We start from the raw sequence: 57,127 nt of genomic DNA, 5'->3' as shown, positions 1-57,127 counted from the left end.
GCAGGGCGAGGAGGAGCGCGATCATGTCCTCCGTCCCCTGTTCCGGATCGCCCGCCCTGGGCGACGTCGCCGTCGACCCGTCCGGTGGCGACGACGGGAGCGCGGCCGGGCCGTCGGTCACGGCGGTGTCGAGGACCGCGGGCGCGAGGAGCGAGGCGACGACCGCGAGGCCCACGCCGGCGACCGACGCGATGACGGCGACCGCGCCCCGCGGGACCCGGCGTGCGCTCGCGGGTCGAGGTCCGTGGGTGCCGTCCGCCGTCGGTACGGTGCGCTCGTCGTCCACGGCCGAGACGCTACCCACAGGGACACCCCGGCGTGACCGCGCGGACGCGGTCTGCGCGGGCTCGCCGCCGAGTCTTCACACCCAGACCGTGACGGCCCGGACGATCGGTGGTCGGTCGTGCCGCAGGAGCCCTTCCGAATCGGTCTTTCAGCACATCGGGGGACCTGCCGGGCGCCGCTCCATAGCAGGACTCCTGGTTACCGGCAACATCTGGCATGATCCGGCCATGACAGTGAGGACGGCAGCGGAGCTGGCGGCGGTCGACGACCCCGCCTGGCCGACGCTCTCCCGCATGCTCGGGCGCGGTGGCGTGGAGGTCGTGCCGGCCCCGGCGTGGTCGCTCGAGGTCCTCTTCCGGCTCCAGGTCACCGTCCGCTCGACGCTGGGCGCGCTCGCGCTGCACACCGGCGGGGTGCTCGTCGACGGCGGGTGGCTGCGGATCATCGGTGGGGGCGGGGCCGGGCTGCCCGACCTCGCGACCGTCAACGGGCTCGGCGAGCCGGGTGACGACAGCGTCGCGCCGTCGGTCCTGGTCGTCGCGTACGACGTGCTCGGCGGCACGTTCGCGATCAACGGCGGCGGCCTCCCGGGCCAGCTCGGCAACGTCAACTACTTCGCGCCCGACTCGCTCACGTGGGTCGACCTGGGCTTCGGCCAGGCCGCGTTCCTCGAGTGGGCGGTGAGCGGCGGGACGACGGAGTTCTACGCCTCCGTCCGGTGGCCCGGCTGGTACGACGAGATCGGGGCGGTCCGCCTCGACGAGGGGCTGAGCCTCTACCCGCCGCTGTGGTCGGAGGAGGGGCGCGACGTCGCGCGGTCGTCGCGCACCCCCGTCCCGCTCGGCGAGCTGGTCGACTGGCACTTCGAGATGGCCGAGCGCATGACGCCGGTCGACGACTACGTGCGCGACGCCGACGAGCACCTCGACGGCTACGGCGGCTGGCCGGCCGAGGGCTACCGGCCGTAGCGGGTCAGGGCCACCACGGGCCGGCGTCGTCGAGGAGCCCCGGCGGCACCGTGCCCAGCTTGTCGGGGTTCCGCACGATGTCGAGCGCCGCGATGCGGCCGTCGGCGAACGTGAAAGCCAGGACCGTGAGCACCCCCGAGCCGTCGACGAGCGCGAGCCCGGGGCTGCCGTTGACGTCGACGGCCCCCGCGCCGCGCGGCCGGTTGCGGAGGTAGGAGAGCAGGACCTCCCCGACGGTCTGCGCGCCCTGGACCGGGTGCCGCAGCGCGCGGACCTTGCCGCCGCCGTCGCCCCGGAGCATCACGTCGGGGTCGAGCAGCCCGAGCAGCGTCGGCAGGTCGTCGCCCGCGCACGCCGCGACGAACGCCTCGACGACGCGCTCCTGCTCGGCGCGCGACGTCCGACCGCGTGGGCGTCCGGCCTCGACGTCCTTGCGGGCGCGCGATGCGAGCTGGCGCACCGCCGCGGGGGAGCGCCCGACGACGTCGCCCACCTCCTCGAACGGCAGCCCGAAGACGTCGTGCAGCACGAACGCGACGCGCTGCGCGGGGGAGAGGCGCTCGAGCACGACGAGCAGCGCCATGCTCACCTCCTCGTCGAGCGTGGCGCGGTCGGCGGGATCGGCGGCGTCCCGCGCGGTCGCGGCGGACGACGCGACCGGGGACCGCGCACCGGGCGCGGTGACGACGGGCTCGGGAAGCCACGTCCCGACGTAGCGCTCGCGCCGCACGCGCGCGCTGCCGAGCACGTCGAGCGCGAGGCGGCCGACCGTCGTCGTGAGCCACGCCGCGAGGTTGCGGATCGACGCGGGGTCCTGGGTGCGCAGACGCAGCCACGCGTCCTGCACGCAGTCCTCGGCGTCCGACCACGACCCCGTGGTCGCGTAGGCGAGGCGCAGGAGGCGCGGGCGCTCGGCCTCGAAGCAGTGCGCGAGGTCGTCGGTGCTCATCGCGCGGTCGCCGCGGTGCGCTGTGCCGCGAGCCAGTCGCCGAACGTCGTCGTGCCGCGCGCGTCGGGGTGCGGGTCGGTGAGGCCGCCCGCGCGCAGCGCGCGCCCGAGACGCCCGGGCAGCGGCACCCGTACGGGGAGCGCCCGGGAGCCGGTGGCCGCACGCCAGGCGCGCGCCACGTCCCGCAGGTCGAGCACCTCGGGCCCGGCGACGGTCGAGGTCGAGCGGAGCGGCTCGCGCTCCGCGGCGTCGGTGACGGCCGAGCCCGCGTCCCGCGCCGCGACGGGCTGGACCGGGACGCGCAGCAGCGGGACGACACCGCGCCGCGCGGCGCCCGCGAGCGTCCCGGCGACGAACTCGTGGAACTGCGTCACCGCGACGACCGTCCACGGGACGTCGCCGGCCGCGACCGCCCGCTCCTGCTCGACCTTCACGCCGTAGTAGGCCATCGGCACATCGTGGCATCCCACGATCGAGATGAGCACGTGGTGCCGCACCCCGGCGTCGCGCTCGGCCGCCAGGAGCCGCCGCGTCCCCTCGACGAGCGTCGCCCGCGCGGCCGCCGTGGACGACGCCGCGTTGCTCGCGTCCACCACGACGTCCACCCCGGCGAGCGCGGCGGCCAGGCCGACGCCCGTCGTGAGGTCGACCGGGTAGTGCTCCGCGTGCCGGCTCAGCGCGCGCACCTCGTGCCCCCGCGCGGTCAGCTCCGCGACGACGTGCCGGCCGATCGTCCCTGTCCCACCTGTCACTGCGATCCTCATGCCCGTACGACGCCGCAGCGCCCCGGGATGTGACACGCTCACCCGCGACCGACACTTGTATACAAGTGCGCAGTCCGTGTGGCACGATGGCCGGGTGACGACGACGCCCGACCTGCGCGCCGCCGTCGGGCAGGCCGCGACGGCCCCCGGCGACGCGGGCCTCGCGCGCCGTCAGTCCGGCGCCCGCGCGGTCTACGACCTCCTCCGCGGCCGCATCATCGACGGCTCGCTCGCGCCCGACGCCCGCCTCACCGAGCCCGTGCTGTCCGCCGAGCTCGGCGTCTCCCGGACCCCGGTGCGCGAGGCGCTGCGCCTGCTCCAGGCGGAGGCGCTCGTCGTCGAGCTGCCGACGGGGGGAGTGCGCGTCGCGCCGCTCGACCTCGCGGACGCACGTCGCGTCTACGACGTACGCGCCCGCCTCGAAGGGCTGCTCGCCCGGGACGCGTGCGAGCGCGCCACGCCCGACGACGTCGCGCGCCTCGTCCGGCTCGTGACCCTCATGGACGCCGTGCGCGACCACGAGGACGAGGTGCTGCGCGTCGGCGCACAGTTCCACGGCGAGATCGAGGCGCTCGCCGACAACCGCTGGGGGTCGGCGCTCCTGCGCCAGATCCGCGGCCACGTCGACCGGTACCGCGCGCTCGCCGCACGCCGCCGCGTCGGCACCACCGACCACGTCGACGAGCACCGCGCCGTCGCGGACGCGATCGCGAGCCGCGACCCCGCCGCGGCCGAGGCCGCGATGCGTGCCCACATCGAGCGCAGCGCGGCCCTCGCCGAGCAGTCCCTGCGCGGCGTGGGGTCGGCGACCGACGACCTCCCCTGACCACCGCCCACCGCACGACGGAGACACCGATGCCGTACACCCACCACCTGCGCGTCTACCCCAGCGCGGAGCCGCTCGACCGCACCGACCAGCTCGCGTGGAAGCTCGCCGAGCTCGCGACGGACCCGGTCGAGGTCACGCCCGAGGTCGTCGACATGGTGATCAACCGCGTGATCGACAACGCGGCCGTCGCTGCGGCCAGCCTCACGCGCGGCCCCGCGGTCGCGGCGCGCGGGCAGGCGCTCGCGCACCCGTACACGCCGGGCGCGACGGTGTTCGGCTGCGGCCTCGACACCCGCACGAGCCCCGAGTGGGCGGCGTGGGCGAACGGCGTCGCGGTCCGCGAGCTCGACTTCCACGACACGTTCCTCGCCGCCGAGTACTCCCACCCGGGCGACAACATCCCGCCGATCCTCGCCGTCGCGCAGCACGCCGGGTCCGACGGCGCCGCGGTCGTGCGGGCGATCGCGACCGGCTACGAGATCCAGGTCGACCTCGTGCGCGCGATCAGTCTGCACCGGCACAAGATCGACCACGTCGCGCACCTCGGGCCGTCGGCCGCCGCGGGCATCGGGACGCTCCTCGGCCTCGACACCGAGACGGTGTTCCAGGCGATCGGCCAGGCCCTGCACACGACGACGGCCACGCGCCAGTCCCGCAAGGGCCAGATCTCCACGTGGAAGGCGCACGCCCCGGCGTTCGCGGGCAAGGTCGCGGTCGAGGCCGTCGACCGGGCGATGCGCGGCCAGACGTCGCCCGAGCCGATCTACGAGGGTGAGGACGGCGTCGTCGCGTGGCTGCTCGACGGCCCGGACGCGGCGTACGACGTCGTGCTCCCCGCACCGGGCGAGCCCAAGACCGCGATCCTCGACACGTACACCAAGGAGCACTCCGCGGAGTACCAGTCGCAGGCGCTCATCGACCTCGCCCGCGCGCTGCACGACGAGCACCCGTGGCTCGCCGACCCCGAGAACGTCACGTCGATCGTCATCCACACGAGCCACCACACCCACTACGTCATCGGCTCCGGCGCGAACGACCCGCAGAAGTACGACCCGACGGCGTCGCGCGAGACGCTCGACCACTCGATCCCCTACATCTTCGCGGTCGCGCTGCAGGACGGCGGCTGGCACCACGTCGACTCGTACACGCCCGAGCGCGCCGGCCGCCCCGACACCGTCGCGCTGTGGGCCAAGGTCGCGACCGCCGAGGACCCCGAGTGGACGCGCCGCTACCACTCGACCGACCCGGCCGAGAAGGCGTTCGGCGGGCGCGTGGAGATCGAGCTGGCCGACGGCGGCCGCCTCGTCCGCGAGATCGCCGTCGCCGACGCGCACCCGCTCGGGGCGCGGCCGTTCGGCCGCGAGCAGTACGTGAAGAAGTTCCGCACGCTCGCGGCCGGCGTTCTCGAGGACGCCGAGATCGAGCGCTTCCTCGACCTCGCACAGCGGCTCCCGTCGCTCACGGCGGACGAGGTGCGCGAGCTGACGATCGTCGGGCGCCCCGGGCTCCTCGACTCCGTCCCGACCCCGACCGGCCTGTTTGAGCTGGGGCGTGACGACGCCGGCGAGGCGCCGGCCGAGTTCGAGGGCGAGGGCTTCACCATGCACGAGGCGGACGAGCCTGCGACCGAGGGAGAGGCCCGCTGATGCTGTACAGCCAGGTGAAGCCGTCGGACAAGCGGCGCGCGTTCCGCGCGGCGCTCGACGCCGCGGCGACCACGGGAGATCCGCTGCGGCTCCCGGGCGCGTTCAACCCGCTGTCCGCACGCCTGATCCAGGACAAGGGCTTCGAGGGCGTGTACGTGTCGGGGGCCGTGCTGTCGGCCGACCTCGGCCTGCCCGACATCGGTCTCACGACGCTCACCGAGGTCGCGGCGCGCTCGCAGCAGATCGCGCGCGTCACGGACCTGCCCGCGCTCGTCGACGCCGACACCGGCTTCGGCGAGCCGATGAACGTCGCGCGCACCGTCCAGGCGCTCGAGGACGCGGGCGTCGCGGGCGCGCACGTCGAGGACCAGGTCAACCCCAAGCGGTGCGGCCACCTCGACGGCAAAGAGGTCGTCGGGCTCGACGAGGCGGCCAAGCGCGTCCGTGCGGCCGCCGACGCGCGGCGCGACCCCGGCTTCCTGATCATGGCGCGCACCGACGTCCGCGGCACCATCCCCGGTGACGCCGGGCTGCGGGCCGCGATCGACCGCGCGAAGGCGCTCGTCGACGCGGGTGCCGACGCGATCTTCCCCGAGGCCATGAAGGACCTCTCGGAGTTCGAGGCCGTCGCGTCGGCCGTGGACGTGCCCGTGCTCGCCAACATGACCGAGTTCGGCAAGTCCGAGCTCTTCACCCGCCGCCAGCTCGGCGACGCCGGCGTGCGGCTGATCATCTACCCCGTCACGCTCCTGCGGGTCGCGATGGGCGCCACCGAGCGCGCGCTCGACGAGATCGCCGCGACCGGCACCCAGGCGGGGCAGGTCGAGGGCATGCAGACGCGCGCCCGCCTCTACGAGCTGCTCGACTACGCCGCCTACAACACGTTCGACGAGGGCATCTTCACCTACCGGCCCTGACGACCCCGCCGGTGCCGCACGCCCGTGGGCCGCGGCACCGGCATCTCCCCGCGACCCGTGCAGCACGAAGGAGTGACCGCATGACCACCTCCCCGACCACCGCCGAGGGACCCGAGATCCGCAAGGGGCTCGCGGGCGTCGTCGTCGACGTCACCGCGATCTCCAAGGTCAATCCCGACACGAACTCGCTCCTCTACCGCGGCTACCCGGTGCAGGACCTCGCCGCGCGCCGGAGCTTCGAGGAGGTCGCGTACCTCCTGTGGCACGGCGAGCTCCCCACGCCCGAGCAGCTCGCCGAGCAGACCGCCGTCGAGCGCGCGCACCGCGCCCTGCCCGGGAACGTGCGCAACGCGATCCTCGAGCTCCCGACGACGTGCCACCCGATGGACGTCGTCCGCACCGCGATCTCGCAGCTCGGCGCGCACGACCCGGACGCCGAGGACTCGTCGCCCGAGGCCGAGCAGGCCAAGGCGGTCCGCCTGTGGGCCGTGCTGCCCGCCGCCGTGGCCCTCGACCAGCGCCGTCGACGGGGCCAGCAGATCGTCGAGCCGCGCGACGACCTGTCCTACGCCGAGAACTTCCTGTGGATGACGTTCGGCGAGGTCCCCGAGACCGCCGTCGTGCGCGCGTTCGAGGTCTCGATGGTGCTGTACGCCGAGCACTCGTTCAACGCCTCGACCTTCACCGCGCGCGTCATCACGTCGACGCTGTCGGACCTGCACTCCGCCGTGACCGGCGCCGTCGGCGCGCTCAAGGGCCCGCTCCACGGCGGTGCGAACGAGGCCGTCATGGCGACGTTCGCCGAGATCGGGACCGCCGACCGTGCCGAGGCCTGGCTCGACGACGCGCTCGCGCACAAGCGCAAGATCATGGGATTCGGTCACCGCGTCTACAAGCACGGCGACTCGCGCGTCCCGACCATGCGCGCGACGCTCGACGACCTCGTCGCGCACTACGGCCGCCAGGACCTCCTCGACCTCTACGTCGCGCTCGAGGCCGCGATGACCGAGCGCAAGAACATCCTCCCCAACCTCGACTACCCGGCGGGTCCCGCGTACCACCTCATGGGCTTCGACACGCAGATCTTCACCCCGCTGTTCGTCGCGTCGCGCGTGGTCGGCTGGACCGCGCACGTCATGGAGCAGCGCGCCGCCAACGCCCTCATCCGCCCGCTCAGCCAGTACGTCGGCCCCGCCCAGCGCGACCTCCCCTGACACCGGGCCAGAACCCTGGTCGCGCGAGATAGAGCCGTGGTCGGCCGACCACGGCTCTACCTCGGCGGGTCAGACGGCTCTCGCGTTCAGCCGACGAACGACTCCAGCTCGGCGCGGTCGACGGCGTCGCGGTGGATGAGGGCCTTGACGTCCTCCATGCGGTCCCAGACGTTGACGGCCATGCCGGCCTCGACGCGGCCGTCCTTGACCCAGAACGCGACGAGCTCGCGGTCGGGGACGGAGCCGGAGACCACGACCTCGTCGTAGGCGTCAGGCCCGGCGACGAACCCGAGGTACTCCATGCCGACGTCGTACTGGTCGGAGAAGAAGTAGGGCAGCTCGGGGTAGGGGTCGGTCGCGCCGAGCATCGCACGCGCGGCGTGCGGTCCCTGGTTGAGCGCGGTCGCCCAGTGCTCGACGCGCACCGACCGCCCGTAGCGTGCGGTCGGCACGCTCGCGATGTCGCCGGCGACGAAGACGTCGGGGTCGGTGGTCTGGAGCGTGGCGGAGGCGACGACGCCACCCGTCGCGGAGTCGAGGGCGAGGCCCGCGTCCCGGGCGAGCGCGACGTTCGGGACCGCGCCGACGGCGACGAGCACGAGGTCGGTGTCGACGTGCGTCCCGTCGGCGATGTCGACGCCGGTCGCTCGGCGACCCTCGCCCGAGATGCCCGTGACCTGGGCACGGCGGTGGAGGTGGACGCCGTGGTCGGTGTGGACCTGCCCGTACAGCTCGCCCATCTCCGGGCCCAGAACCCGTTCGAGGGGGTGCGTGCCGAGCCCGATCACCGTGACGTCGAGGCCGAACGAGCGGGCGGAGGCCGCGACCTCGAGCCCGATCCAGCCGTCGCCGACGATCGCGAGCCGCCCCGCGCCGCCGTCGTGGGCAGCGCGCAGCGCGGTGGCGAGCGCGTCGCTGTCGTCGAGCGTGCGCAGCTCGTGGACACCGTCCAGGTCGAGGCCGGGCAGCGGGATCCGGCGCGGGTCCGAGCCGGTCGCGAGGAGCAGCTTCTCGTACGGCAGCGTCCGGCCGTCGGAGAGAGCGACGCTGCGACCGGCGAGGTCGACGGCGCTCGCCTCCGTCTCGGTGAGGAGCTCGACGTCGTGCTCGGCGTACCAGTCCGCGGAGAGGGGGAACACCGACTCGCGCTCCGCCTCGCCGCGCAGGTAGTCCTTGGACAGCGGCGGCCGCTCGTACGGTCGGTGCGGCTCGCGCGCGACGACGGTCAGGCCACCGTCGTAGCCCTCGTCGCGCAGCGTCTCGACCGCCTTCGCCGCGGCGAGCCCTCCTCCGACGACGACGTGACGACCAGCGCTCATGGCGACCTCCGCGGTGACTCGGGCGCCCGGGACTCGGGCGGACTGCCTCAGTCTCGCGCGATCTCGTGCGCCGTGCGAGGTGCGGCGGCGGGTGCCGGCAGGCCCCCTGGGCACGGCGGACGCCAGATCGCGACGCCGCGCCGCGGTGGCGTTCATGCGTTTCGCGTGACGACCCCGCGCGGTGTCCACGGGCAGGCTGTCCAGGACAGCACCCGCCGTGCGGCGGGACCCGCGGAGGAGGTGCCGTGAGCATCGTCGTCGGCGCGATCGTGACCGTCCTCGCCGTCGCGGTGGCCGTCGCGACGATGCTGCTCGTCCGGCGGCGCGCACCCGCCGGGAGCCGGTTCAGCGACGGCGACCGGGCGTCCGGGGTCTTCGGCGTGGTCGCCACCGGCTTCTCGGTGCTCCTGGGCTTCATCGTCTTCCTCGCGTTCGAGTCGTACGACGAGGCGCGGAGCGGCGCCGAGTCGGAGGCGCGGATCGTCGTGCAGCAGCTCGAGACCGCACAGTTCCTCGCCCCCGACGACGCGGCGCGGCTCTCCGGCGAGCTCGTCTGCTACGCCCGGTACGTCGTCGCGAACGAGTGGGAGCAGATGGCGGACGGCGAGCTCGGCGAGGCGGTGAACCCGTGGGGAGTCGCGCTCTACCGGACGATCCGCGACGTCGTCCCCGCGTCGGACACCCAGCAGTCCGCCTACGACCGGTGGATGGACCAGACCGCGGCGCGCGAGGACGCCCGCCAGTCCCGCGTGCACGGTGCGGAGGGTCTGATCCCCCTCCCGCTGTGGCTGGTGCTCTTCGTCGTCTCCGGGACCGTCTTCGTCTTCCTGCTGTTCTTCGCCGACTCGGCGGAGCGTGCCGCGACGCAGGGTCTCCTCATGGGCAGCGTCGCGCTCGTCATCACGCTCCTGCTGTGCCTGCTCGCGTTCTTCGACCACCCGCACGGGCACCAGGTCGGCAAGCTGCGACCGACGGCGATGGAGCGCGCCCTCGTCCTCCTGGTGGGGGAGGCGGAGGCCGCGGGGGTGGAGATCGACCCGCCGTGCGACGACGCGGGGACGGCTTCCTAGCCCGCGGGACTGCCTGCACTCGCCTCCTGACATGACGAAGGCCCGGAATCATGGAGATTCCGGGCCTTCTGCCTGGTCGGGGTGACAGGATTTGAACCTGCGACCTCTTCGTCCCGAACGAAGCGCGCTACCAAGCTGCGCCACACCCCGGTTGCTCGTCCGCGAGATGGTCGACGAGGAGACCTCGTCTTCCGCGCGGGAAGCCTGCCCAGAATAGCCGACGAAGTGCCGTGCCACGAAACTCGATCCCCGTGACCCCCGCGACACCGTCGAGCAGGCGCGTCCGGACGCGGGCGCGCGGCCCGCTCAGCGTGCCGTCAGGGTGAGCAGCGTCGCCTCGGGTCGGCAGGCGAACCGCACCTGCGCGTACGGCGAGGTGCCAGCCCCGGCGGAGACGTGCAGCCACGTCGAGTCCTCGCCGCCGGGTGCGTCGGGTCGTGCGCCGGGCCAGCCGTGCAGTCCCTTGGCCCGCTGGCGGTCGATGTCGCAGTTCGTCACGAGCGCGCCGAACCCGGGCACGCAGAGCTGCCCGCCGTGGGTGTGGCCGGCGAGGACCAGGTCCGCGGCGTCGTCGTGCATGGAGTCCAGGACGCGCCGGTACGGCGCGTGGGTCACCCCGACGCGGAGCACCGGGCCGTCGCTCGACGGCGCCCCGGAGCCTGCGCGGGGGTCGTGCGGTGCGGAGGGAGCCGGGAAGACGTCCCGGTCGAGGTGGGGGTCGTCCACGCCGACGAGGTCGAGGCGGACGCCGCCGACCTCGAGGACGTCGCGGCGGTTCGTGAGGTCGACCCACCCCGCGTCTCGCATCGCCGTCGCCAGCTCGCCGGCCGGGAGCAGCCGGGCCTCGCGGGCGAACGGCACGCGCGCGTCCGGCAGGAGGTAGCGCGCGGGGTTCTTGGGGACGGGTGCGTAGTAGTCGTTCGACCCCATGACGAAGGCGCCGGGCGTCGACAAGAGCGGCTCGAGCGCGTGCAGCAGCGGGTCGAGGGAGTCGACGTGCGCGAGGTTGTCGCCCGTGTCGACGACGAGGTCCGGCTCGAGCTCGGCGAGCGAGCGCACCCACTCGATCTTGCGACGCTGGCTGGGGACCAGGTGGAGGTCCGAGACGTGGAGCACGCGCAGCTCGGGCGTGCCGGCGGGCAGCACGGGCACGGTCACCCGGCGGAGCGTGAAGAGCTTCGTCTCGACGTGCGCGTACGCGACGCCCGCCGCGCCGACAGCGGCGAGCGCGCCGAGCCCGCGCAGGGCCCGGCGCCGGCCGACGGCGCTCAGCCGTTCCCTCCGCCGCCGAGGGTGTCGAACCACTCACCGAGGTCGACGTCGTCGCGGCCGGCCCCGTTCCCGCGGTCACCGCGGTCGCCACGCCCTCCGCCGGCGTCGGCGTCGGGCTCGTCGCCGCCGCCCTGGTCACCGCCGCCCTGGTCGCCGCCACCGCCCTGGTCACCGTCGCCGTCGTCCGGGTTGGAGGGCGCAGAGGGCGGCGGGGCCGGGGCGTTCACGCGCTTCCAGTCCGGGTCGGCGAAGCCCGGGGCGGGCTTGCCGGCGAGGATCTGGTTCATGTAGTCGCGCCAGGTCGGGGCGGCCAGGCTCGAGCCGTACCAGAAGGACCGTGACTTGCCGTTGATCGTGAACCAGCGGCCCGTGTCGAGCATGTTCATCGGGATGTCGCTCTCGGCGTTGCCGATCCACACCGCGGTGACGACCTGCGGCGTGTACCCGATGAACCACGTGTGCGTGTTGTTGTTCGCCGTGCCGGTCTTGCCGGCGGCGGGACGCCCGTCGGCAAGACCGTTGCCGCGCCCGGAGCCCTGCGTGAGGACCTGCTGCAGCGCGTACGTGACCGTGTTCGCGATCGTGGGGTCGATGGCGTTGGGCTGGCAGTCCGCGGACGGCACGGGCAGCTCCTTGCCGTCGGAGTCGAGGACCTTGGTGATCGCGACCGGCGAGCAGTAGGTGCCGCCGCTCGCGAACGTCGCGTACGCAGCGGCCATCTGGAGCGGGGACGAGTTCTGCGTACCCAGGATCATCGACGCCTGCACGTCCACGACCCCTTCGTCCTTCAGCATCGACGGTTGGAAGCCGGCGGCCTTGGCAGTGTTCGCGATGCCGCACAGGTCGAGCTGGCTCGCCATCGTCGTGTACGCGGTGTTGACCGAGTTGTACGTCGCCTTGAGGACCGACATGGACCCGCTGCCGGGGCCGTCGGAGTTGGCCGGCGTCCACTGGTCGGTGCCGAGCCGCTTGCAGCTCGCGTGGAAGTCGCGGTTGATGGTCCAGGTGCGCTTGGTGGCGCTCACCGTCTCGTAGAGCGAGTGCCCCTGGTTGAGCCATTCGGCGAGCACGAACGGCTTCCACGTCGATCCCGGGGAGAACCCGTTCGACGATCCGTGAGCCTGGTCGACGCTGTAGTTCACCGCCGTCGTGTTCGGCGCCGGGTCCTGCGTGTTGTCGAACGCGCGGTTCTGCGCCATGGCGAGGATCTTGCCGGTCCCCGGCTCCACGGTGACGATCGCGTCCTCGATCTTGCTCGGGTCGTCCGCCGGCACCGCCGCCGACGCGTGCTGCTGCGCGGCCTTCTGCATCGCGGGGTCGAGCGTCGTGTAGATGTCGAGACCGCCGCGGTAGAGCCGCGCCTGGCGCTCCTCCTTGGTCTCGCCGAACACCGGGTCGGACATGATGATCTTCGTGACGTAGTCGCAGAAGAACGCGGCGCCGTCCTGCGCGGCCTGGCAGCCGGCCTCGAGCGGCTGGATGGCCAGGGTGTCGGCGATCGGCTGGGCGCGGCCCGAGTCGTACTCCTCCCGCGTGATGTACCCCTGCTGGTACATCTGGTTGAGCACGATGTCGCGCCGCTTCTGGGCGTTCTCCGGCTGCGTCGTCGGGTCGTACGTGGACGGGGCCTTCGTGATCCCCGCGATCGTCGCGGCCTCGACGAAGTTCAGGTCGATCGCGCTCTTGTTGAAGTAGTGTCGCGCCGCCGTCTCCACGCCGTAGACCGAGCGGCCGAACTGCGCGATGTTGAGGTAGCCCTGGAGGATCTCCTCCTTGGTCATCTTCTTCTCGAGCGCGATGGCGAGCTTGGCCTCGCGCGCCTTGCGCCCGAGCGACTTCTCGTTGGCCTCGTAGAGCGCCATGGTGTCGTCCTCGCGGACCGCCTGCTCGATGAGCACGTTCTTCACGTACTGCTGCGTGAGCGTCGAGGCACCCTGGGTGTCTCCACCGGTGATGTTGTTCACGACCGCACGGGGGAGGCCTTCGACGTCGACGCCGCCGTGGTCCCAGAAGCGCTTGTCCTCGATCGCGATGACGGCGTTCTTCATCGCGTCGGAGACCTGGTCCAGCGGCACCACGATGCGGTTCTCGGTGTAGAACGTCGCGAGGCGCGTCGTGCCGTCGTTCGCGTAGATGCGCGACTGCTCGGACAGCGGGCCGGGCTCGAGGTCCGCCGGCAGCTCGTCGAAGACCTCGACCGCGGTGTCGGTCGCCGTGTTCGCACCGGCGGCGAGCGGGACGAGCAGCCCGGCGGCGAGCACGCCGCCCACACCGGAGACCAGCACGAACGCCAGGAAGAGGGCGACGAGCTGGTACGCGTTGATCTGCCGGCCGCGAGGACGCACAGGGGAAGCCATGGTGACAACCCTACGGGAGCGACCCGGGGAGGGCCCCGGGATCCCGGGGCTCGCGGGTGTGCGGGTTGTGTAAGCATCCCGCGCCGGTGCGCGCGGGTGGCGCCCGCGGCGGCCGACTACGCTCGCCCCATGGCAACCACGTGGGAGTACGCGACCATCCCCCTCATCATCCACAACACCAAGGCCGTCCTCGACCAGTGGGGCTCCGACGGCTGGGAGCTCGTCCAGGTCGTCACGGGCCCCGACGGCAACGGCCTCGTGGCCTACCTCAAGCGCCCGACCGGTGAGAAGTAGTGGCGGGCTTTCCCGCCGGGACGATCGCCGCGCGCCTGACGGAGCTCGGTCTCGCCCTCCCCCCGGTGGCGGCGCCCGTCGCCGCCTACGTGCCCGCGGTGCGCTCGGGCCGGTACGTCCACACGTCGGGCCAGCTCCCGTTCGTGGACGGCGCGCTGCCCGCGACGGGCAAGGTGGGTGACGGCGAGGGCCTCGTCGCGCCCGCGGACGCCGCGGCACTGGCCCGCCAGTGCGCGCTCAACGCGCTCGCCGCCGTGCACGACGTCGTGGGGAACCTCGACCAGGTCGCCCGCGTCGTGAAGGTCGTCGGGTTCGTCGCGAGCGACCCGTCGTTCACCGGTCAGCCCGGGGTGGTCAACGGTGCGAGCAACCTCCTCGGGGAGGTCTTCGGCGAGGCGGGCGTCCATGCCCGCAGCGCCGTCGGCGTCGCGGTCCTGCCGCTCGACGCCCCGGTCGAGGTCGAGATCGTCGTGGAGCTCGCGGAGTAACGCGCCTCCGGCACGAGAACGGGGTCGGCGGCCAGGTCCTCGTGGACCGGGTCGCCGACCCCGTTCTCGTCGGTGACGGTCGGTCAGCGCGCGCGGCGCTCCAGGCGGTCCATGTCCAGCAGGACGACGGCCCGGCCCTCGCGGCGCACCCAGCCGCGCGTCGCGAAGTCGGCGAGCGCCTTGTTCACGGTCTCGCGCGACGCGCCGACGAGCTGCGCGAGCTCCTCCTGCGTGAGGTCGTGCGCGACGCGGACGCCCTCGTCCGTCTCCTCGCCGAAGCGGGTCGAGAGGTCGAGCAGCGCCTTGGCGACCCGGCCGGGGACGTCCGAGAAGACGAGGTCGGCGAGCGTCTCGTTGGTGCGGCGCAGGCGCCGCGCGAGGGCGTTGAGCAGGTGCTTGGCGACGCTCGGGTGCTTCTCGATCCACTCGACGAGCTGGTCGTGGCCGAGCTCGTAGATCACGGAGTCGGCGACGGAGCTCGCGGTCGCGGTGCGGGGGCCCGGGTCGAAGAGCGAGAGCTCGCCGAACATCTCGCCGGGGCCGAGGATCGACAGGAGGTTCTCGCGGCCGTCGTTGGAGCGGCGCCCCAGCTTGATCTTGCCGCTCGCGATCACGTAGAGGCGGTCGCCCGGCTCGCCCTCGCGGAACAGCACGTCTCCGCGCGAGAGCTCGATCTGCTGCATCGACTCGAAGAGGGTGCGCGTCTCGTCCGCGTCCATCGTCGCGAACAGGGGGGCGGAGAGCACAACGTCGTCGTCCACGCGGGGTGTCCTATCGTCTCGTCCTCGGAAATGTTCCAGGACAAGTCTGCCCTACCGCTGCAACTCGGGTGTCGGGGGCGGCGGCTACGGTGGGTCCGTGACCACCACGGAGCAGGCCCGCACGGGGGCGCCGAAGCCCGAGTCGCACCTCGCCCTGGTCCGGCGCGCGCGCCGCACCAACCGCGAGCTCGCCGTCACCTATCCGGACGCCCACTGCGAGCTGGACTTCACGACGCCGCTCGAGCTGCTGATCGCGACGGTCCTGTCCGCGCAGACGACGGACAAGCGCGTGAACCTGACGACTCCCGCGCTCTTCGCGCGCTACCCGGACGCCGCGGCGTACGCGGGGGCCGACCGGGAGGAGCTCGAGGAGCTGCTGCGGCCCACCGGCTTCTTCCGCGCGAAGGCGCAGTCGGTCATCGGCATCGGCCAAGCCCTCGTGGAGAGGTTCGGCGGCGACGTGCCCGCGCGACTGGAAGACCTGGTGACCCTGCCCGGGGTCGGCCGCAAGACGGCGAACGTCGTGCTCGGCAACGCGTTCGGCGTGCCGGGGCTCACCGTGGACACCCACTTCGGCCGCCTCGTGCGCCGCCTGGCGTGGACCACCGAGGAGGACCCGGTCAAGGTCGAGCAGGTGGTCGGCGGGCTCGTCGAGAAGTCCGAGTGGACGATGCTCTCGCACCGGCTGATCTTCCACGGCCGCCGGGTGTGCTTCGCGCGGAAGCCCGCGTGCGGCGCGTGCACGATCGCCCGGTGGTGCCCGTCCTTCGGGATCGGCGAGGTCGACCCGGTCAAGGCGGCGAAGCTCGTCAAGACGAGCTGAGGGTCAGCGCTCGCGCTCGGCCCGGGAGGTCGTCGGGAGCCAGTCCAGCAGCAGCTCCGTGACGGCGTCGGGCGCCTCCTCGGGGAGGAAGTGGCCGGCGCCGTCCACGACCTCGAAGCGGAAGTCCCGGGCCAGCGCGGCACCGTCGGCGTCGGCGAGGTCGCGACGCACGAGACCGTCCTCCTCGGCGTGGACCTGGAGCGCGGGGACGTCGACCGGGCGGCGGAGCGCGGCGAGGAAGCGTCGGCCGTCGGGGCGGGGCGTCGACCGCACGGCCCAGCGCAGCGACTCCATCGCGGTGTGCGCCGCGAAGGGGATGCGCATGACGGTGCGGTAGGTCTCGACGACGTCGGGCGCGAAGGGCGTCGCCGCGCCGGTCGCGAGCACGTCGCCCACGAGGTCGCCGCGGACGAGGGCGCGCTCGGGCAGGGTCGGGACCTGGTAGAACGCGAGCTGCCGCAGCGCGGCGGGCGTGAGCAGGCGCCGCGCGGAGGTGTGCATCCGTGCGGGGTGCGGGGCGGAGAACGCGGCGACGCCGGCCGTGACGGCGGGCTGGAGCGCGGCCATCGCCCACGCGAGGCTGCCGCCCGTGCCGTGTCCCACGACGACGGCGCGCCCGGACCCGAGGGAGCGCACGACCCCGGCGATGTCGCGCGTGCGGGTCGGGGCGTCGTAGCCGATCGGCGGCTTGTCGGAGGCGCCGACGCCCCGGATGTCCATCGCGGCGACGCGGTAGCCCGCGGCGGCGAGCGGCTCGATCTGGTGGCGCCAGGCCCACCAGAACTGCGGGAACGAGTGCAGCAGGACGACGAGGGGCGGTCCCGGGTCGCGCACGCCGCGGTCCTCGGGACCCGCGAGCGCGACGTGGAACCGCGCGCCGTTGGCCGGGACGAACTCGTGGCGCCACGGCCCGTCGGGCAGGGCGGACGTGAAGTCGGAGGGGTCGGGCGTCACCCGGACGAACCTACCGGGGTCCCGGGGCCGTTGTCGGCCGAGGAGCCCGCGGCGTCGGACACGGTGGCATCGGTGCCCTCGGCGGGACGGCGGTCCTTGGGCGGGTCGAACCGGTACCCGACGTTGCGCACGGTCCCGATGAGCTGCTCGTGCTCGGGGCCCAGCTTGGCGCGCAGGCGCCGGACGTGGACGTCGACCGTGCGCGTGCCGCCGTAGTAGTCGTAGCCCCAGACCTCCTGGAGGAGCTGGGCGCGCGTGAAGACGCGACCCGGGTGCTGGACCAGGTACTTGAGGAGCTCGAACTCCTTGTACGTGAGGTCGATGGGGCGGCCGCGCAGCCGGGCCGTGTAGCCGCTCGCGTCGATCGCGAGCTCGCCGGCCGCGATCTCCTGCGGCCCGTCCTCGGCGGGACCGCGCGCGGACCGCTCGATGACGAGACGCAGCCGCGCCTCGACCTCCGCGGGGCCCGCCCCCTCGAGGAGGAGGTCGTCCGCGCCCCACTCCGCCGTGACGACGGTCAGCCCGCCCTCGGTGAGGACGAGCACGAGCGGGACGGTGAGTCCGGTGGCGTGCAGGAGGCGGCACGTGGTGCGAGCCGCGACGAGGTCGCGGCGCGCGTCCAGCAGCACGACGTCGGAGTCCGGTGCGTCCACGAGCGCCGAGGGCTCCATGGGCAGGACCCGGATGCGGTGCGAGAGCAGGCCGAGCGCGGGCAGCACCTCGACGGAACCGCCTGTCGCGGGGGTGAGGATGAGCAGGTCCGCCATCCGGCACCTCCTTCCGGGTCGCGGGGCGCGGGGGCGCCCCCGGGCGTCGACGCGTGGCGACCGGGCCGGGACGTACCTCTGCGGGGCTCGCCACGTGATCGGCCACGTTCTCGGTCCGTGGATGGTTACCGTATCGCGTGCTGGCCGTGCAGACGGCGAACGTCTCACGGGCGCGCGTGCCGGGGCCGGTAGGCGGTCGGGCGGGAGACTCTGCGACACTCTGAGGCGTGCTGCACGACCCGACGCCCTCCCGCGACCCCCGAACGGGGCGCTGACCGCGTGGACCTCTCGACCCGGGCCGTCGTCACGGCGTGCCTCGCCGCGGGCATCGCCGTCGCCGCGTTCTTCGGCCCGCTCCCGCTCGCCGCGGCGTCGGGGGCCCTGGCGCTGATCGTCGCGATCGGGTGGCCGCGCCTGCTCGACATCCCGGTCCACGGCGGCACGCGCGTCGTCATCGCGATCGCCGGTCTCGGCGCCGTCGGCGCCACCGCCGCCACGCACGGCGAGCCCGCGCTGCGCCACCTGCCCGTGGTGCTCGCCCTCGCCGTCGTGCTCGCCTTCGTGGCCGAGCTCCTGCGGCGCGACGGGCGGCCGCGCCTGGTCGAGTCGCTCATCGGGACGGTGAGCGGGATCGTCGTCGCGACGTCGTGCGCGGGCTGGATCGCGACGGGTCGCACCGACGCCGGCGAGTCCCTCGTCGTGACGTGCGCCGTGGCGCTGGCCGTGGCCTCGGCGGTCTCCGCGCTGCCGCTCGGCGGGTGGACCAACGCGGCGCTCACGCTCGGCCTCGCGGTCGCCGCGGGCGGGGCCGTCGGGTACGTCATGCCCGACCTCGACCTGCTGAGCGGTGTCTGGTCCGGCGTCGTCGCGGGCCTGCTCGTCGCCTCGCTCCACGCGCTGTTCGACCAGCTCCCGGAGCTGCGGGGGCGCCTCGGCGCGTTCTCCGCCACGGCCCTCCCGGTCGCGGTCGGCGGGACGCTGATCTTCGTCGTCGGGCGGGTGATCGTGGGATGACTCCCTCCGCGCTGCCCGTCGTCCTCCTCGGGGTCACCCTGCTCGCGACGCTCGCGCTCGGCGTGTGGTGGCAGCGGCGTCAGGGGGTCGTACGGACGGCGCGCTCGACGTCGCCCCGAGCCACGGCGAACCCGGGCGCTGCGCCCTTCGACTGGCCCGCCCACGGCGTCGCGCTCGGAGCCCGTCGCACGTTCGTCCAGTTCTCCGCGGAGCTGTGCGCTCCGTGCCGGGCGACGGCGCGCGTCCTCGGCGAGGTCAGTGCGGCGCACGACGACGTGACGCATCGTGAGATGGACGTCGACGACCACCTCGACCTGGTGCGAGCATTCGGCATACTGCGCACGCCGACCGTCCTCGTGCTCGACGCGGAGGGCCGGGAGGTCGCCCGCGCGAGCGGGGGGATGAACCAGGCCCAGGCGCTCGCGGCGCTCGCCGTCGCGGACCCGGGCTCGGTCCCCACGGGCGTGCGCGACGCCTGACCGCGCCGTCCCCGACGGCCAGAACCCGAGGGAGACCGCATGAGCGACCAGGCCGGCCGTGGGGGCACCGCGACCGAACCCCCGGCGGCGCCCGCCGGCATCGACCCGCGCGGCCCGCGCGCGGGGGCCGGGATCACGGCGGTCCTGCTCGCGGTCGTCATCTTGCTCTGGACGTCGCCCGCGGCGCTCGCGCTGCTCGCCGTCGTCGCGGCGAGCTTCCTGCTCGGTGCGGTCCGGGGCGCACAGGGCACGTGGCAGGCGTGGGTCTACCGCGTGCTGATCCTCCCGCGCATCGGCCCGACGGCGGAGCGCGAGGACCCCCGGCCGCCGCGGTTCGCGCAGGCGGTCGGCCTCGTCATCACCGGCGCGGGAGTCGTGCTGGGACTGCTGGGCGTCGACGGCGCAGTGCCCGTCGCGGCGGCGCTCGCGCTCGTGGCGGCCGTCCTCAACGCGGCGTTCGGCCTGTGCCTGGGCTGCGAGCTGTACCTGCTGCTGCGCCGGGTCGCGCCCGCGCGCTGACGCCCCCCCGGACGGGCGCCGGCTGCCGCCGGACGGGCGCGGGCGGGTGCCCGGGTCAGTAGACGAGAGCCTGCGCGCCCTCGCGCAGCGCCTCCTCGACGAACACCGCCGCGCCCGCGATGCGCACGCCGGGCAGCACGTCGTCGGCCGTGATGCCGCGCCGGGCGGCGCACTGCGTGCACACGGTGAGGGTGCCGGCGGCGAGCACGGCGTCGAGCAGGTCGGGCAGCGGGGCCGCGTGCTCGAGCTCCAGCTCGGCGGCGCGCCCCGGGAGCCCGAACCACGCGGCCTCCCCGGTGAGCCACACGCTCACCTCGACGCCCGCGGCGACCGCCGCGGCGGCGACGGTGAACGCCTGGTTCGCGGCCTCGGGGCGGTCGAGCCCCGACGTGGCCTTGACGACGAGCGAGCGCTGACGGGGGGCCGAGGGAAGCGGCGCGGTGTCGGTCACGCGGCCGAGCGTAGCCCTCCGCCGCGAGCCGCTCCCGGGCCGCGACGTGGCGCGGCCGCCCGGCCGGTAGGATCGGGCGCATGAGTCCGCACACTCTCGAGCTGATCTTCCTCGGCCTGCTCCTCGCGGCGACGGTCACCATCACGTGGTTCGCGGGGTACGTCGTCTACAAGCTCTTCAAGGGCCAGCGCTGACGCCGCCGCGCGGGACCGTGTCCCGCGCGTGCCCGTCGCCCCGCCCGACTCCGAGAGGTGGTCGCTGATGCCGTTCGAGTTCCCCGAGGGACTCGCGCCCGAGGTCTACCCGCTCGCCTGGCTCGTCGGGAGCTGGCGCGGCGAGGGGGTCGTCAAGTACCCGGGCATCGAGGAGACGCCGTTCGTCCACGACGTCGTGTTCGACCACGACGGCGGCCCCTACCTGCGCTACGAGTCGACGCTGCGCGTGCTCGAGGCCGAGGTCCCCGAGACCGTCCCGGACGAGGGGGCCTGGCCCGAGCGTGACGGTGCGACGCTGGACGCCGCGGCCGCCGACGCTCCCGTGTGGTCCACCGAGACGGGCTACTGGCGCGTCTCGACGGACCGGCCCGACGGGCTCGAGGACGACCGTCACCCGCTCGAGGTGCTGATCGCCGACCCCGCAGGCCGCGTGTCCGTGTACCTCGGCGCGGTCGGCAACGGTCGGGTCGACCTGGCGAGCGACCTCATCGCCCGCACGTCCACCGCGTCGGAGGTGACCGCCTCGAAGCGCCTCTACGGGTTCGTGGAGGGCCAGCTCCTGTGGGTGTGGGAATTGGCGGCCTTCGGCGAACCGTTGCAGTCGTACGCGTCCGCGAAGCTGACCCGGCGCCCGTCGGCCTGACCGGCGGCCCCGGGGACACGCCGGCAGGCCCGGACGTGCCGACGAAGGAGGACCACCCGTGACCACCGGCTACACCAGCCCGCTCCTGTCGCGCCACGGCGCGGTGCCCGCGACCGGCCCCGACGAGGGCGTCGCCTGGCACTACGGCGACCCGACGGGAGAGCAGCGCGCCCTGCGCACCGGCGGCGCCGTCGTGGACCAGTCGCACCTGGGCGTCGTCACGGTCACGGGCCCGGACCGGCTGAGCTGGCTGCACTCCATCACGTCGCAGGACCTGACGAACCTCGCCCCGCGCACGTCGACGGAGCTGCTCGTGCTCTCGCCGCAGGGCCACGTCGAGCACGCGGCCTCTGTCGTCGACGACGGGGCGACGACGTGGCTCGTCACCGAGCGCTCGCACGCGGTCGACCTCGCCGCGTGGCTCGACCGCATGAAGTTCATGCTCCGCGTCGAGATCGCCGACGCGACCGACGACTGGGCGGCGCTCGGCGAGCCCGTCGACGCCGAGGGCGCCGAGGGCGAGCCCGTCACCTGGCGCGACCCGTGGCCGCGCGTCACGGGCGGCGGCACGCGCTACGGACCGCCTGAGGCCGAGCACCCCGGCATGGAGCGGCCGTGGCGGCTCGTGCTGGTGCCGCGGGCCGAGCTGCCCGACGCCGTCGCGGCGCGCGAGGCGGCCGGCTGGCGTCTCGTCGGCACGTGGGCGAGCGAGGCCGCGCGCGTCGAGGCGTGGCGGCCGCGCCTCGCCACGGAGATCGACCACCGGTCGATCCCGCACGAGACCGACTGGCTGCGCACCTCCGTCCACCTCCACAAGGGCTGCTACCGCGGCCAGGAGACGATCGCGCGCGTGCACAACCTCGGTCGCCCCCCGCGCCGGGTCGTCATGCTGCACCTCGACGGCTCCGGTCACCTGCTGCCCGCGCCGGGCGCCGAGGTCACGCTCGACGGTCGCGCCGTCGGCACGGTGACGTCGGTCGCGCGCCACCACGAGCTCGGCCCGATCGCGCTCGCGGTCCTCAAGCGCAGCGTCCCCGAGGACGCCGAGCTCCTCGTCGACTGCGACGGCGGAGCGATCTCCGCGGCGCAGGAGGTCGTGGTGCCGGGCGAGGGGGTCTCCGTCGACCGCCCCGCCCCGCGCGGCCCCGTCGGCCGGGGGATCACGCCTCGCGGCGAGGGCGCGCCCACGAGCATGCTGTGAGCCGCGGGCCGGCGTCGCGCGAGGACCCCGGTCCCGGCGCGGTCGACGTCGCCCGGACCGCGTGGCGCCGGCTCCTCCTGCGGGCGCGGATCCGGCAGGGCGCGTCGCGCGTCCGCGTCGCGCTCTGGCCCATCCTCCAGGCGTCGGCCGCCGCGGGCCTCGCGTTCGGCATCGCCCGGTACGGGCTGGGCCACACGGCGCCGTTCTTCGCGCCGGTCTCCGCGTGGATCTGCCTCGGCTTCAGCCAGGACCGCCAGCTCCGGCGCGTGCTCGAGCTCGCGGTCGGGGTCGCGATCGGCGTCGGGCTCGGCGACCTCGTGGTCCACGCGATCGGGTCGGGCTGGTGGCAGGTCGCCGTCGTGCTCGCCGTCTCCGCGCTCGCGGCGCGGTTCATCGACCGTGGCGCGATGCTCACCACGCAGGCCGGTGTCCAGGCGATCGTGATCGTGGGTCTTCCGGCCGCGCAGGCGGGCGGACCCCTGGGTCGGTGGACCGACGCGCTCGTGGGTGGCGCCGTCGCGCTCGCGGTCGCCGCCCTCACGCCGGGCGACCCGCGGCGTCGGCCCCGGCTGCTGGGGTCCGAGGCGACGACGGAGCTCGCCGGCGTGCTCGACGTCCTCGCGCGAGGTCTGCGCACGCGCGACCGCGCCGACCTCGACGCGGCGCTCGTCAAGGGCCGGGCCTCGGAGGGCGCGCTCGAGGAGTGGCAGTCGTCCGCGTCGTCGGCGCGCGAGCTCGCGCGCGTGAGCGCGGCGGGGCTGCGGCACCGGGACGAGCTCGGCGGGCTCGAGCGCCAGGCGGTCCTCGTGGACCGCGCGATGCGCAGCGTGCGCGTGCTCGCGCGGCGCGCGATGCCGGTCGCGAGCGGCCCGGACGAGCGGGAGCTCGGCGGCGTCGCGGACCTCGTCGCGCGGTTCGGCGCGGGCGTGCACGTGCTCGCGGAGGCGGTCGGCGCCGGGCGCGACCCGGCGGTGGCGCGCGAGGTCCTCCTGGAGGTCGCCCACGGTGCGGACCCGCACGCCCTCGGCGACGGCGACTGGCAGGTGCAGTCGCTCGTCATGCTCGTGCGGTCGCCGATCGTGGACCTCCTCGAGGCGGCCGGGGCCTCGCCGGAGCAGGCGCGCGACGCCCTCCCCGAGCTCTGAGCGGGCGATCCTGGCCTGCCGGGCGAACCGGACGATCTTCACCCTGCACAGCGGCGCCCCGGGCCGGTACCGTCGGGGCATGGAGGTCCCCGTCAGCGCCCTGCGCGCCGAGCTCAAGTCATGGATCGAGCGGGCCAGGGAGGGCGAGGAGGTCGTCATCACCGAGCGCGGCGTCCCCGTCGCCCGGCTGACCGGCGTCGCGACGGCCGACCTCGTCACCGAGCTCGTGCGCGACGGCGTCCTGGTCCCCGCGGCGGGCGAGCGACCCGTCCACGCGGTGCCCGGCGGGGACGCCGACGCGCGGCCCGCGAGCCCGGACGGCGCGCGACCCGCCGACGGTGCCCGGTCGGCCCGTGGCGGCGGCGTGGCGGCGCTCGTGCGCCGGATCCGGCGCTGAGGCCCCGATGGCCCTGGTCTACTTCGACGCGAGCGCGCTGGTGAAGCTCTGCGTCCCCGAGGCGGGCTCCGCCCTGGCGAGCCGCCTGTGGAACCGCGCGGACGTCGTCGTGACGAGCCGGCTCGCCGACGTCGAGGTGCGGGCAGCCCTCGCCGCCGGCGCCCGCGGCGGCGTGCTCGACGGCCCGGGGCACGCGCGCGCCCTCGGCACGTGGGACGTGCTGCGCCCGGCGCTGCACGTGGTGGAGGTCTCCGGCGACGTCGCCGACCGCGCGTCGGAGCTCGTCGCAGCGGGTGCGCTGCGCAGCAACGACGCGGTGCACGTGGCGAGCGCCCTGGCCGTCGCGCACGACGACACGCTCGTGGCGGCCTGGGACCCGCACGTGGTGACCGCCGCGCGGTCGGTCGGGCTGCGGGTGGTGCCGTGGCCGCTCGGCAGACCGTAGGCTCGTGCCCGTGGGAATCATCGGGTCGCTCCAGTGGATCGTCTTCTTCGTGCTCATGCTCGTCGTGTTCGTGACGGAGCTCGTCGCGCTCGTCGACGCGATCCGACGCCCCGCGAGCGCGTTCACGGCCGAGGGCAAGCTGACCAAGCCGATCTGGCTCGCGATCCTCGGCGTCGCGGCAGCCCTCGGGTTCGTCTCGCTGCCGCCGATGAGCATCGGGGGCTTCTTCGGGATCATCGGCGTGGTCGCGGCGATCGTCTACCTCGTGGACGTGCGTCCCCGGCTCCTGCCGTACGGGAACGGCCGCGGCAACGGGTCGTCCGGCCGCCCCGGCGGCTGGTGACCCGCCGGTGACCGCGCACGTCCAGGGCGGGATCGAGCGCGCCGCCGTCCCGCTCGCCGAGGTCGTCCGGGGAGACCTCGTGGAGTCGGTCCACGCCGGGCACCTCGTCCTGCTGGGCGACGGGGGTGAGCCGGTCCTCGAGCGTGGCGACGCCGACGCCGTGATCTGGCCGCGGTCGAGCGTCAAGCCGTTCCAGGCGGTCGCGATGCTGCGGCACGGTCTCGCCCTCCCGCCCCGGCTCCTTGCGCTGGCCGCCGCGAGCCACAACGGCGAGCCGGAGCACCTCGCCGGCGTCCGGGAGATCCTCGAGGGCGTCGGGCTCGACGAGTCGGCGCTGCGGAACACGCCCGACATGCCGCTCCACCCGCCCGCCGCGTTCGCGTGGCAGCTCGAGGGCCACGGGCCGTCCTCACTCACGCAGAACTGCTCGGGCAAGCACGCGGCGATGCTCGCGACGTGCGTCGCCGCCGGCTGGGACACCGCCACCTACCTGGACGTCGACCACCCCCTCCAGGTCGCGGTCCGCGAGACCGTCGCCGAGGCGACCGGCGTGCCGGTCGAGCACGTGACCGTCGACGGCTGCGGCGCGCCGCTCTTCTCGACGACCGTGCGCGGCCTCGCGCGAGCGTTCGGACACCTCGCGGCCGCCCCGGAGCGCGACCCCCTCTCCCCGGCGGCGCAGGTCGCGCGCGCGATGTCGACGTTCCCGGAGATGGTCGGCGGGACGGGCCGGGACGCGACGCTCGCGATGCGCGCGGTGCCCGGCCTGGTCGCCAAGGACGGCGCGGACGGCGTCTACGGCGCCGGCCTGCCCGACGGCAGCGCCCTCGCCTTCAAGGTGCTCGACGGCGCGTCGCGCCCGCGACCGGCGGTGCTCGCCGCTGCGCTCCGGCGGCTGGGAGCGCAGGACGTGACCGGGGCCGACGACGCGGCGCTCGCCATGCTCGGCGACGTGCCCGTGCTCGGCGCGGGCCGGCCCGTGGGCGCCGTGCGGCCGGTCCTCGACGGCGCGACAGCGGTCCCGAGCGGCGACGCGGAGCGCCGCTCGTGAGGGCCGTCGTGCAGCGCGTCTCGCACGCGAGCGTGAGCGTCGTGGCCGAGGACGGGACGACGGAGGTGGTCGGGGCGATCGACCGCCCGGGTCTGCTCGCGCTCGTCGGTGTGACGCACGACGACGGCGACCCGCAGGTCGAGACGATCGCGCGCAAGATCGCCGAGCTCCGGATCCTCGCGGGGGAGCGGTCGGTGCAGGACGAGGGCGCACCGGTGCTGGTCGTCAGCCAGTTCACGCTCTACGCCGACACGAAGAAGGGCCGCCGCCCGTCGTGGAACGGCGCGGCGCCCGGGTCCGTCGCCGAGCCCCTCGTCGAGGCGGTCGTCGAGCGACTCCGGGAGCGCGGGATCGAGGTCGCGACCGGACGGTTCGGCGCGCACATGGCCGTCGAGCTCGTCAACGACGGCCCGGTCACGCTCCTCCTCGAGGCCTGACCGCCTCCGCGCAGAGCACCCACTCCGGGTGGGCCGAGGTAGAGCCGTGGTCACCCTGCCCGACGGCGTGTGGCTGGGTTGGGTGGGCGGGGTGGGTGGTGGTGCCGCGTCTACCATCCGCCGCTCGTTCCTCGCGGCTCCCGCCAGGCCCGCCACGACGCGGCACCACCACCCACCCCGCCCTGCGTCGTCTCGCCCTGGTCGTGGATCACCCCGGCGACCGCCCGCGGGCGTGGGTCGCGCCATCGTCGCGTCCCGTTCTGGTCGGCGCGACGTCATGCCGAACAGCCTGTGTGGGCTGGTCCCGGGTGCTTTGACGAGTCGGGTCGCCTGTTCGGCCTGCACGGACCGGGCCGGTCGGCCTGTCGGCTGGCCATGGTGGGCCGACGGCTGAGCGGTGGGGGTGGGCTCGGATGCGAAGGGGCGTCAGAGCGGCGCTCCTCGAACCCACGGCCGAGGGACCAGGGTGACGGCGCCGCAGCCCCGAGCACCGAGCCCACCCCCACCGCGGACCCGCCCCGCGGGCCTGAGACCTGAGCTGCACAGCGGACCCGACCTGGCGGGCCTGAGACCTGAGCTGCACAGCGGACCCGACCCCGGGTCCGAGACCGACCACCGTTCTACCTCGGCGGACCGGGCGGGATGTGACCCCTGGAGGTCAGCGGAGCCAGCCGCGGCGCTTGATGTAGGCGAGGGGGATGACGGCTGCCACCAGGGTGAGCAGGACCGTCACGGTGAAGCCGGAGGGGCGGTCGAGCTCCGGCATGTGCGTGAAGTTCATGCCGTAGAACGAGGCGATGAGCGTCGGCGGCAGGAACACGGCGGTGATGATCGTGAAGACCTTGACGATCTGGGCCTGCTTGACGTCGAGCGAGGTCATGATCGCCTGCTGGAGGTAGCGCACCTTGTCGTGCTCGAACCCGGCGTGCTGCTTCACCCCGTCGATGTCCGCGACCAGGGTCTCGACGAGCCCGGCGAGCACGGGGTCGGAGTCCGCGATCTCGCTGCGCAGGTGCCGTGCGGCGCGGGCGAGCGAGAGCTGGGACTCCTGGGCGCGCGAGACGATCTCTTCCGCACGGTTCATGCGGGTGATGGTGTCCTGCATGTCGCTCACCCCGATCTCCCGGCCCCGGGCGTCGACGCCGCGGGTGGCCTCGTCGATCTCGTCGGACATGTCCTCGAGCAGGTCGCTCGCGTACGCCACGACGCGGTCCGCCGCCTCGTTGAGCGCGTACAGCAGCGCGTACGCGATGCCGTAGGAGGAGCCGATGAGCCACGGGGTGCGCCGCATGCGGGCGATCGCCTTGTCGAAGACGCCGTAGTGCCGCTGCGGCTGGGCCGTCACGACGACGTCGGGGGAGAGGGCGAGCACGATCCGCTCGTAGGCGACCCGGTCGCCGTCACGCCGCGTGGCGGTCACGGGGAGGTACACATGGGCGTCCGTCTCCCAGACCCGGCCGCCGGCAGCGGCGAAGTCGACGCCGTGCTCGGCGGCGCGGGCGGTCGCGTCGGGGTCGCCCACGCCGACCTGGACCCAGCGGGAGCGCAGGACGCGCGGGTCGAACCGGGGTGCGCCGGTGCCGTGCGCGCGGGCGTGGAGGTCCAGCCCGCCGCGCGCGGGCGCGGGGACCACGCGGTCGACGCCGGGTGCAGGGACGAGGCTCGTGGGCTCGGGCAGCGTCGTCGTCATCAGACACCTCCGGCGGTGACGTGCGCGAGCAGCAGCGCGACGCAGATGAACAGGTACAGGCCGACGGTGAAGGAGATCGACTGGCGTTCCAGGCTCGGTCGGCGGGCGCGGTGTCGACGAGGTCGAACGGCGCGCGCGTCCCGCAGGGGCACGCGTGCGGGGCGGGTCCGGGTCTCGGTGGCAGGCGAGCGCTGGGTCATGGTGGTCGTCCTTCTCCTGCGGGCCGACGACCACGGGCGGGCGCCACGGGGTGGGTGGCGGGCGCGGTGGGTCGGCGGGTGCGTCAGCGGGTGGTCCGGCGGCGCGCACGACGGCGCGCGCGGTGCGCACTGGCGACCTCCCCGCGCGGGACGACGGCCGGTCGCGGGAGTCCTGGAGGAGTTCGCCGACTCAGGCGACGGGCTGCGGGCCACGGAGGGTGAGCGCGCAGTGCACGGTTCTATGACTGCTGCCGTCCGGCATGGGGCTCACCTCGCTCTCGTGGCGGCGGCGCCATGAGCGCCGCACCCGGGTCGGGGCGCACGAGAGCCGTGGCCACGACGGGGATCGAGGCCAGGCTAGCCCTCCCGCCCAGGCGGGGCAAGCGGCGTCGGCCCAGGTGGCGATCGTGTGACGGCCGGGAAACGATGAGGTGATCCCTTGTTTACGGAGGGTTGTTAACATTTCATCCGGTCGACGGGCGAAGAAGCCCCCGGACGGAGGGTCCCGACATGTCAGAACTGCACGACTACCTGGTTCCCGAGCCGCATCGTCGCGCGGACGCGCGGTCCGCGCGCCGTCTCGAGCGGCTCTCCTCCCGCGCGCAGGAGGTCGACCGCGCGCTCGCGGCCGTGAGCGAGGGCAAGGGCGGCCTCGTGTGGACGGCCGAGCACGGCATGGGGGCGAGCGCGACGCTCGAGCTCGTGTGCGAGGCCGTCGCGTCGCACACGTTCGCGCACCCGACGCTCACTCTGCGGTGTCGCCCGCCCGCGGGTGCGCCCGCACCGGGCTCCGCGGTCGTGTCGCTCGTGTCGCAGGTGTCGCAGCTCGCGGGCGGGGTCGTCCCGGAGCGCCTCACGCGCGTCCTCGAACCCGTCGACCCCGGCTTCGGGTACCTCCCCGAGGTCGCGGCGGTCGCGCTCGCCGAGCTCCTCGTGGAGTCGTTCGACGGCGCGACGGTCGTGCTCGTGGCCGACGACCTGCACCTCCAGGACGAGCTCAGCAGGTCGGTCCTCGCGAGCCTCGTCGCGCAGCGCCACGCGCCGGTCGTGCTCCTCGGGACGGCGACCGCGGGCGCGCTCGACCCGTCCTCCGGACCGTTCGAGCTCCGCACAGTGCCGCCCCTCGCGCCGGCCGACGCCCTGCACCTGCTGCTCGTCGAGCGCCGGCTCGCGGTCGCGCCGCACGTCGCGGCCCGCCTCGCGGGGCTCCTCGGCGGCAACGCCGCGGCGCTGACGCAGACGGCGGCGCTGCTCACGCCGGAGCAGCTCTCCGGGGGGTCGATCCTCCCGGACCCGTTGCCGGCCGTCCCCGCCGTGCGCTCCCTCTTCGCCGACCGCCTCGCCGCCCTCAGCGAGGGGGAGCGGCACGCGCTCCTGGTCGCGGCCGTCGCCGTCGTGGACCGGACCGAGCTGCTGCTGTCCGCGACCGGCCTCGCGATGGAGGGGGTCCTGGACGGCCCGCTCGCCGAGCACCTCGCGCTCGTGGGCGGCCGCTTCGCGTTCGTCGACCCGCGCATGCGGTCCCTGGTCCACGCGGACGCGCGGCTCGCCGAGCGCACGGCGGCGCACGTCGCGCTCGCCGAGGCGCACCGCCGGGCGGGCGAGGAGGACGTCGCGGTGTGGCACTCGGCGCTCGCGACGCTCGTGGGCGACCCGGCGCTCGTCCCGGGGCTCCTGCGGATCGCGCGTCGGCACCTGGACCGCGGGGACGTCGTCTGGGCCCACGAGGTGGCGCGCGAGGCCGCGAGCCAGGCCGCGACCGAGCACCGCGCCGAGGCGTTCGCGATCGCGGGCGTCGCCGCGCTGCGGTCGGGCCACGTGCAGGACGCGGCGGACTGGTTGCGCAAGGCGTCGCGCAGCGGTGACGACGCGCTGCGCGCGCGGACGCTCGGGCCGCTCGTCGCCGCGCTGACGCTCGCGGAGGGTCAGGTGCCCGACGACGTGCTCTCGCCCTACCTGCGCGGCGGGCAGCCCGACGACCTGGCACCGGACGCCGTGGCGGGGGTCGTGTCGGGCGTGCTCAACGCGGCGCGGCTGCACGCCGAGCGGGGTGACGGCGTGAGCACGTCCCAGCTCCTCGACACGGCGACGTTCCTCGCGTCCTGGTGCGACGACGACGAGACGGCCGCCGGGCTGGCGCTCGCGCGGTCGTGGGCCGCGGTGTTCGGCGTGGGCGAGCGCGCGGCCGTCCCCGACGTGGAGCTAGGGCCGGACCACGAGGCGTCGGTCCAGGTCGGCCGGGCCCTCGCCCTCGCGGCCGACGACCGGCTCGAGGACGCGGCGCAGACGCTCGCGAGCGTCGTCGCGTCGCTCGCGCCGGTCCGCGACGGTGGTCGCTGGTTCGACGGCCCGGACACCGCGCTGACCCCGCTCGCCGAGGCGCACGTGCGCCTCGCGCAGACGCTCGTGCACATCTGGCGCGGCACGCTCACGCGTGCCGCCGACGAGCTCGCCGAGGCGGCGTTCCGCCTGCCGCTCGGGCTGCCGTTCGCCGGTCTCGGGGTCGCGGCCGCGCGTCGCCTCGACATGATGACCCGGGGCGTCGTCGGCCCGGTCGCGACGGCGCTCGAGGAGACGTGCGCGAGCCCGACGTCCCGCCCGGTGCGGCTCGGGCTCCTCGTGGACCGGGCGATGGGCGCGGCGTTCGCGCACCACGTGACCCAGGCCGCCACGCTGCTGGAGCTCGCGGCGGAGCGCGAGCGTCCCGACAGCGCACGCATGCTCCCGCTGCCGGGTCTGGACGACGTCGAGGCGTGGGTCGTCGCGGGCCGCCACGACGCGGCGCAGCGCGCGCTGGCCCGACGGAAGGTGGACGCGAAGGAGCTGCCGCCGTCGCTGCGCTCGGCGACGCTCGTCCGGGCCGACGTGTCCCTCGCCGCGCCCGAGGACCTCACCGTGCCGCTCGAGCGGGCGACGCGGGTGAACCGGACCACGGCCTCGCCGTACGAGCACGCGCGGACCGACCTCTGCGCCGCGCGCGCCCTCGTGCGCGCGGGGGAGCTGCAGCGCGCGCACGGCCTCTTCCTGTCCGCGATCGAGCTGTTCGACGACGCCGGCGCGGACGCCTGGACGACGATCGCGCGGGACGAGCACGCGGACGTCGTCCGGCTGCTCGGCGGGCCGGTGACGGACGATGCCACGTCCGGCGCCCCGGCGTCCGCGGGCCCGCTCGGCGCCGCGCCCGCCACCGGGCTCGGCACGGCGCTGGGCGGGGCGCCGTCCGGGTCGTGGGCCGCCGCGGCGCGTGCGGCGGGACTGCACGCGCCGCTGCCCGGAGTTCTCGGCGGGTCCCGGCCAGGGGCCGATCCGGCGGTCGCGGCCCGTCCCACGCCCCCGGACGCGTGCCGGCTCGCGGTGCGGGAGAGCGACGTGTCGGACGAGGCGCTGGCCGAGCTCCGGGGACGGTGGTCCGACGAGCTCACCGAGCGCGAGCTCGACGTCGCGCTGCTCGTCGTCCAGGGTGCGTCGAACCGGGAGGCCGCGGACCAGCTGTACCTCTCGGTGCGCACGGTGGAGGTTCACCTCGGCCGGGTGTTCCGGAAGCTCGGGGTGCGCTCGCGCGTCGAGCTCACCGTGCTCGCGCACCGCGTGGGGCGCTGAGGGGAATCCACGACCCGCGTCGCCACGGTACGTACCGATGCGCCCGGGCCAGGGATGGTTCGAGAGGTTTCGTCCGCTTGTGCACACTTCTGTCCTACGGGGGAACCCTTACGTGGCGGGTAAGTTCGCACCATGAACAATGTGGGAAGCGCGGATAACGCCGCGGTCCCCGCGTCATTACGTTCGAGAGGACCCGAGGGCGACGGCGACTCCGGAGGACGGCGACGTAGCCCACCGCACCAGCAACGAGGCAGGACCCATGGACGTGTCCCTCTTCACCAGACCACCCCGCGCCGGGCGCCGACGCGGCGCACGCCTCGCGGCGCTCGCGACCGCTGCGGCGCTCGTGGGCGGGCTCCTCGCGGGAGCCGCGCCCGCACAGGCCGCCGAGGTCGCACCCGCCGCCGTCTCCCACCCGGGCGACAGCGACGTGAACGGCTACCGCAACGTCGGCTACTTCACGCAGTGGGGCGTGTACGGCCGCAACTTCCAGCTCAAGAAGGTCCAGGACTCCGGCGCTGCCCAGGACCTCACGCACATCAACTACTCCTTCGGCAACATCCATTACCAGAACCTCACGTGCTTCATCGCGAACAAGGCGCAGGGCACGGGGCCGAACGGCTCGGACGGCGCCGGAGACGCATGGGCGGACTTCGGCATGGGCTACACCGCGGCGAACTCCGTGGCCGGCGTCGCCGACACGTGGGACCAGCCGCTCGCCGGCTCGTTCAACCAGCTCAAGCAGCTCAAGGCGAAGAACCCGCAGCTGCGCGCCCTCATCTCCATCGGCGGCTGGACCTGGTCCAAGAACTTCTCGAAGGCCGCCGCGACGCAGGCGTCGCGCGAGAAGTTCGTGTCGTCGTGCATCGACATCTACATCAAGGGCAACCTCCCCGTGATCGACGGCCGCGGCGGGGCCGGCGCTGCCGCCGGCGTGTTCGACGGCATCGACATCGACTGGGAGTGGCCCGGCTCGAACAACGGCGAGGTGGGCAACTACGTCGACACCGTCAACGACCGCGCGAACTTCAAGCTGCTGCTCGCCGAGTTTCGCAAGCAGCTCGACGCGTACGGCGCGCACACGGGCAAGCACTACCTGCTCTCGGCGTTCCTCCCGGCCAACCCCGACGACATCGCGGCGGGCGGTTGGAACGACCCGGCGATCTTCGAGTACCTCGACTACGGCAACGTCCAGGGCTACGACCTGCACGGCGCGTGGGACCCCGCGCTCGCCGGTCCCCAGGCCAACCTGTACGACGACCCCGCCGACCCGCGTGCCGCCAACCGTCGGTTCAGCGCCGACAAGGCGGTGCAGGAGTACCTGCGCGGCGGCGTCGACCCGAGCCAGCTCGGCCTCGGCATGGCCATGTACGGCCGCGGCTGGAAGGGCGTGACGTCCTCGGCCCCGTGGTCGGCGGCGACGGGAGCGGCCCCCGGCACCTGGGAGGCGGGCAACGAGGACTACGACAAGCTCCGCACGCGGGGCCAGGACTACTACGACCCGGCCACGGTCTCGGCCTGGCGCTACGACGGTGACCAATGGTGGGGCTACGACAACGCGCGGTCCGTCGCCGCCAAGGCGGAGTACATCGACCGCCTGAACCTCGGCGGCGGCATGTGGTGGGACCTCTCCGGCAACCACGACGGCACGCTGCTCGGGGCCTTCACGGACAAGGTCCGTGCGCTCCCGGCCGGTCCGGTCGACGGCACGGACGGCCCGACCGACCCGACCGACCCCACCGACCCGACCGACCCGACGGACCCGACGGACCCGACGGACCCGACGGACCCGACCGACCCCACGGACTGCCTGGCGGCATGGTCGTCGAGCGCGGTGTACACGGGCGGCGCGACGGTGTCGTTCGAGGGGAAGAACTACCGCGCGAAGTGGTGGACCCAGGGTGACCGCCCGAGCGCGGGCGGCCCGTGGGAGGCGACCGGCACGTGCGGCGCGACCGACCCCACGGACCCGACCGACCCCACGGACCCGACCGACCCCACGGACCCGGGCACGTGCACCGCACCCGCGTGGTCGTCGAGCGCGGTCTACACCGGTGGCGCGACGGTCTCCTACCAGGGCCAGAGCTACCGCGCGAAGTGGTGGACGCAGAACAACGTCCCGGGCGCGGAGCAGTACGGCCCCTGGGCGTCGCTGGGCGCCTGCTGACGCTCGGCCCTCGTCGGCCCTCGTCGGCCCTTGACGGCGCCGGTCGCCACGTGCGACCGGCGCCGCCGAGCGGGACCCGTCCACGAGGTGGTCGACGGCGGTCGCGGTGACGAGTCCTGTGCACCCGCCCGTGCACCCTCCCCTCGCCGCGTCGCCGACGCACCGTCGTGGACCCGCCGTCGTGACGGGTCCCGCCCGGCACCCCTCAGCACCCCTCAGCACCCGTCGGTCGCCCTCCCCGGGCGACCGTGCCCGACGCGACGCCGTCCGGCGTCGTGCGCAGCAACCCAGCAGATCGAGGTACCCCCATGCGGTTGTCCCTGACCCCCCCGGGCGCGCGCCCCCCGCGCTCCCGGACGCCGGCCACAGGTCGTCGCGGCCGTCACGACGCTCGCCGTGCTGGCCACCGGCCTCGCGGGCGCCGCGGCCGCGCAGGCCGCGACCCCCGTGGCCGCCGCCGCGACCACGGCGTGCGCGGACCCCTGGTCCGCCGCCCCGGCCTACGTGGGCGGCGCGACCGTCTCGTACGGCGGCCAGAACTACCGGGCGAAGTGGTGGACGCAGAACAACGTCCCGGGCAAGGAGCAGTACGGGCCGTGGGAGTCGCTCGGAGCGTGCGGCGACACCTCGACCGGGGAGCCCACGACCGACCCGACGACCGACCCGACGACCGACCCCACGACCGACCCCACGACCGACCCGACGACGGACCCCACGACCGACCCGACGACGGACCCCACGACCGACCCGACGACGGACCCCACGACCGACCCGGCCGCGAACCCGGACGAGAAGTGCCGTCCTGACGGCATGGCGCAGACGCCCGGCGTCCGGACGCCCTACTGCGACGTGTACGACGAGAGCGGGCGCGAGAAGCTGCCGAACGGCCTGGACCGCCGCGTCATCGGCTATTTCTCGAGCTGGCGGACCGGCGCGAACGGCCAGCCGCGCTACCTCGCGAGCGACATCCCGTGGGACAAGCTCTCCCACATCAACTACGCGTTCGCGCACATCGACGGGAACGACAAGGTCTCGGTGAACGCCGGCGCGGCGGGCAACGCGGCGACGGACATGACGTGGCCGGGCGTCGCGGGCGCGGAGATGGACCCGACGCTCGACTACACGGGCCACTTCAACCTGCTGGCGAAGTACAAGAAGGCCCACCCGGGCGTCAAGGTCATCCCCGCCGTGGGCGGCTGGGCCGAGACGGGCGGCTACTTCGACGCGAGCGGCAAGCGTGTCGCGTCCGGCGGCTTCTACACGATGACGGAGTCGCAGGCCCGGATCGACACCTTCGCCGACTCGGTCGTCGACTTCGTCCGCCAGTACGGGTTCGACGGCATCGACATCGACTACGAGTACCCGACGTCCAACAACCAGGCCGGCAACCCGGACGACTTCCAGATCTCCGACAAGCGCCGCGGGCAGCTCTTCCAGGGCTACGTGAACCTCATGAAGACGCTTCGTGAGAAGCTCGACGCGGCGGGCGCGCACGACGGCGAGTACTACATGCTCACGACCGCGACGCCGTCGTCAGGCTGGCTCCTGCGCGGCATGGAGGTCTACCAGGTCACGCAGTACACGGACTACGTCAACATGATGACGTACGACCTGCACGGCGCCTGGAACGAGTACGTGGGTGGCAACGGCGCCCTGTTCGACGACGGCAAGGACCCCGAGCTCGCGGCCGGCGGCGTCTACAGCGCCTACAAGGGCATCGGCTACCTCAACGGCGACTGGGCCGCGCACTACTTCCGGGGCGCCATGCAGGCCGGCCGCATCAACCTGGGCGTGCCGTTCTACACGCGCGGCTTCCAGAACGTGCAGGGCGGCACCTACGGCATGGGTGGCACCGCGAAGGCGCCGGCCGGGTTCCTCTGCCCGGCGGGCACCAACAACAAGTGCGGCTACGGCGCGGAGGGCATCGACAACCTCTGGTACGACAGCGACCCGCAGGGCAACGCGGTCCCGGCCGGCGTCAACCCGATGTGGCACGTGCTCAACCTCGAGAAGGGCGTGACGGGCGACTACGTCTCCGCGTACGGGGTCACGGACACGATCCAGGGCACGTACGAGCGCCACTTCGACCCGGTCACCAAGAACGAGTGGTGGTGGAACGCGCAGACGAAGACGTTCCTCTCCGGTGACTCGACCGAGGCGATCGCCGCCAAGGCGGACTACGTCGCGGACACCGGGCTCGGTGGCCTGATGATCTGGGAGCTCGCGGGCGACTTCGGCTACGACCAGGCGAAGGGTCAGTACGAGATCGGCAGCACGCTGGTCGACCTCATGCACAGCAGGCTCTCGGCCACGACGCCCTACGGCGCGTCGAAGGCGAACGCCGACCGGAAGATGCCGACGCAGGCGCTCGACGTCGACATCCGGTACACGGAGTTCGCGCTCGGCGACAACAACTACCCGATCTCGCCCAAGGTCGTCTTCACCAACGACGGTGCGAAGGACATCCCGGCCGGTGCGACGATCTCGTTCCAGTACGGCACGACCGACCCGGGTGAGATGAGCGACTGGAGCGGCTTCAAGACCACCGTCACCGCGAAGGGCCACACGGGCGACAACGTCGGCGGCCTCGACGGCGACTTCCACACCGTGCAGTTCACGGTCCCGACGGGGGGCATCCCGGCCGGCGGCTCGATCACGAACCAGCTCAAGTGGTCGATGCCGGCCGCCCAGTTCTCCAACGTGATCGTCACGGTCGACGGCGTGGACTACGCCACGACGTACGACCACCCGCGCGGCGTGACCGTCGTCGACCTCCCGGGCTCCGGGGGCGGCGAGGGACCGGGCGGGCCGGGCACCGGCACCGGTACGTGCACCGCACCGGCCTGGGTCGCGGGCACGGTCTACACGGGTGGTGCGGTCGTGAGCCACGGCGGCCACGTGTGGACGGCGCGCTACTGGACCCAGAACGACACCCCCGGCGCCTCGGCGTGGGGGCCGTGGGCCGACGGCGGCGCGTGCTGACGCACCACCGACGTCCCTGACGAGATTCCGCCTCGGTGGCTCGCGGGTACGGGGAATCCCGTACCCGCGAGCCGCCATCGTGTGGGTCTCACGCATCTCCACCGACGTTCGCGCTCGCTAGCGTGACAAGACCGACGAGGTCTCCGCAGCTCCCCCCAGTGGGCTGCGGGGACCTCCGACCGTGAAAGGCGACCATCGTGCACGTGCATCATCGAACGACCCGTTTCTCCCGCTCCCTGGCGGTCGTCGCGCTCGGCGGCGTGCTCCTGGCCGGGTGCTCGGGGGCCTCCGAGCCCGATGCGACGGCCGACGGAGGCTCGGGCCCGGCCACCGCCGAGGACCACGGCGCGCACGGCGCCCACGCCGACGAGGGCAAGGTCCCGGTCGGCCCCCTCCAGCTCCCGGCCGCCGAGTACTGGTCCGTGCTCCAGCCCGCCGACGGCCTCACGCAGGTCCGCGCGGGCGGGTGCCCCGAGGACGCGGTCTGCCCCAGCTTCGAGATCCTCACCGGCGCGGCCCTCGACGGCGTCGACCCCGCCGCGGCGCACGTGCCCGACGGCGCCACCTGCCCCGGAGGCGACGAGCTCGCCGCGCGTGCGGTCGGGGAGGCGACCGAGTCGGACGTGGAGGTCGCCGGCACACCCGCCACCTTGGCGCGCTGGACGCTCTCGTGCGTCGACGCGTCGGGCGCCGAGGTGCGCACCGTCGAGCAGCTCCAGTGGTACGTCCCGGACGCCCCCGGCGGTGCGGTGCTCGTCGTCGACCGCTGGGCCTTCGAGGGCCTGGAGTCGCGCCTGGCGGCCGGCGGCTGGGCGGCGGCCTGACCGATCGGTCCCCGTCCGGGGCGCCCCTGTCGGGACCCGACGGGCGAAGGCCTCGCACCCTTGCGGGTGCGAGGCCTTTGCCGTGCGTGCGGTGTCCGGTCAGCCCTTGCGGGTCCGGCGCGTCAGCAGGACGATCGCGACGCCGACCACGGCCAGCCCGGCGGCGATCGCGGCGTACAGGCCGACCGTCGCGCCGGTCTCCGCGAGCGTCGGGTTCTGGCTCCCGGCGACGGGGTTGTCGACCGGCGTCACGCCGGGGAGGCAGTTGCTCGTGTCCTGCGGGTACGTCACGGGGACCGTCACCTCGGGGTTCACGGCGAACGTCACGTCCACCGTGCCCGTGGCCCAGCCGTGGGTCGCGGTGTTGATCCACATGTTGTTCACGAGCTCCCAGCCCTCGTCGGCCGGCAGGTCGACGAAGCGCTCGGGATACGCGCCGGGCCACAGGACCCGTCCGCTGAGAGGCAGGTCGGCCATGACCTCGTCCTCGCCGTCCGGGTTGTGCCACGTCAGCGTCGCCGTCGTGTTCGGGGTGCCGGTGACCGAGACGCCGTAGTCGAGGTAGGAGACGCCCTCGACGCAGACGGGCGTGAGCACGTCGACCTTGATCGTGGGCTCGGGCGTCCCGGGCGGGTTCGTCGCGCACTCCGGGGTCGACGGCGGGTAGGCCACGACGGTCTCGGCCGTCGGGTTGACCTCGAAGACCACCGTCACACCCGCGCGGACCCAGTCGAACTCGTCACCGACGACCCACTCGCCGTCCACGAGGCTCCATCCGGGCCAGTCGACGGGGTTGCCCGCGCCGTCGACCTCGGCACCCGGCCAGAGCACCCGGCCTGACAGCGGCAGGCCGGACTGGACCACGTCGTCCCCGTCGGGGTTGACCCACGTGATCGTCAGCGGGTTCGCCTCGTCGTTCTCGTAGTTCTCGGGGAGCTCGAAGACGTAGTCGAGGTAGGGGACGTCGCCGTCGCACACCGGCGAGGCCACGGTGATCTCCGGGACGTACGTCTCGGGGTCGTCGGTGGCCGCGCTCGAGGAGGTCGCGACGGCGGGGACGGTCAGGAGCGCGGCGACGGCCGAGAGCGCTCCGACGAGCACCGCCCGTCCCGTGCTGCGCGGACCCTTCGAGGTACGCATGGCTTCTTCACCCGTCTCGGTTCAAGGATTGAGGAGTTCCGGTACGCAGAGAGCCCCGGAGTGCGGTCCGTGATGCACGGGGCGCCACGGGCCGGTGGCACGGGTCGAGCGACTGGCGCCAGAATAGCGAGGATCCGGGCCTGAACTGGACGGTCGTCCGGGTGAATTGTGGCCCGCCGGGGCCATCGTTATCCGGCCGTGATCTGGTGTCTCGCGGACCTCTCGGTGACGGTTCTGCCGGGCTCAGCCGCACGCCGCGACGGGCACGACCGCGAGCCCGGGCTCCGCGACGGTCGGCGTGGTCCACAGGTCGATCGTGCCGTCCGGGCCCCCGGTCCCCGGGCCCTCGGCCGGGGCCGTCACGGTGAAGGTCACGGTGGCGCTCTGCCCGGGGGCGAGCTCCACCGGGAACGAGGCCGCGCGCCGCCCGGCCACGTCGGCGACGAGCGCGCCGCTCGGCTCCTCGCCCACCCGGACCGTGCCGACGACCCCGTCGCGCGGCGGGTAGAGCACGACGATCGTGCGGACGTTCCCGGGTGCGACGCCCGAGATCCCGCCGCCCGTGACGTACCACGGCAGGCTCGTCGCGGCGTCGGCGGGCGCGGTGGACGCGAGCACGGCGCGGAACGTGTCGACCCGCCCGCCGTCCGTGCAGACGCTGCCGGAGAGCCGGACGTCCGTCGCCAGGTAGTAGCTCATCTTGCCGCCCGTGGCGTCGTTGAGGAACACGCCGACCGAGCTCACCGCGCGGTCGGCGGTGTCGACGTCTCCCGCGACGACCGTCCCCGCAAGCCGCTCCTGCTCTGCCGGGTGCGCGGACCACAGGAGCACGCGGTGCTCGGCGGCGCCCCGGGCGAGGGCGTCGCGCGCGACCCCGGGGTCCGCGGTGCCGCCGAGGAACGTCTCGAGGACGGTCGAGGCGACGGAGGCGAAGAAGGCGTCCGTCTGCTCCCCGGGCTCGAGCTGGGCGTAGGCGTCCGAGAGGAGGACCTGGACGACGTTGCCCGCGTCGAGCGCGACCGATCCCTCCCCGAACGGCACGTCGATCCCCCCCGGTGGCCTCCAGCAGGTAGGACAGCGCGACGGGGTCGATCGCGGCCACGCCGTCGAGGGTCTCGCCCTGGGACTGCTCCCACATGGTCGCGGTGAGCTCCGCGGTCGTCGGGAAGTCCGGCGTGAGCGGGGTGTCCTGCACGTACCGGCCCACGCGGTCGGTGAAGAGCTGCTCGACCCCCGGGTCCAGCGGCAGGACGGGCTCGGCGAACGGCGGGACGTCGGCCGTCGAGGCCTGACGCTCGAGCGAGACGGCGCCGTCGTCGACGGTGAGGACGGCGAGAGCTCCCGGGATGCCGCCGCCCGCGCGCAGCTCCGCGTTGTTCAACGAGACCACGAGGTACCGCCGCGGTCCGTCGGCGCCGAGCATGGCCGGACCGAGCGAGGTGAGGCGGTCGGCGGTCTGCACGACGGGACGCAGGTCGTCCGCGCGGGCGACGAGCGTCGCGTACGGCTCGGCGATCTCCCGGTGGAGCGCGGTGGGGTCGACGGCCGCGAGGCGCGCGTCGATGTCGTCGAACGCGTCCGCGGCGCGCGCGACCGCCGGCGCGGCGTCGACGAGCGGTGCGAGGTCGACGCCGCCGTCCGTGATCGTCACGCTGTCGCCCTCGATCGCGCCGAGCGCCTGCGTGAGCGACGGCAGGACGACGGCCGCGAGGTCGTCCACGGTCGCGGCGGCGGCGGAGAACGCCCGGAGGTCCTGCCCGTACACGGGGAGGTGCGCGGCGAGGGACCACAGCGGGCCGTCGGTGCTCGCGCGCGCCGTCGCGGTGAACGGCTGGACCCGCTCCAGGGCGGCGTCCGCGGTGTCGACGTCCCCGACACGCAGCGCCTCCTCGGCCGCGGGGACCTCGTCGAGGGCGCGGGTCAACGCCTCGCGCGCGGCGAGGGCGTCGCGAGCGAGCAGCGCGACGCACGCCACGAGCAGCACGGCCAGCAGGATCAGGCCCCAGCCCACCCAGCGGGTCCAGTGCCGGCCGCGGCCGCGCGGCGAGGGCGTCGCGGGCGCCCCAACCTGCTCCGACGTCGTCATGCCCCACAGCGTAGGTGCTGGGCGGTGGCAGGATCGGTGCCGTCGCGGGTGAGGTTCGGGTGAAGGACGCGCCGTGCAAGGAACGGTCCGCCCGGGACACAGAGCGGTTGACAGCCCGCCCCGCCGACGAGGAGCCGCCGTGACGACCGACGAGGGCAACGACGAGACCGACGAGGTCGCCGCCCACGACGAGGCCTGGTTCGCCGCGCTCTTCGCCGCGCACGCGACGCCGCTCTACCGCTACTTCCGCCGCCGGCTGCCGAGCGCCGCCGGTTCCGTGGGGCCCGACGCCGACGACCTCACGGCCGAGGTCCTCGCGACGGCCTGGCGGCGCCGCGAGGACGTGCCCGACGGCGCCGAGCTCCCGTGGCTGTACCGCACCGCGGGCTTCGTCCTCGCCAACCACCGGCGCAAGGCGCGGGCGGTACCGGTCGCGGAGGTGCCGGACCGTGGTGACGAGGACGCGGACGTCGAGCACGTCGTCGTGCAGGACGACGAGGTCCGGCGCGCGCTGGGCGCGCTGTCGGTCCGCGACCGGCGCATCCTCCTCCTGCACGCGTGGGAGGGCCTGGGCGGCGACGACCTGGCGGCGGTCCTCGGCACGTCGCGCGGGGGCGCCGACGCCGCGCTCTCGCGGGCCCGGGCCCGGCTGCGCGCCGCGTGGGCGGAGCAGTCGGCCCTCGCGCAAGAGTCGGGCGCCTGAGCACACATCACGGGTAGACCCGACCGGCCGCGGACTCCGCGGCACGGCCCCGCAGTACCTGGAGGGCGACATGACCAGCCACACCCCCGACCAGCCCGACGACGCCGACCTCGAGCGCCTCCGCGCCGCCGACCCGGCGGCCGGCGCCGCGCCGGACACCGGCGCCCTGGAGGCCGCGGTCCGCGACCGCGTCCCCGAGGCGTTCGCCGGCGGGGCGACGGCCGGTGCGCCTGACAGCGACCCGATCTCCGGGCCCGCGGGTGCGACGGCGACGCTCGTCGACGAGCTCGCCGAGCGCCGCGCCCGCCGCCTGCGCCGACGGGCCCCGCTCCAGGTCGCCGCGGCCGTGGCCGGCGTGCTCGTCGTCGGGGCGGGCGGCTACGCGCTCGGTGCGGGGGCGGTCGGGGCCTCGTCGGCGGGGGACTCGGCCGTCGAGTCCACCGCGCTCGCGCCCATCCAGCTCGGTGCGGCCGACGCGCCCGCCGCGGGAGACGCGGCAGGCGGGGCGGTCGCCCCGGAGAGTCTCGCCGCCGGGTCGCGCGCGACGGCGGACATGGCGTACCCCGGGCTCTGGGGCGGGCGCACGGTGTTCCACCAGGACGGGCTCTCCACGCAGGGCGCCGGCGCCGACGCGTGGGCGTACGACGCCGCGGGCGTGTACTCGCAGGAGACGGCGCGCCGCGTCGCGGACGTGCTCGGGGTCCCGGGCGAGGTGCGCGAGGACTACGGGTCGTACGTCGTGGGGTCGACCGACTGGACGGGGCCGACGGTCTCGCTCCAGGCCGACGGGCTCGCGAGCGTGAGCTTCAACGACCCGACGAAGGACCCGTGGGGCTGCGTCGTCGTGTCGCCGATGCCGGCCGAGGGCGACGAGGGCTCGGGGAGCTCCGACGCCGAGCCGGGGGCGTGCGAGGAGTCCGACCACGGCGCGCCCCCGAGCGGCGCGGACGCCGTCGACGCGCTCCGCGACGTGCTCGGGTCCCTCGGCCTGGACCCCGCCGCGTACGAGGTCGTGGCGGACGAGCAGCCGGCCGACCAGGGCGCGCCGCGGGCGACGACCGTGACCGCGTACGAGGTGGTCGAGGGGCAGCGCACCGGGACGCAGTGGAGCGCCACGTACTCCGGTGCCGGCCTCGCGTCGCTGTACGGTGGCCTCGCTCCGCGCGTCGCGATCGGCTCCTACGACGTCGTGAGCCCCGCCGAGGCGGTGGACCGCCTGGGCGACCCGCGGTTCGGCGGGGGCGGGATGATCGCCCTGGCGCGGGAGGGAGCCGCTACCGAGCTCGTGCCGGAGACCGCGCCCGCCGAGCCGGAGGCGCCGACCGTGCCGCCGACGGTCGGCGAGGGCGCCCGGTTCGCGTGGCCGGTCACGGACGTGACGATCACGGACGCGCGCCTCGGCCTCGCGGTGCAGTACCAGCCCGACGGCGCGGCGGTGCTCCTGCCCGCGTACGAGCTGTCCGACGCCGACGGGAACGTGTGGTCGGTCGTGGCCGTCGTCGACCACCAGCTCGACTTCGCGCCCGCCGGCTGACCGGGTCCACCGAAGCGGCCGGGCGGTCGCCGTCCGCGCGATGGCGACCGACCGGTTGTGTTTGTCGTACGCTTTTGCACGCTGCAAGCGTTCTGCCTCGCGAAAGTGGCCACGCTTTTGATTGACCATCGACAAAAGTGTGACTAGGGTCGCAGCAGACCGGGCGCCCACCGGGTCGGAGAGCGTTCACACGCCCTCGTCCGGGCGTGCGGTCCGACGATGGCAGGGAGGCCATCGTCGTCGTGCTCGGCGGCGCTCCGGCGCCCGCCGACGGGAACGGGAGCAACGATGCACCACTTCGCTTCTGACGGCTCGTCAGACCGCCCGGCACCGGACGCGCGCACGGGGCTCTGGCTCGTCGGCGCCCGCGGCTCCGTCGCGACCACCGCGACCCTCGGCCTCGCCGCCATCGCGGACGGGCGTGCCGCGCCGACGGGGTGCGTCACGGTCTCCGAGCCCTTCGCGTCGGCCCCGCTCCCGGCGTTCGGCGACCTCGTCGTGGGTGGCCACGACATCTCCGACGTCTCGATGGTCAAGCACGCCGAGCAGCTCGTCGAGGCCGGGATGATCGCCCCGCGCCTGCTGACCGCCGCGCACGCCGCGCTGGAGCGGGCCGACGCCGAGGTCCGGCCCGGCTACACCGCCCACCCCGCCGAGGGGTCGCCGCGCGAGTCCCAGCAGGCCGCGGCGGAGCGTCTGGCCGCGGACATCGTCGACTTCCGCGAGCGGCACGGGCTCGCGCGCGTCGTCGTCGTCGACCTCGTGTCGACCGAGCCCCTGCCCGAGCCTGGCCCCGAGCTCTCCGAGCGGGAGCTCCTGCGCGCCGCGCTCGCGGACCCGGAGCGCGCCGTGCTCCCGCCGAGCTCCGTGACCGCGTACGCCGCCCTGCTCGCGGGCGCGCCCTTCGCGGAGTTCACGCCGTCGGCGAGCATGCACCTGCCGGTGCTCCTCGAGCTCGCCGCCGAGCGCGGCGTCCCCGTCGCGGGCCAGGACGGCAAGACCGGCCAGACGTGGCTGCGCACGATCCTCGCGCCCGCCTTCGCGGCGCGCGGCCTGCGCGTCCTGTCCTGGGCCGGGGCCAACCTGCTCGGCGGCGGCGACGGCGCGACCCTCGCCGACCCGGAGGCCGTGCAGAGCAAGCTCGCGTCCAAGTCCCGCGGCCTCCAGGACCTCACGGGCAGCCAGGTCACCCCGCTGCACATCGACAACGTGCCGGACCTCGGCGACATCAAGGTCGCGTGGGACCACGTGCACGTCGAGGGCTTCCTCGGCTCCCGCCTCACGCTCCAGACCACGTGGTCGGCCTACGACTCGATGCTCGCGGCGCCGCTCGTGCTCGACCTCGCGCGCCTGCTCGCGCTCGCCGACGCCGCCGGGTACGGGGGCCCGGTCCCCGAGCTCGGGTTCTTCTTCAAGGACCCGTGGGGGAGCGACGTGCACGACTTCGCGGCGCAGACCGTGGCGCTCGCGGACTGGGTCCGCGAGGCGGCGGCCCGCGTCGGTGCCGCACCGGCCGACCGGCCGTGACCGGCTCCCTCCACGACCACCTGGACCTCGTCCGCGCACCGGCGGTCCTCTCGGTGGTCGGTGACACGCTCGCGGGCGCGGCTGCGGCCGGTCACGCGTTCACCCCGCGGCGCGCGCTGCTCCCGCTCGCGTCCGCGTGCCTGTACGCGGGCGGCATGGCGCTCAACGACTACGCCGACCGCGACCTCGACGCGGTCGAGCGGCCCGAGCGGCCGATCCCGTCCGGTCGCATCTCCGAGGGCCGCGCGCTCCGGGTGGCGGTGGGGCTCACGGCCGCGGGCGTCGGCCTTGCCGCCGCGGGCGGGGGAGCGCGGGCGCTCGCCGTCGCCGTGCCGCTCGCCGCGAGCGTCTGGACGTACGACACGGTCGCCAAGGAGCACGCCGTCGGCCCCGTCGTCATGGCCGCGTGCCGCGGGCTCGACGTCCTGCTGGGCGCGGGCGTCGGGCACCTGCGCGCCGCGCTGCCCGCCGCGGCGGGGATGGCGGTGCACACCGCGGGCGTGACGTTCGTGTCGCGCGGCGAGGTGCACGGCACGACGTCGTCCCTCGCCGCCGGCGTGGCGGCCGCCACCGCGGTGGGCGGGGCGGTCGTCGGCGTCGGGGCGCTGCGCCGTGGCCGTGGCGCCGGCCCGGGCCGCGCGACCCGCGTGGCGTCGGCGGTCGCCGGGGTCGTCGCGGCCGGTGCGTACCTCGCGACAGCGCTGCCTCGTCAGGTGGACGCCGCGATCACGCCGTCCGCGGGCAACGCCTTCGCGGCGACGAAGGCCGGGATCCGCGCGATGCTGCCGCTCCAGGCCGCGTGGGCGGCGCGCGGCGGGAGCCTCGCGTCGGTGGGCGTGCTCGCGGGCGTCGAGGTCGCGGGCCGGCTCCTGCGCCGGGCCGGCCGCGGGCGCGCCGAGATGAGCGAGACGTGAGCGCGCACGAGACCCGGCAGGGGATGCCCTTCACGCTCGGGTACGGCACCAACGGCTTCACGGACCACCCGCTCGACGTCGCGCTCGACGTGCTGGAGCACGAGGGCTACGGCGCCGTCGCGCTCACGCTCGGCTTCCCGCACCTCGACCCGTTCGCGGACGGCTGGCGCCCGGAGGTCGACGCGCTGCGCGCGCGCCTCGCCACGCTGCGCGGCGGCGCGGGGATGCAGGTCGTCGTCGAGACGGGCACGCGGTTCCTGCTCGACCCGTACCGCAAGCACCGGCCCACGCTCGTGGACGCCGAGGCCGACGCCCGGCTGCGCTTCCTGCGCCGCGCGGTCGAGGTCGCGGCCGCGCTCGACGCCGAGTGCGTGTCCTTCTTCTCCGGCGTCCTGCCCGACGGCGCGTCCCCGGCCGAGGGCTGGGCGCTCCTGCGCGACCGCCTGCCCGGCCTCGTCGAGCACGCCCGCGACCACGGCGTGCGCCTCTCGCTCGAGCCGGAGCCGGGGATGCTCGTCGAGACCGTCGGCGACGCCCTGCGGCTGCGCGACGAGCTCGGCGGCGACGCGGGCGACCTGGCGGACCTGGGCGTGACCGTCGACGTGGGGCACTGCCTCGTCGTGGAGCCCGACGGCGTCGTGGGCGCGCTGCGCGCCGCCGCGCCGTACCTGGCGAACGTGCAGCTCGACGACATGCCGCGCACGCACCACGAGCACCGCCCGTTCGGCGAGGGCGAGATCGACCTGCCGCTCGTGCTCGCGACCCTCGCCGACGTCGGGTACACCGGCGTCGCCGCGGTCGAGCTGCCCCGCCACTCGTACGACGCCCCCGGCCTCGCGCACCGCAGCATGACAGCGCTGGAGCAGGCCTGGGACCGACGCTCCGTGGCGCCCGCGTCCGAACAGGAACCACCCGTCTCCGACCACCCCCAGGAGGTGCCATGACCGAGCCAGCCCCCGCCGCCCCCGCGGCCCAGGACGGCGCGACCACCGAGGGCGAGCGCTGGCTCGCCGAGGCGCGCGCCGCCGTCGAGCAGGACCCCGCGGCCGTGTCCCGCGCGTTCGCGCTCGCCGGTCGCAAGGTCGGCCGCACACCGGTCCGTCCCGAGACCGACCCCGCCGGGATCGTCCACGGTACCGTCGACGACGGCGCGCGCGCCGCGCTCGTGGTCGCCCTCGCCGAGGCCGTCGGACGCCGCGGGTCGGACGCCGACGCCGCGCTCGCCGCGCGTCTCGCCGACCTGTACCAGCACGGCGACACCGCCGAGCGGCGCGGCGTCCTGCGCGGGCTCGACGCGCTCACCGAGCGCGGGGCGCTCGCGGGCGACTCCGCGGCCTCGGTCGTCGCCGTCGGGCGCGACCTCGCCGCCGACGCGCTGCGCACCAACGACCAGAGCCTCGTCGCCGCGGCGGTCGGGCCGTTCGCGGCCGCGCACCTCGACCAGCACGCGTGGCGGCACGCGGTGCTCAAGCTCGTGTTCATGGGCGTGAGCCTCGACGCCGTCGCCGGCCTCGACGACCGCGCGGACGACGAGGTCGCGCGCATGGCACGCGACTTCGCCGCGGAGCGCCGCGCCGCGGGCCGCGTCGTGCCCGACGACGTCGCCCGTCTCGCCCCTGACGTCACCACCGGGAGGACCGCCTGATGCGCATCTTCGACCCCCACATCCACATGACCAGCCGCACGACGGACGACTACGAGGCGCTGTACGCGGCGGGAGTGCGGGCGCTCGTGGAGCCGGCGTTCTGGCTCGGCCAGCCGCGCACGAGCGTGGGGTCGTTCCTCGACTACTTCGACGCGCTCCTGGGCTGGGAGCGGTTCCGGGCCGCGCAGTTCGGCATCCGCCACCACGCGACGATCGCCCTCAACCCCAAGGAGGCGAACGACGCGCGCTGCCGCGAGGTGCTCGACGAGATCCCGCGCTACCTGCTCAAGGACGGCGTCGTGGCCGTCGGCGAGGTCGGGTACGACTCGATGACGCCCGAGGAGGACGAGGTGTTCTCCCGCCAGCTCCAGATGGCGCGCGACGTCGAGCTGCCGGTCCTCGTGCACACCCCGCACCGCGACAAGCTCGCGGGCACGCGCCGCACGCTCGACGTCGTGCGCGAGTCCGGGGTGCCGTCCGAGCACGTGCTCGTCGACCACCTCAACGAGACGAACGTGGCGCTCGTGCTCGACGCCGGCGCGTGGGCCGGGTTCTCGATCTACCCGGACACCAAGATGGACGAGGACCGCATGGTCGCGATCCTCCAGGAGCACGGCACCGACCGGATGATCGTCAACTCCGCGGCGGACTGGGGGCGGTCCGACCCGCTCAAGACGCTCAAGACCGGCCGCGCGATGCTCGCCGCCGGGTTCACCGAGGACGACGTCGACAAGGTGCTGTGGCGCAACCCCGTCGAGTTCTACGGGCAGTCCGGCAACCTCGTGCTCGACCCGGTGCCGGGCTTCGTCGAGGGCGACCTCCCGACGCCCGGCGTCGAGTTCGAGGGCTCGTCCGTGCTGCGCGGCGTGCGGGCGTAGGGCGGCACCACCGTGCTGTTGTCGTACTGCACCAACGTCCACCCCGCCGAGGACCTCGACGGGGTCGTCGAGCAGCTCGTGACCTACGCAGGCCCGGTCCGCGCGGCCGCTGGGCTCGACGTCCTCGGGGTCGGGCTCTGGATGCCCGCGACGCTCGCGCACCGGCTCGCCGCGTCGCCGGCCGACCGGGCGTGGCTGCGCGCCGTCCTCGACGAGCAAGGTCTTCAGGTCCACACGCTCAACGCGTTCCCGTACGGCGGGTTCCACGCGGACGTCGTCAAGCTCGACGTCTACACGCCCACGTGGGCGCAGCCCGAGCGGCTCGCGTACACGCTCGAGTGCGCCGAGGTCCTGGCCGACCTCCTGCCCGACGGCGCGGCGGGCTCGATCTCGACCCTCCCGCTCGCGTGGCGCGAGCTGTGGTCCGCGGCCGACGACGACGCGGCGACCCGCGCGTTCGTCGCCCTGGGCGCGGGGTTGCGCGACCTGCGCCAGCGAACAGGGAAGGTAGTGCGCGTCGCGGTCGAGCCGGAGCCCGGCTGCGTGCTGGACACGGTGGACGACGTCGTGGCCTGGCTCGCGGCGCGCACCGAGGGCGGCGGGATCGCGGCGGGCGCCGGGGAGGAGCGGATCGACCCCGAGCACGTCGGGGTGTGCCTCGACACGTGCCACCTCGCGGTGTCCTTCGCGGACCGGCGCGCGGGGACGGCCGCCACGGTGCGCCGCATCACGGACGCCGGGCTGCGCGTGGTCAAGGTGCAGGCGTCGGCGGCGTTGCACGTCGACGACCCGTCCGACCCGGCCGCGCGCGCGGCCGTCGGCGCGTTCGCCGAGAAGCGCTACATCCACCAGGTGCGCGAGCTCACGGCGGCGGGCGACGTCCTCGCCGCCGACGACCTGCCCGACGCCCTGGGCGAGGCGTCCGCGCCTGACGCGGGGGACGCCGTCGGGCACGCGCTGCCGGGGGAGGGGCCGTGGCGCGTGCACTTCCACGTGCCGCTGCACCACGAGCCCGCCGCCCCGCTCGCCGCGACGACCGACGTCCTGCGCGACGCCGTCGACGCCGTGCGGGCGGCCCCGCACGGCGACGAGGCGCACCTCGACGTCGAGACGTACACGTGGTCGGTGCTCCCGGAGGGTGCGGCGACCGACTCGCTCGTCGCCGGCATCGCGGCCGAGCTCCGCTGGGCCACCACCCACCTCACCGCCGACACCGACCTCACCACCAGGAGGACCGCATGAAGCCCGTGCTGCTGCTCGACGTCGTCGGGCTCACCTCGACCGCGCTCGCGCACATGCCGCGACTGCGCCAGCTCGCCGCGAGCGGCTGGCAGTCCGAGCTCGCGACGGTCCTGCCCGCGGTGACGTGCAGCGTCCAGGCCACGATGACGACGGGGCTCAGCCCGTCGCAGCACGGGATCGTCGGGAACGGCTGGTACTTCCGCGAGCTCGGCGACGTGTACCTGTGGCGGCAGCACGCCCGGCTCGTCGAGGGCGAGAAGCTGTGGGAGGCCGCGCGTCGGGCGCGCCGCGAGTACTCGTCGGCGAACGTCTGCTGGTGGTACGCGATGGGCATGTCGACGGACGTCACCGTCACGCCGCGCCCGATCTACCACGCCGACGGCCGCAAGTCCCCCGACGCGTACGTGCGCCCTCCGGCGCTGCACGACGACCTCGTGGGCCGGTTCGGCGAGTTCCCCCTGTTCACGTACTGGGGCCCGACGGCGGACATCTCGTCCTCGCGGTGGATCGTCGACGCGACGCGGCACGTGCTGCGCACGCACGCCCCGGACCTCACGATGGCGTACGTCCCGCACCTCGACTACGACCTCCAGCGGTTCGGACCGACGTCGCCGCAGGCCGACGCCGCCGCGGCCGAGCTCGACGCGACCCTCGCCCCGCTGCTCGACGACGCCGCGAACCAGGGCGTGACCGTCCTCGTGGTCTCCGAGTACGGCATCGCGGACGCCGACCGGCCGGTGCACCTCAACCGCATCCTGCGCCGCGAGGGCCTGCTCGAGGTCTACGTGCAGGACGGCAAGGAGCAGCTCGACCCGTGGACGTCGCGCGCGTTCGCGGTCGCGGACCACCAGGTCGCGCACGTCTACCTGGGCGACCAGCACGACCCCGCGCTCCAGCGGCGCGTCACCGACCTGCTGCGGGGGATCCCCGGGGTCGACGAGGTGCTCGACCGCGAGGCGCAGGCTCGGTACGGCCTCGACCACGAGCGCTCCGGCGACCTCGTCGTCGTCGCTGAGCCGGGGGCCTGGTTCACGTACTACTTCTGGCTCGACGACGCGCGGGCGCCGGAGTACGCGCGCGGCGTCGACATCCACCGCAAGCCCGGCTACGACCCCGCCGAGCTGTTCTTCGACCCGGCGGACAAGCTCGCCAAGGCGAAGGCCGGCCTCAACCTCGTCAAGAAGAAGGTCGGCCTGCGGTACGCCATGAGCACCGTCCCGCTCGACGCGTCGTACGTGAAGGGCTCCCACGGCCGCCTGCCCGACTCCTCGGCCGACACCCCGCTCGTGCTGTGCTCCGACGGCGAGGTCCCGGCGTCGGTCGCAGGGGTCGTGGAGAGCGGGAGCGGGCAGGTCCCGGCGGCGGCGATCAAGGGCCTGGTGCTCGAGCTCCAAGGCCTCGGCGTCCGCGTCTGACCCGCAGCCCGTGAGCCTGCCGTCCCCCGGCCACGACGCCGAGCCCGGGACCTCTCCTCCGCGACGGCCGCCGCTGAGGAGCGGTCCCGGGCTCGGCGCGGCCGTCAGTCCTCGTCGTCGTCCGGGAGGGCGACGAGGAGGTCGAGGTGCAGGCCGAGCACCGTGCCGTCGGCCGCGACGGTGCGCACGAGCGGGTAGAAGCCGTCGCCCCAGCCGGAGTGCGAGAGCACGACGTTCTCGCCCTCCTGGGCACCCGGGAGCAGGATGTTCGCCGACCCCTCGCGCAGGTGGTCGGGTGAGTCGGTGAGCGCGAACCAGCTCGTGTCCGTGCCGTCGTCGAACACCTCGTCGTACCAGTCGCCGTCGGGCATGAGCCGCGCGACGGCGTCCGCGTCCGCGAACGCGACCGTCCCGGCGTCCACGGGCACGCCGTAGGCGGCCCCGGCCTCGGGAGGCCCGTCGGCGCCCTCGGGGACGACCGGCTCGACGGCCGCCACCTCGCCCTCGGCGAGCACGACGCTCAGGTACGCCTCGCGCAGGTGGGAGCCGTCCTGCTCGTCGGAGACGTCGGCGACGGTGACGCGCACGGGGTACCGGCCCGGCTCGACCTGCACGACGAGACCCTCGCCGAGCAGCGTGAACGGGTCGGACGCCTCGAGCCGGCCGCTGGGCAGGACGAGCTCGCCCAGGTCGTGCACGGCGAGGCGCAGGCCGGGGCCTCCGGCGGGCCCCGTCCCCGCGGCGGGGCCGGTGCGCAGGGCGAAGAACGTGTCAGGGGTGGGGAAGTCGCTCACGCCGCGAGCGTAGCCGCCGGAGCCGACGTGCCGCCCGGGGAGACGCCGCTGTGCCCGCGGCGCGGAGCCGGGCATCATGGCCCGATGCCGCTGACCACCGACGACGACCCTCGCCACCTGGACCGCGACTGGATCTGGCGCATGCTCTCGACCGAGGTCTACTGGCACCGCTGGCGGGAACGCGCGGACGTGGAGCGGCAGATCGACGGCGCCTGGCGGGTCGTCGGCGTCTACGACGGAGCGACCGGTCGCCAGCTCGGGTTCGCGCGAGCCGTGTCGGACGGCGTGAACGACGCCTACCTCGCGGACGTGGTGGTCGACCCGGCGTCGCGCGGTCGCGGTGTCGGCACGCTCCTGGTGCGCACGATGATCGACGACGGCCCCGGGGCGCGGTTCCGTTGGACGTTGTTCACCGACGACGCCCACGGGCTCTACGCGAAGTTCGGCTTCCAGACGCCCGACCGCACGGCGATGGTGCGCCCCGGCACGCGGCATCTCGCGCCCTGACGCGGCGAGGGCCGCCACCCGGTCTCGGATGGCGGCCCTCGCCGCGTGCGTGCGACTGCTGCTGACGGCCGCTGACGACTACGAGCAGCTCAGCGCCTCGTAGTCGGCGTCGTAGGTCGTCGTGACCTCCTCGCCGTCGACCTCGGCGGTGAGGGTCGCGGTCACGGACCCGGCGTCGAACGACGCCGCGCGCGACGAGAACGACTGGTAGGCGTTCTTGCCGTCCTTGACGTTCGGGAACGTCTTCTCGCCGTACGGCGTGGTCACCACGACGTCGGCCGTCGCGCCCGACTCGTTGAGCACGCGGACCGCGACGTGCGCCTTGCCGCCGAGGCAGCGCGCCTCGGCGGTGACCGTCGCGTCGACGACGGCGGACGTCGTGACGTCCACGGTCTGCCAGCGCTTGGTCGGCGTCGCGTTGTGCAGGTGCAGCAGCAGGAGCTTGCCGCTGCCCGCCTCGGCCGCGGCCTCCGAGCGGTGCACCGGGATCGACGTGTCGTCGGCCCCGACGAACAGGAGCTGGTCGCCGCCGTCGAACCAGTAGGCCGGGTCGTACGGGTCGCCCGTGAACTTCTGCGTGGCGTCGACGAGCTGGTCGGCGGCCTGCGAGTACGGCGAGTACGTGAGGACCTGGAAGGTCGGCACGTCGCCCTCCTCGATGCCGAGCGACCCGATGCCGACGGGGAGGACGACGACGTTGTTGTCGAACACCGAGGTGTCGACGTTCCCCCACACGGAGTTGATCGGCTGGAGGTCGACGTTGTCGCCGGCCTCGTACGCCGTCCCGTCCGGAGCGGTCCAGTCCTTGAGGGTGAACGTCGCCGCGAGGGTCAGGTCCGTCTCGCTGTTGTACTTGATCGCCGCGACCTCGAAGTCCGCGGTGCCGTCGGAGTCGACGTCCACCTCGACCGCCGGGATCGAGACCGAGCCGAGGCTCGCCCACTCGCCGTCGACCGCGACGCCGATGCCGATGACGCCGTCGGCGGGGTCGCCGCCGTCCGCCGCGACCTGCGGCGCCGTCGACGTGAAGCCGACCGCGCGCACGTCGGCCGCCGCGATGGCCGACGCCGAGGCGCCGACCGCCGCGTCCGCCTCGAGGCGCGGACTCGTCGTCTTGAGCTCGAACGGCGCGACGAGCGAGTACCAGCCGCCCGAGGCCACGCCCCGGCCGTCGAGGTCGAGGTCGGCGGTGGTCGCCGAGCCCGGGAAGGCGACGGCGTTGCCGGAGAGGTCGCTCACGAGCTTGGGCGACGCCTGGACCGGGACGCGCAGCGCGGTGCCGCCGTCGGTCGGGGTGAGGACGACGCGACCGCTGACCGAGGACACGTAGTCGCGCGGCACGCCGAGGCCGGAGTCGTCCGACGACGTCGGGTCGAGCTCCTTGGCGAGCGTCGCCGGGTCCGCGGTGAGCGTCACGGTGACGACCGTGCGCTGACCCGCGGGGACGGTGACCGACGCCGGGGTGACGGACACGGTCGCGCCGCCCGCGGTGCTCGACTGCGCGAAGCTCGTCGCGTACGTCTTCGGGGCGTCGCCCGTGTTCTGCACGGTCACGGTCTTGCGCACGGTCACGGTGTCCTTGCCGACCGGCACGACGCCGAACGCCACGGACACCTGGTCGGAGTCCTGCGACGCGTAGGCGAGCGTCGTGTTCCCGACCGCGTCGACGGCGTCGACGCGCCCGGATCCCACGCGCTCGGGGCCGTAGGCGGTGCCCGTGCCCGACGGCCCGGTGAAGACGTCGTGCGTCGCGGTGTTCATGACCGACGCCTTGACCTCGGCCGGCGCCCAGCCCGGGTGGGCCTCCTTGACGAGCGCCGCGATGCCCGCGACGTGCGGGGTGGCCATGGAGGTGCCGGACTTGATGCTCGCCCCGTCCAGGTGACCCGACGCGACGGACGCGATCCCCGTGCCGGGGGCCGCGACGTCGGGCTTGGCGATGCCGAGCGAGCCGTGCACGCCGCGCGACGACCCGCTGTTGAGCGTGTCGCCGATCTCCGGGATCGAGACGAACGACGACAGCGCGAACGACGGGCCGATGGTCATCGTGACCTCGCCGGCCTCGATCGCCGGGCGCAGCGCGTCGTGGCTCGCGGCCGTGAGCTGGGCGCCGGGGATGCCCGCGTTGCCCGCGATGCCGGCGACGAACGACGGGAGCTCGGAGGACAGCAGCACGCCGACCGCGCCCGCGGCCTGCGCGTTGTTGAACCGCGCGGCGCTGCCGCACGCGCGCGTCGCGTCGTTGTCGTCCCAGTAGAGGAACGCGATCTTGCCCGCGACGGCCGCCGCCTGCTCGGGCGTGAACGCCTGGCACCCGGAGAAGTCGTCCGCGACGAACGCGACCGGGGCGGTCACGTCCGCGCCGCCCGCGTAGTCCTGGGAGTTCTGGGCGGGGTACTCGCCCGCGAGCGACTCTGGCGCGTCGACGCGCACCGCGTCGAACGTCTGGGTGTCGCCGACGGAGTTCGCGACCGTGAGGGCGGTGCGCGCGTTGCCGGGCGAGCCGCCGACGTCGGTCACGTCGCCCGCGTTGCCCGACGCGATGACGGACAGCGTGCCCAGGCGCGAGAGCTGGTCGATGAAGAGGTTCTCCGGGTCGTCCGCGGGCGAGCCGTCCGAGCCCAGGGAGAGGTTGACGATGTCGAGGCGGTCGGACAGGTCGCCGTCGCCGTTCGGGTCGGCCGCCCACTCGAGCGCGTCGACGACGACGCCCGTCGAGCCGCCGAGGTCGCCGAACACCTTGAGCGCGTACAGGCCCGCCTCGGGCGCCGAGCCCGGGCCGACCTGCCAGTCGGAGATGTCGGTCAGCGTGGAGTAGTCGCCGTCGAACGTCTCGCCGTCCGCGGTGACGCCGTACGCCGCCGTCGTGCCGGCCACGTGCGAGCCGTGGCCCGAGCCGACCGAGTCGAGCGAGTCGATCGGGTTCTCGTCGGGCGTCGGCACGAGCGTCGTGCCGGGGACGGTGCCGCTCGCGTCGTAGTCGTAGCCCGCGAAGTCGTGCCCGCCGAGGAACTTCAGCTCGTCGAACGTCCCGTCGGGGACCGGGCCGGTGCCGCGGTCGCCGTAGGCCTCGTCGAACGCCTCCTGGGTGCCGGGGCCGCCGAACGCCTTGTGCGTGTAGTCGATGCCCGTGTCGATGATGCCGATGCGCACGCCCTCGCCGGTGAGGCCGGTGCTCTGCCACGTCTCGAGCGCCCGCGTGAACACGTCCGTGCCCTTGTTCGCGGGCTTCTTGGGGACGATCCGGTAGACCGTGACGACCGAGGCGTCGCGCGCGAGGTCGCGCACCCGGGCCGCGTCGCCCGTGACGACGACGCCCGCGACGAGCGTGCTGGTCACCGACACCTGCTGCGGGTCGCGTGCGCCGGCGCTACGGGCGGTCGCCTGCTGCGGGACGACGTCGTCCGCGAGCGCTGCGACCTCCTGCGCGTTGGCCTCGACCTCGTCCGGCGACGCGCCCTGCGCCGTGAGGTCGACCGCCGACGGCGCGTCGAGCTCGACGAACGCCGTCACCGTGCCGCGCGCGGTGGCGAGCGACGGGGCGACCTTGTCGGTCGGGGCCAGGGACGAGCCCGACTGCACCCCGAGGGAGTCCCCGGGGTCGGGCGGCGGGTCCGCGACAGCAGGTGCGGCGGCCGCGGCGACGACGGCGAGGCTCGCGGCGGCAGCGGTCAGCGACACGGGTAGAGAACGGTGCTTCATCGACACTCATCTCCCCGGCAGGGCCGGTTCGGCGAAGGGTTCGTGGATGGGTCCTTCCCAGCGGTCTCGCCCGGGTGGGACGGAGGCCACCCGAGCACGGTAACGAACGAGCGCCCGACCTGCCCAGCGGCGGGTGCGGAGGCCGGCGACGAGCCGGAGACAACGGGCACCGCACGCTCTACGATGCGGGCGGGGTCACAGGACGTGGCCGTCCTGTGGGAGTCCCCTTCCCGCGGCAGGTCCACGGGGTGCGAACCCGGGGGCGTGGCCCACGCAGAAGGAGAAACCATGACCAGATCCTCGCTCCGCGTCCTGTCCGCCGCGCTCGTCGCCGGACTCGCCCTCAGCGCCGCCGCGGCAGCGCCGGCCCTCGCGTCGGAGCCCGACCTGCGGGTCGTGACCTGGGACCGCGGCGCCGACCCCGCCGCCGACGCTCAGGTCTCGACCGGCGAGAGCTGCGCGGTCGAGGCGCAGCCGCTCCTTCCGGGCCAGGATCCCGACACGCTCCCGCCCGCGCCCGAGGTGTGCTTCGGCTCGCTCGAGGAGGCGCTCGAGTTCGTCTCGGGCGGCGACGTCGCCTCGTCGCGGCTCGCCGACGCGACGCCGGCGGAGGTCGAGGGTGTGGTCTCGGAGCTCAACGCGTCGGCGTCGTCGGCCCCGGCCGGGCAGCGCCTCGCCGGGACGGAGCGCGCCACCACCGCTGCCGCCAGCTCGCTCGTCCTGGGCGTGCTGTGGCGCGACGCGAACTACAAGGGCGCGTCCAAGGTGCTCTACGGGTCGGGCACCAACGGGTGCTACACCGGCTCGACCTACGGCTTCCCGAACCTCGCGAACCTGCTCATGAACAACGTCGTCACCTCCGCGACGACCTACGCAGGCTGCTGGGTGACCCTCTACGACTCCTACAGCTACGCGGGTGCCAAGAAGAACTGCACGCCGCACTGCGCGACGCTGGGCACGTTCGACAACAAGGCGTCCTCGGTCGTCTACCGCCCCGTGGGCCAGCTCGGCTGAGACGTCACGCGGCACCGCCGGGCACGTCGCTGGACCAGCGGCGGGCGCGACCGGCGCCGAGCCGGGCCGGGCTCACCTCGCGCACGGTGACACGGCGACCCAGCAGGTGCCCGACGGCGTCGCCCGCAGTCCGCGCGGCCCGCGCCCCGGCGTCGCCCGGGACGTCGGGGACGACGTCGAGCACGACGCTCCCGTCGGCGGACTGGTGGAGCTGCCACGCGGCCATGCCGTGGGCCTGGAGGTGCTGGGCGGCGTCGACGGACGGCACCCACGCGCCGTCGGGCCGCAGGTAGCGCACGGGAGACCGGCCCTCGAGGTCGTGCAGCTCGACCCGCTCCCCGCGCCGCACGATCCGCGCGCGGTCGCCGGTGCGGTAGCGCAGGAGCGGCAGGTACGGGTTCTCGTCGACCGTGACGACGACCTCGCCGAGGCCGCCGTCGGGGACCGGGGCCCCGTCGTCGTCGAGGACCTCGACCCAGACGCGCCGCCCCGCGACGACCACGAACGGCCCCGCGTCGGTGCGGGCCGCGACCGCGCCCGTCTCGC

Annotated in this window: 51 protein-coding genes, 1 tRNA gene and 4 pseudogenes (1 of these 56 cut by a window edge); 36 read left to right on the top strand and 20 right to left on the bottom strand. The window is 74.6% G+C overall.

What is annotated here, in order from left to right; all coding sequences use genetic code 11:
• A protein-coding gene (locus FB00_RS21980; protein WP_047232259.1) for a DUF4232 domain-containing protein crosses the window boundary here: on the bottom strand, positions 1–286 show its start. Its footprint begins 1,187 nt before the window's first position; the window shows 286 of its 1,473 coding nt (coding positions 1–286); its start codon is at positions 284–286; the stop codon falls past the left edge of the window.
• 226 nt (positions 287–512) lie between these two features.
• Here FB00_RS21980 and FB00_RS07355 point away from each other — a divergent pair, with 226 nt between their 5' ends.
• On the top strand, positions 513–1,253 hold the full coding sequence (locus tag FB00_RS07355; RefSeq protein ID WP_082141095.1) for a DUF2625 family protein: 741 nt from the start codon (positions 513–515) through the stop codon (positions 1,251–1,253).
• 4 nt (positions 1,254–1,257) lie between these two features.
• Here the strand turns inward: FB00_RS07355 and sigJ are convergent, their stop codons facing one another.
• Both sigJ and FB00_RS07345 read right to left on the bottom strand, forming a co-directional pair.
• Complete coding sequence (sigJ, locus tag FB00_RS07350; protein WP_047232257.1) at positions 1,258–2,202, bottom strand: RNA polymerase sigma factor SigJ; 945 nt, start codon at positions 2,200–2,202, stop codon at positions 1,258–1,260.
• Entirely contained in the window at positions 2,199–2,954 is a 756-nt protein-coding gene (locus tag FB00_RS07345; protein WP_197088770.1) for an SDR family oxidoreductase, read from the bottom strand. Before FB00_RS07345 ends, sigJ begins: the two co-directional genes overlap by 4 nt.
• A gap of 106 nt (positions 2,955–3,060) precedes the next feature.
• On the opposite strand from FB00_RS07345, the gene FB00_RS07340 reads away from it, so the two are divergent.
• The 4 genes and pseudogenes from FB00_RS07340 (at position 3,061) to FB00_RS07325 (ending at position 7,572) form a co-directional block, all read left to right on the top strand.
• Complete coding sequence (locus FB00_RS07340; protein WP_052877526.1) at positions 3,061–3,792, top strand: GntR family transcriptional regulator; 732 nt, start codon at positions 3,061–3,063, stop codon at positions 3,790–3,792.
• 29 nt (positions 3,793–3,821) lie between these two features.
• Positions 3,822–5,336 (top strand): annotated as a pseudogene (locus tag FB00_RS07335) (MmgE/PrpD family protein); the annotation flags it as partial.
• A gap of 104 nt (positions 5,337–5,440) precedes the next feature.
• Positions 5,441–6,358, top strand: coding sequence for a methylisocitrate lyase (gene prpB / locus FB00_RS07330; RefSeq protein WP_047232255.1), 918 nt, complete (start codon positions 5,441–5,443; stop codon positions 6,356–6,358).
• Positions 6,359–6,438: 80 nt separating this feature from the next.
• Entirely contained in the window at positions 6,439–7,572 is a 1,134-nt protein-coding gene (locus tag FB00_RS07325) for a bifunctional 2-methylcitrate synthase/citrate synthase (RefSeq protein WP_047232254.1), read from the top strand.
• 86 nt (positions 7,573–7,658) lie between these two features.
• Here the strand turns inward: FB00_RS07325 and FB00_RS07320 are convergent, their stop codons facing one another.
• Entirely contained in the window at positions 7,659–8,891 is a 1,233-nt protein-coding gene (locus tag FB00_RS07320; RefSeq protein ID WP_047232253.1) for an NAD(P)/FAD-dependent oxidoreductase, read from the bottom strand.
• A gap of 245 nt (positions 8,892–9,136) precedes the next feature.
• Here FB00_RS07320 and FB00_RS07315 point away from each other — a divergent pair, with 245 nt between their 5' ends.
• Positions 9,137–9,961 carry a DUF4239 domain-containing protein gene (locus FB00_RS07315; protein ID WP_047232252.1) on the top strand — a complete coding sequence of 275 codons (825 nt, stop codon included), beginning with the start codon at positions 9,137–9,139 and terminating at the stop codon, positions 9,959–9,961.
• A gap of 73 nt (positions 9,962–10,034) precedes the next feature.
• On the opposite strand, the gene FB00_RS07310 is transcribed toward FB00_RS07315, so the two are convergent.
• The 3 genes from FB00_RS07310 to FB00_RS07300 form a co-directional block, all read right to left on the bottom strand.
• Positions 10,035–10,111 (bottom strand) — tRNA-Pro (locus tag FB00_RS07310).
• Between the two features lie 156 nt (positions 10,112–10,267).
• The gene (locus FB00_RS07305) at positions 10,268–11,266 is read right to left on the bottom strand and encodes a metallophosphoesterase (protein WP_231581761.1); all 999 of its coding nucleotides are present in this window, start codon (positions 11,264–11,266) and stop codon (positions 10,268–10,270) included.
• Positions 11,230–13,590 (bottom strand): transglycosylase domain-containing protein, encoded by a 2,361-nt coding sequence (locus FB00_RS07300; protein WP_047232251.1) that lies wholly within the window; start codon positions 13,588–13,590, stop codon positions 11,230–11,232. The genes FB00_RS07305 and FB00_RS07300 overlap by 37 nt, the downstream gene beginning before the upstream one ends.
• Positions 13,591–13,719: 129 nt before the next feature.
• Here FB00_RS07300 and FB00_RS22300 point away from each other — a divergent pair, with 129 nt between their 5' ends.
• Together FB00_RS22300 and FB00_RS07295 are read left to right on the top strand one after the other, a co-directional pair.
• Positions 13,720–13,884, top strand: a complete 165-nt coding sequence (locus FB00_RS22300) for a hypothetical protein (RefSeq protein WP_021481786.1) — start codon at positions 13,720–13,722, stop codon at positions 13,882–13,884.
• A complete protein-coding gene (locus FB00_RS07295; RefSeq protein ID WP_197088769.1) occupies positions 13,884–14,372 on the top strand; it encodes a RidA family protein in 489 nt (162 codons plus the stop codon). The genes FB00_RS22300 and FB00_RS07295 overlap by 1 nt, the downstream gene beginning before the upstream one ends.
• An 83-nt stretch (positions 14,373–14,455) precedes the next feature.
• Here FB00_RS07295 and FB00_RS07290 read toward each other — a convergent pair whose 3' ends face one another.
• Positions 14,456–15,133, bottom strand: a complete 678-nt coding sequence (locus FB00_RS07290) for a Crp/Fnr family transcriptional regulator (protein WP_047232250.1) — start codon at positions 15,131–15,133, stop codon at positions 14,456–14,458.
• Between the two features lie 97 nt (positions 15,134–15,230).
• Here FB00_RS07290 and nth point away from each other — a divergent pair, with 97 nt between their 5' ends.
• Positions 15,231–15,956 (top strand): endonuclease III, encoded by a 726-nt coding sequence (gene nth / locus FB00_RS07285; RefSeq protein ID WP_047232249.1) that lies wholly within the window; start codon positions 15,231–15,233, stop codon positions 15,954–15,956.
• A 3-nt stretch (positions 15,957–15,959) separates the two neighbouring features.
• Here the strand turns inward: nth and FB00_RS07280 are convergent, their stop codons facing one another.
• Positions 15,960–16,910, bottom strand: coding sequence for an alpha/beta fold hydrolase (locus tag FB00_RS07280; RefSeq protein WP_047232248.1), 951 nt, complete (start codon positions 16,908–16,910; stop codon positions 15,960–15,962).
• Positions 16,907–17,677 (bottom strand): winged helix-turn-helix transcriptional regulator, encoded by a 771-nt coding sequence (locus FB00_RS07275; RefSeq protein WP_047232247.1) that lies wholly within the window; start codon positions 17,675–17,677, stop codon positions 16,907–16,909. The genes FB00_RS07280 and FB00_RS07275 overlap by 4 nt, the downstream gene beginning before the upstream one ends.
• A gap of 279 nt (positions 17,678–17,956) precedes the next feature.
• Here FB00_RS07275 and FB00_RS07270 point away from each other — a divergent pair, with 279 nt between their 5' ends.
• Genes FB00_RS07270 through FB00_RS07260 form a run of 3 tightly spaced genes read left to right on the top strand, consistent with a single transcriptional unit; the run spans position 17,957 to position 19,689 of the window.
• The gene (locus FB00_RS07270) at positions 17,957–18,691 is read left to right on the top strand and encodes a hypothetical protein (RefSeq protein ID WP_047232246.1); all 735 of its coding nucleotides are present in this window, start codon (positions 17,957–17,959) and stop codon (positions 18,689–18,691) included.
• Positions 18,688–19,170, top strand: coding sequence for a thioredoxin family protein (locus FB00_RS07265; RefSeq protein ID WP_047232245.1), 483 nt, complete (start codon positions 18,688–18,690; stop codon positions 19,168–19,170). Before FB00_RS07270 ends, FB00_RS07265 begins: the two co-directional genes overlap by 4 nt.
• Positions 19,171–19,209: 39 nt before the next feature.
• A complete protein-coding gene (locus FB00_RS07260) occupies positions 19,210–19,689 on the top strand; it encodes a DUF4395 domain-containing protein (protein ID WP_047232244.1) in 480 nt (159 codons plus the stop codon).
• 55 nt (positions 19,690–19,744) lie between these two features.
• On the opposite strand, the gene FB00_RS07255 is transcribed toward FB00_RS07260, so the two are convergent.
• Complete coding sequence (locus FB00_RS07255; RefSeq protein WP_047232243.1) at positions 19,745–20,140, bottom strand: DsrE family protein; 396 nt, start codon at positions 20,138–20,140, stop codon at positions 19,745–19,747.
• A gap of 261 nt (positions 20,141–20,401) precedes the next feature.
• Between FB00_RS07255 and FB00_RS07250 the strand changes: the two genes are divergently transcribed.
• The 8 genes from FB00_RS07250 to dtd all read left to right on the top strand — a co-directional run bounded on the left by FB00_RS07250 (position 20,402) and on the right by dtd (position 26,017).
• On the top strand, positions 20,402–20,998 hold the full coding sequence (locus FB00_RS07250) for an FABP family protein (RefSeq protein ID WP_047232347.1): 597 nt from the start codon (positions 20,402–20,404) through the stop codon (positions 20,996–20,998).
• A gap of 58 nt (positions 20,999–21,056) precedes the next feature.
• Positions 21,057–22,199, top strand: a complete 1,143-nt coding sequence (locus FB00_RS07245; protein WP_047232242.1) for a YgfZ/GcvT domain-containing protein — start codon at positions 21,057–21,059, stop codon at positions 22,197–22,199.
• Positions 22,196–23,344 (top strand): FUSC family protein, encoded by a 1,149-nt coding sequence (locus tag FB00_RS07240; protein WP_082141092.1) that lies wholly within the window; start codon positions 22,196–22,198, stop codon positions 23,342–23,344. The genes FB00_RS07245 and FB00_RS07240 overlap by 4 nt, the downstream gene beginning before the upstream one ends.
• A gap of 79 nt (positions 23,345–23,423) precedes the next feature.
• The gene (locus FB00_RS07235; RefSeq protein WP_047232241.1) at positions 23,424–23,741 is read left to right on the top strand and encodes a type II toxin-antitoxin system Phd/YefM family antitoxin; all 318 of its coding nucleotides are present in this window, start codon (positions 23,424–23,426) and stop codon (positions 23,739–23,741) included.
• Between the two features lie 7 nt (positions 23,742–23,748).
• On the top strand, positions 23,749–24,186 hold the full coding sequence (locus FB00_RS07230; protein ID WP_047232345.1) for a type II toxin-antitoxin system VapC family toxin: 438 nt from the start codon (positions 23,749–23,751) through the stop codon (positions 24,184–24,186).
• Positions 24,187–24,196: 10 nt separating this feature from the next.
• Positions 24,197–24,529, top strand: a complete 333-nt coding sequence (locus tag FB00_RS07225; protein WP_313769693.1) for a DUF2516 family protein — start codon at positions 24,197–24,199, stop codon at positions 24,527–24,529.
• 7 nt (positions 24,530–24,536) lie between these two features.
• Positions 24,537–25,580 (top strand): asparaginase, encoded by a 1,044-nt coding sequence (locus FB00_RS07220; RefSeq protein ID WP_047232240.1) that lies wholly within the window; start codon positions 24,537–24,539, stop codon positions 25,578–25,580.
• Positions 25,577–26,017: a D-aminoacyl-tRNA deacylase gene (dtd, locus tag FB00_RS07215; protein WP_047232239.1), complete on the top strand. Its 441-nt coding sequence runs from the start codon at positions 25,577–25,579 to the stop codon at positions 26,015–26,017. Before FB00_RS07220 ends, dtd begins: the two co-directional genes overlap by 4 nt.
• Positions 26,018–26,675: 658 nt before the next feature.
• On the opposite strand, the gene FB00_RS21600 is transcribed toward dtd, so the two are convergent.
• Complete coding sequence (locus FB00_RS21600) at positions 26,676–27,707, bottom strand: CorA family divalent cation transporter (protein ID WP_064316506.1); 1,032 nt, start codon at positions 27,705–27,707, stop codon at positions 26,676–26,678.
• On the bottom strand, positions 27,707–27,907 hold the full coding sequence (locus tag FB00_RS07205; protein WP_047232238.1) for a hypothetical protein: 201 nt from the start codon (positions 27,905–27,907) through the stop codon (positions 27,707–27,709). Before FB00_RS07205 ends, FB00_RS21600 begins: the two co-directional genes overlap by 1 nt.
• Before the next feature lie 510 nt (positions 27,908–28,417).
• On the opposite strand from FB00_RS07205, the gene FB00_RS07200 reads away from it, so the two are divergent.
• The 3 genes and pseudogenes from FB00_RS07200 to FB00_RS23220 form a co-directional block, all read left to right on the top strand.
• Positions 28,418–31,507, top strand: coding sequence for a helix-turn-helix transcriptional regulator (locus FB00_RS07200; RefSeq protein WP_047232237.1), 3,090 nt, complete (start codon positions 28,418–28,420; stop codon positions 31,505–31,507).
• 259 nt (positions 31,508–31,766) lie between these two features.
• Entirely contained in the window at positions 31,767–33,674 is a 1,908-nt protein-coding gene (locus FB00_RS07195) for a glycosyl hydrolase family 18 protein (protein ID WP_082141091.1), read from the top strand.
• 396 nt (positions 33,675–34,070) lie between these two features.
• Positions 34,071–34,262, top strand: a pseudogene (locus FB00_RS23220) (carbohydrate-binding protein); the annotation flags it as partial.
• On the opposite strand, the gene FB00_RS23215 reads toward FB00_RS23220, so the two are convergent.
• Positions 34,214–34,486, bottom strand: coding sequence for a glycine zipper domain-containing protein (locus FB00_RS23215; protein WP_419865517.1), 273 nt, complete (start codon positions 34,484–34,486; stop codon positions 34,214–34,216). The pseudogene FB00_RS23220 and the gene FB00_RS23215 sit on opposite strands and share 49 nt — an antisense overlap.
• Here FB00_RS23215 and FB00_RS07190 point away from each other — a divergent pair.
• Positions 34,485–36,656, top strand: a complete 2,172-nt coding sequence (locus FB00_RS07190; protein WP_231581769.1) for a glycosyl hydrolase family 18 protein — start codon at positions 34,485–34,487, stop codon at positions 36,654–36,656. The two genes, FB00_RS23215 and FB00_RS07190, sit on opposite strands and share 2 nt — an antisense overlap.
• A gap of 203 nt (positions 36,657–36,859) precedes the next feature.
• Complete coding sequence (locus tag FB00_RS07185; protein ID WP_156186331.1) at positions 36,860–37,480, top strand: hypothetical protein; 621 nt, start codon at positions 36,860–36,862, stop codon at positions 37,478–37,480.
• 99 nt (positions 37,481–37,579) lie between these two features.
• On the opposite strand, the gene FB00_RS21020 is transcribed toward FB00_RS07185, so the two are convergent.
• The 3 genes and pseudogenes from FB00_RS21020 to FB00_RS23210 all read right to left on the bottom strand — a co-directional run.
• Positions 37,580–38,620: a hypothetical protein gene (locus FB00_RS21020; protein WP_052877525.1), complete on the bottom strand. Its 1,041-nt coding sequence runs from the start codon at positions 38,618–38,620 to the stop codon at positions 37,580–37,582.
• 243 nt (positions 38,621–38,863) lie between these two features.
• Positions 38,864–39,661, bottom strand: a complete 798-nt coding sequence (locus FB00_RS22670; protein WP_052877524.1) for a hypothetical protein — start codon at positions 39,659–39,661, stop codon at positions 38,864–38,866.
• Positions 39,662–39,683: 22 nt separating this feature from the next.
• Positions 39,684–40,043, bottom strand: a pseudogene (locus tag FB00_RS23210) (DUF4012 domain-containing protein); the annotation flags it as partial.
• Between the two features lie 802 nt (positions 40,044–40,845).
• Here FB00_RS23210 and FB00_RS07170 point away from each other — a divergent pair.
• The 9 genes from FB00_RS07170 (at position 40,846) to FB00_RS07130 (ending at position 50,564) form a co-directional block, all read left to right on the top strand.
• Positions 40,846–41,409, top strand: coding sequence for an RNA polymerase sigma factor (locus tag FB00_RS07170; RefSeq protein WP_047232235.1), 564 nt, complete (start codon positions 40,846–40,848; stop codon positions 41,407–41,409).
• 70 nt (positions 41,410–41,479) lie between these two features.
• Positions 41,480–42,943 carry a hypothetical protein gene (locus FB00_RS07165; RefSeq protein ID WP_047232234.1) on the top strand — a complete coding sequence of 488 codons (1,464 nt, stop codon included), beginning with the start codon at positions 41,480–41,482 and terminating at the stop codon, positions 42,941–42,943.
• Positions 42,944–43,231: 288 nt separating this feature from the next.
• Entirely contained in the window at positions 43,232–44,470 is a 1,239-nt protein-coding gene (locus FB00_RS07160) for an inositol-3-phosphate synthase (RefSeq protein ID WP_047232233.1), read from the top strand.
• Positions 44,467–45,384 (top strand): SCO3242 family prenyltransferase, encoded by a 918-nt coding sequence (locus FB00_RS07155; RefSeq protein ID WP_047232232.1) that lies wholly within the window; start codon positions 44,467–44,469, stop codon positions 45,382–45,384. The genes FB00_RS07160 and FB00_RS07155 overlap by 4 nt, the downstream gene beginning before the upstream one ends.
• Positions 45,381–46,328, top strand: a complete 948-nt coding sequence (locus FB00_RS07150) for a sugar phosphate isomerase/epimerase family protein (RefSeq protein ID WP_231581760.1) — start codon at positions 45,381–45,383, stop codon at positions 46,326–46,328. The genes FB00_RS07155 and FB00_RS07150 overlap by 4 nt, the downstream gene beginning before the upstream one ends.
• Positions 46,325–47,029 (top strand): EboA domain-containing protein, encoded by a 705-nt coding sequence (locus FB00_RS07145; protein ID WP_052877522.1) that lies wholly within the window; start codon positions 46,325–46,327, stop codon positions 47,027–47,029. Before FB00_RS07150 ends, FB00_RS07145 begins: the two co-directional genes overlap by 4 nt.
• A complete protein-coding gene (locus FB00_RS07140; protein WP_047232231.1) occupies positions 47,029–47,907 on the top strand; it encodes a TatD family hydrolase in 879 nt (292 codons plus the stop codon). The genes FB00_RS07145 and FB00_RS07140 overlap by 1 nt, the downstream gene beginning before the upstream one ends.
• Positions 47,908–47,919: 12 nt before the next feature.
• Positions 47,920–49,149, top strand: a complete 1,230-nt coding sequence (eboE, locus tag FB00_RS07135) for a metabolite traffic protein EboE (protein ID WP_197088768.1) — start codon at positions 47,920–47,922, stop codon at positions 49,147–49,149.
• Positions 49,146–50,564, top strand: a complete 1,419-nt coding sequence (locus tag FB00_RS07130; RefSeq protein ID WP_047232230.1) for an alkaline phosphatase family protein — start codon at positions 49,146–49,148, stop codon at positions 50,562–50,564. Before eboE ends, FB00_RS07130 begins: the two co-directional genes overlap by 4 nt.
• Before the next feature lie 104 nt (positions 50,565–50,668).
• On the opposite strand, the gene FB00_RS21005 is transcribed toward FB00_RS07130, so the two are convergent.
• Positions 50,669–51,358: a DUF4241 domain-containing protein gene (locus tag FB00_RS21005; protein WP_197088767.1), complete on the bottom strand. Its 690-nt coding sequence runs from the start codon at positions 51,356–51,358 to the stop codon at positions 50,669–50,671.
• Positions 51,359–51,442: 84 nt separating this feature from the next.
• Between FB00_RS21005 and FB00_RS07120 the strand changes: the two genes are divergently transcribed.
• On the top strand, positions 51,443–51,865 hold the full coding sequence (locus FB00_RS07120; RefSeq protein WP_047232229.1) for a GNAT family N-acetyltransferase: 423 nt from the start codon (positions 51,443–51,445) through the stop codon (positions 51,863–51,865).
• Between the two features lie 78 nt (positions 51,866–51,943).
• On the opposite strand, the gene FB00_RS07115 is transcribed toward FB00_RS07120, so the two are convergent.
• Positions 51,944–55,567 (bottom strand): S8 family peptidase, encoded by a 3,624-nt coding sequence (locus FB00_RS07115; protein ID WP_156186330.1) that lies wholly within the window; start codon positions 55,565–55,567, stop codon positions 51,944–51,946.
• Positions 55,568–55,855: 288 nt separating this feature from the next.
• On the opposite strand from FB00_RS07115, the gene FB00_RS07110 reads away from it, so the two are divergent.
• A complete protein-coding gene (locus tag FB00_RS07110; RefSeq protein WP_047232228.1) occupies positions 55,856–56,581 on the top strand; it encodes a hypothetical protein in 726 nt (241 codons plus the stop codon).
• Positions 56,582–56,585: 4 nt separating this feature from the next.
• Here FB00_RS07110 and FB00_RS22290 read toward each other — a convergent pair.
• Positions 56,586–57,127, bottom strand: a pseudogene (locus FB00_RS22290) (AMP-dependent synthetase); the annotation flags it as partial.

This window comes from Cellulosimicrobium funkei (assembly GCF_001019615.1).
Lineage (GTDB): Bacteria > Actinomycetota > Actinomycetes > Actinomycetales > Cellulomonadaceae > Cellulosimicrobium > Cellulosimicrobium cellulans_E.
Note: the sequence above shows the minus strand (reverse complement) of the source record. Positions and strands in the feature narration are given on the sequence as shown.

Coding starts and splice junctions, on each gene's coding strand:
- FB00_RS07110 (WP_047232228.1), top strand. CDS start 55,856: ATGACCAGATCCTCGCTCCGCGTCCTGTCCGCCGCGCTCGTCGCCGGA.
- sigJ (WP_047232257.1), bottom strand. CDS start 2,202: ATGAGCACCGACGACCTCGCGCACTGCTTCGAGGCCGAGCGCCCGCGC.
- FB00_RS07190 (WP_231581769.1), top strand. CDS start 34,485: ATGGCGCAGACGCCCGGCGTCCGGACGCCCTACTGCGACGTGTACGAC.
- FB00_RS07250 (WP_047232347.1), top strand. CDS start 20,402: ATGCCGTTCGAGTTCCCCGAGGGACTCGCGCCCGAGGTCTACCCGCTC.
- FB00_RS07230 (WP_047232345.1), top strand. CDS start 23,749: ATGGCCCTGGTCTACTTCGACGCGAGCGCGCTGGTGAAGCTCTGCGTC.
- FB00_RS21020 (WP_052877525.1), bottom strand. CDS start 38,620: ATGCGTACCTCGAAGGGTCCGCGCAGCACGGGACGGGCGGTGCTCGTC.
- FB00_RS07260 (WP_047232244.1), top strand. CDS start 19,210: ATGAGCGACCAGGCCGGCCGTGGGGGCACCGCGACCGAACCCCCGGCG.
- FB00_RS07275 (WP_047232247.1), bottom strand. CDS start 17,677: ATGGCGGACCTGCTCATCCTCACCCCCGCGACAGGCGGTTCCGTCGAG.
- FB00_RS07265 (WP_047232245.1), top strand. CDS start 18,688: ATGACTCCCTCCGCGCTGCCCGTCGTCCTCCTCGGGGTCACCCTGCTC.
- FB00_RS07205 (WP_047232238.1), bottom strand. CDS start 27,907: ATGACCCAGCGCTCGCCTGCCACCGAGACCCGGACCCGCCCCGCACGC.
- FB00_RS07325 (WP_047232254.1), top strand. CDS start 6,439: ATGACCACCTCCCCGACCACCGCCGAGGGACCCGAGATCCGCAAGGGG.
- FB00_RS07130 (WP_047232230.1), top strand. CDS start 49,146: ATGAAGCCCGTGCTGCTGCTCGACGTCGTCGGGCTCACCTCGACCGCG.
- FB00_RS07320 (WP_047232253.1), bottom strand. CDS start 8,891: ATGAGCGCTGGTCGTCACGTCGTCGTCGGAGGAGGGCTCGCCGCGGCG.
- FB00_RS21600 (WP_064316506.1), bottom strand. CDS start 27,707: ATGACGACGACGCTGCCCGAGCCCACGAGCCTCGTCCCTGCACCCGGC.
- FB00_RS07355 (WP_082141095.1), top strand. CDS start 513: ATGACAGTGAGGACGGCAGCGGAGCTGGCGGCGGTCGACGACCCCGCC.
- prpB (WP_047232255.1), top strand. CDS start 5,441: ATGCTGTACAGCCAGGTGAAGCCGTCGGACAAGCGGCGCGCGTTCCGC.
- FB00_RS07235 (WP_047232241.1), top strand. CDS start 23,424: ATGGAGGTCCCCGTCAGCGCCCTGCGCGCCGAGCTCAAGTCATGGATC.
- FB00_RS07115 (WP_156186330.1), bottom strand. CDS start 55,567: ATGAAGCACCGTTCTCTACCCGTGTCGCTGACCGCTGCCGCCGCGAGC.
- FB00_RS07140 (WP_047232231.1), top strand. CDS start 47,029: ATGCGCATCTTCGACCCCCACATCCACATGACCAGCCGCACGACGGAC.
- FB00_RS07195 (WP_082141091.1), top strand. CDS start 31,767: ATGGACGTGTCCCTCTTCACCAGACCACCCCGCGCCGGGCGCCGACGC.
- FB00_RS07160 (WP_047232233.1), top strand. CDS start 43,232: ATGCACCACTTCGCTTCTGACGGCTCGTCAGACCGCCCGGCACCGGAC.
- FB00_RS22300 (WP_021481786.1), top strand. CDS start 13,720: ATGGCAACCACGTGGGAGTACGCGACCATCCCCCTCATCATCCACAAC.
- FB00_RS07200 (WP_047232237.1), top strand. CDS start 28,418: ATGTCAGAACTGCACGACTACCTGGTTCCCGAGCCGCATCGTCGCGCG.
- FB00_RS07300 (WP_047232251.1), bottom strand. CDS start 13,590: ATGGCTTCCCCTGTGCGTCCTCGCGGCCGGCAGATCAACGCGTACCAG.
- FB00_RS07145 (WP_052877522.1), top strand. CDS start 46,325: ATGACCGAGCCAGCCCCCGCCGCCCCCGCGGCCCAGGACGGCGCGACC.
- FB00_RS07120 (WP_047232229.1), top strand. CDS start 51,443: ATGCCGCTGACCACCGACGACGACCCTCGCCACCTGGACCGCGACTGG.
- FB00_RS07165 (WP_047232234.1), top strand. CDS start 41,480: ATGACCAGCCACACCCCCGACCAGCCCGACGACGCCGACCTCGAGCGC.
- FB00_RS23215 (WP_419865517.1), bottom strand. CDS start 34,486: ATGCCGTCAGGACGGCACTTCTCGTCCGGGTTCGCGGCCGGGTCGGTC.